General features: G+C 71.2%; 47 protein-coding genes and 1 pseudogene (2 of these 48 running past the window's edge). 11 read left to right on the forward strand and 37 right to left on the reverse strand.

Annotation, left to right across the window (positions count from 1 at the left end):
- Positions 1-520, forward strand: the 3' portion of a protein-coding gene (locus OG698_RS15895; protein WP_406103621.1) for an ABC transporter ATP-binding protein. Its footprint begins 479 nt before the window's first position; the window shows 520 of its 999 coding nt (coding positions 480-999); its start codon lies beyond the left edge, outside the window; its stop codon occupies positions 518-520.
- A 62-nt stretch (positions 521-582) separates the two neighbouring features.
- Here the strand turns inward: OG698_RS15895 and OG698_RS15900 are convergent, their stop codons facing one another.
- The 9 genes from OG698_RS15900 to rimP form a co-directional block, all read right to left on the reverse strand.
- Complete coding sequence (locus OG698_RS15900; RefSeq protein WP_406103622.1) at positions 583-1,536, reverse strand: bifunctional riboflavin kinase/FAD synthetase; 954 nt, start codon at positions 1,534-1,536, stop codon at positions 583-585.
- Between the two features lie 123 nt (positions 1,537-1,659).
- Positions 1,660-5,103: a serine protease gene (locus tag OG698_RS15905; RefSeq protein WP_406103623.1), complete on the reverse strand. Its 3,444-nt coding sequence runs from the start codon at positions 5,101-5,103 to the stop codon at positions 1,660-1,662.
- Positions 5,104-5,331: 228 nt separating this feature from the next.
- Positions 5,332-6,240: a tRNA pseudouridine(55) synthase TruB gene (gene truB / locus OG698_RS15910; protein ID WP_406103624.1), complete on the reverse strand. Its 909-nt coding sequence runs from the start codon at positions 6,238-6,240 to the stop codon at positions 5,332-5,334.
- Entirely contained in the window at positions 6,237-6,698 is a 462-nt protein-coding gene (gene rbfA, locus OG698_RS15915) for a 30S ribosome-binding factor RbfA (RefSeq protein WP_100595134.1), read from the reverse strand. Before rbfA ends, truB begins: the two co-directional genes overlap by 4 nt.
- A 33-nt stretch (positions 6,699-6,731) precedes the next feature.
- Positions 6,732-7,025 (reverse strand): DUF503 domain-containing protein, encoded by a 294-nt coding sequence (locus OG698_RS15920; RefSeq protein WP_116509238.1) that lies wholly within the window; start codon positions 7,023-7,025, stop codon positions 6,732-6,734.
- A gap of 141 nt (positions 7,026-7,166) precedes the next feature.
- Complete coding sequence (gene infB, locus OG698_RS15925; protein ID WP_406103625.1) at positions 7,167-10,292, reverse strand: translation initiation factor IF-2; 3,126 nt, start codon at positions 10,290-10,292, stop codon at positions 7,167-7,169.
- A gap of 146 nt (positions 10,293-10,438) precedes the next feature.
- Entirely contained in the window at positions 10,439-10,717 is a 279-nt protein-coding gene (locus tag OG698_RS15930) for a YlxR family protein (RefSeq protein ID WP_116509242.1), read from the reverse strand.
- A gap of 79 nt (positions 10,718-10,796) precedes the next feature.
- Positions 10,797-11,786, reverse strand: coding sequence for a transcription termination factor NusA (gene nusA / locus OG698_RS15935; RefSeq protein WP_406103626.1), 990 nt, complete (start codon positions 11,784-11,786; stop codon positions 10,797-10,799).
- A gap of 2 nt (positions 11,787-11,788) precedes the next feature.
- Positions 11,789-12,301, reverse strand: coding sequence for a ribosome maturation factor RimP (rimP, locus tag OG698_RS15940; protein ID WP_406103627.1), 513 nt, complete (start codon positions 12,299-12,301; stop codon positions 11,789-11,791).
- 183 nt (positions 12,302-12,484) lie between these two features.
- Here rimP and OG698_RS15945 point away from each other — a divergent pair, with 183 nt between their 5' ends.
- From OG698_RS15945 to OG698_RS15955, 3 genes are all read left to right on the forward strand, one after another.
- Positions 12,485-12,997 carry a hypothetical protein gene (locus tag OG698_RS15945; protein ID WP_406103628.1) on the forward strand — a complete coding sequence of 171 codons (513 nt, stop codon included), beginning with the start codon at positions 12,485-12,487 and terminating at the stop codon, positions 12,995-12,997.
- A gap of 1 nt (position 12,998) precedes the next feature.
- Positions 12,999-13,484 (forward strand): ferritin-like domain-containing protein, encoded by a 486-nt coding sequence (locus OG698_RS15950; protein WP_406103629.1) that lies wholly within the window; start codon positions 12,999-13,001, stop codon positions 13,482-13,484.
- A gap of 64 nt (positions 13,485-13,548) precedes the next feature.
- Entirely contained in the window at positions 13,549-14,442 is an 894-nt protein-coding gene (locus tag OG698_RS15955; protein ID WP_406103630.1) for an aminoglycoside phosphotransferase family protein, read from the forward strand.
- A gap of 86 nt (positions 14,443-14,528) precedes the next feature.
- On the opposite strand, the gene OG698_RS15960 is transcribed toward OG698_RS15955, so the two are convergent.
- The 18 genes and pseudogenes from OG698_RS15960 to OG698_RS16045 form a co-directional block, all read right to left on the reverse strand.
- The gene (locus OG698_RS15960; RefSeq protein ID WP_406103631.1) at positions 14,529-16,223 is read right to left on the reverse strand and encodes a proline--tRNA ligase; all 1,695 of its coding nucleotides are present in this window, start codon (positions 16,221-16,223) and stop codon (positions 14,529-14,531) included.
- A 79-nt stretch (positions 16,224-16,302) separates the two neighbouring features.
- The gene (locus OG698_RS15965) at positions 16,303-16,845 is read right to left on the reverse strand and encodes a GNAT family N-acetyltransferase (protein ID WP_406103632.1); all 543 of its coding nucleotides are present in this window, start codon (positions 16,843-16,845) and stop codon (positions 16,303-16,305) included.
- Between the two features lie 40 nt (positions 16,846-16,885).
- Positions 16,886-17,650: an ABC transporter ATP-binding protein gene (locus OG698_RS15970; RefSeq protein ID WP_406103633.1), complete on the reverse strand. Its 765-nt coding sequence runs from the start codon at positions 17,648-17,650 to the stop codon at positions 16,886-16,888.
- Positions 17,647-18,444, reverse strand: a complete 798-nt coding sequence (locus tag OG698_RS15975) for an ATP-binding cassette domain-containing protein (RefSeq protein ID WP_406103634.1) — start codon at positions 18,442-18,444, stop codon at positions 17,647-17,649. The genes OG698_RS15970 and OG698_RS15975 overlap by 4 nt, the downstream gene beginning before the upstream one ends.
- Entirely contained in the window at positions 18,441-19,259 is an 819-nt protein-coding gene (locus OG698_RS15980) for an ABC transporter permease (protein ID WP_406103635.1), read from the reverse strand. The genes OG698_RS15975 and OG698_RS15980 overlap by 4 nt, the downstream gene beginning before the upstream one ends.
- Entirely contained in the window at positions 19,256-20,221 is a 966-nt protein-coding gene (locus tag OG698_RS15985) for an ABC transporter permease (RefSeq protein ID WP_406103636.1), read from the reverse strand. The genes OG698_RS15980 and OG698_RS15985 overlap by 4 nt, the downstream gene beginning before the upstream one ends.
- Positions 20,221-21,741 (reverse strand): ABC transporter substrate-binding protein, encoded by a 1,521-nt coding sequence (locus tag OG698_RS15990; protein ID WP_406103637.1) that lies wholly within the window; start codon positions 21,739-21,741, stop codon positions 20,221-20,223. The genes OG698_RS15985 and OG698_RS15990 overlap by 1 nt, the downstream gene beginning before the upstream one ends.
- Positions 21,742-21,783: 42 nt before the next feature.
- A complete protein-coding gene (locus tag OG698_RS15995; protein WP_406103638.1) occupies positions 21,784-22,506 on the reverse strand; it encodes a DUF1684 domain-containing protein in 723 nt (240 codons plus the stop codon).
- A gap of 159 nt (positions 22,507-22,665) precedes the next feature.
- The gene (locus OG698_RS16000; protein WP_406103639.1) at positions 22,666-23,514 is read right to left on the reverse strand and encodes a GNAT family N-acetyltransferase; all 849 of its coding nucleotides are present in this window, start codon (positions 23,512-23,514) and stop codon (positions 22,666-22,668) included.
- Positions 23,515-23,765: 251 nt separating this feature from the next.
- Positions 23,766-24,923 carry a flavodoxin-dependent (E)-4-hydroxy-3-methylbut-2-enyl-diphosphate synthase gene (gene ispG / locus OG698_RS16005; RefSeq protein WP_329569802.1) on the reverse strand — a complete coding sequence of 386 codons (1,158 nt, stop codon included), beginning with the start codon at positions 24,921-24,923 and terminating at the stop codon, positions 23,766-23,768.
- 189 nt (positions 24,924-25,112) lie between these two features.
- Complete coding sequence (locus tag OG698_RS16010) at positions 25,113-26,405, reverse strand: M50 family metallopeptidase (protein WP_399972409.1); 1,293 nt, start codon at positions 26,403-26,405, stop codon at positions 25,113-25,115.
- A gap of 8 nt (positions 26,406-26,413) precedes the next feature.
- A complete protein-coding gene (gene dxr, locus OG698_RS16015; protein ID WP_406103640.1) occupies positions 26,414-27,688 on the reverse strand; it encodes a 1-deoxy-D-xylulose-5-phosphate reductoisomerase in 1,275 nt (424 codons plus the stop codon).
- A gap of 277 nt (positions 27,689-27,965) precedes the next feature.
- Positions 27,966-30,476 (reverse strand): annotated as a pseudogene (secA, locus tag OG698_RS16020) (preprotein translocase subunit SecA); the annotation flags it as partial.
- Between the two features lie 103 nt (positions 30,477-30,579).
- Positions 30,580-30,903, reverse strand: a complete 324-nt coding sequence (locus tag OG698_RS16025; protein WP_406103641.1) for a hypothetical protein — start codon at positions 30,901-30,903, stop codon at positions 30,580-30,582.
- Positions 30,904-31,033: 130 nt separating this feature from the next.
- Complete coding sequence (locus tag OG698_RS16030) at positions 31,034-32,974, reverse strand: acyl-CoA dehydrogenase family protein (protein WP_406103642.1); 1,941 nt, start codon at positions 32,972-32,974, stop codon at positions 31,034-31,036.
- 268 nt (positions 32,975-33,242) lie between these two features.
- Complete coding sequence (locus tag OG698_RS16035) at positions 33,243-34,688, reverse strand: aldehyde dehydrogenase family protein (RefSeq protein ID WP_100595112.1); 1,446 nt, start codon at positions 34,686-34,688, stop codon at positions 33,243-33,245.
- Positions 34,689-34,858: 170 nt separating this feature from the next.
- Entirely contained in the window at positions 34,859-36,556 is a 1,698-nt protein-coding gene (locus tag OG698_RS16040) for a PucR family transcriptional regulator (protein ID WP_406103643.1), read from the reverse strand.
- A gap of 139 nt (positions 36,557-36,695) precedes the next feature.
- Positions 36,696-38,900 carry an ATP-binding protein gene (locus tag OG698_RS16045; protein WP_406103644.1) on the reverse strand — a complete coding sequence of 735 codons (2,205 nt, stop codon included), beginning with the start codon at positions 38,898-38,900 and terminating at the stop codon, positions 36,696-36,698.
- Positions 38,901-39,129: 229 nt separating this feature from the next.
- Here OG698_RS16045 and gabT point away from each other — a divergent pair, with 229 nt between their 5' ends.
- Together gabT and OG698_RS16055 are read left to right on the forward strand one after the other, a co-directional pair.
- Positions 39,130-40,464: a 4-aminobutyrate--2-oxoglutarate transaminase gene (gene gabT / locus OG698_RS16050; protein WP_406103645.1), complete on the forward strand. Its 1,335-nt coding sequence runs from the start codon at positions 39,130-39,132 to the stop codon at positions 40,462-40,464.
- A gap of 270 nt (positions 40,465-40,734) precedes the next feature.
- The gene (locus OG698_RS16055) at positions 40,735-41,415 is read left to right on the forward strand and encodes a phosphatase PAP2 family protein (RefSeq protein ID WP_406103646.1); all 681 of its coding nucleotides are present in this window, start codon (positions 40,735-40,737) and stop codon (positions 41,413-41,415) included.
- Positions 41,416-41,433: 18 nt separating this feature from the next.
- Here OG698_RS16055 and OG698_RS16060 read toward each other — a convergent pair whose 3' ends face one another.
- From OG698_RS16060 to OG698_RS16090, 7 genes are all read right to left on the reverse strand, one after another.
- Entirely contained in the window at positions 41,434-41,901 is a 468-nt protein-coding gene (locus tag OG698_RS16060) for a hypothetical protein (RefSeq protein WP_406103647.1), read from the reverse strand.
- 142 nt (positions 41,902-42,043) lie between these two features.
- Positions 42,044-43,471, reverse strand: a complete 1,428-nt coding sequence (locus tag OG698_RS16065) for an NAD(P)/FAD-dependent oxidoreductase (protein ID WP_406103648.1) — start codon at positions 43,469-43,471, stop codon at positions 42,044-42,046.
- Positions 43,472-43,484: 13 nt separating this feature from the next.
- A complete protein-coding gene (locus OG698_RS16070) occupies positions 43,485-44,282 on the reverse strand; it encodes an ABC transporter permease (RefSeq protein WP_406103649.1) in 798 nt (265 codons plus the stop codon).
- The gene (locus OG698_RS16075) at positions 44,282-45,226 is read right to left on the reverse strand and encodes an ABC transporter permease (protein ID WP_406103650.1); all 945 of its coding nucleotides are present in this window, start codon (positions 45,224-45,226) and stop codon (positions 44,282-44,284) included. The genes OG698_RS16070 and OG698_RS16075 overlap by 1 nt, the downstream gene beginning before the upstream one ends.
- Positions 45,223-46,377 carry an ABC transporter ATP-binding protein gene (locus tag OG698_RS16080; RefSeq protein WP_406103651.1) on the reverse strand — a complete coding sequence of 385 codons (1,155 nt, stop codon included), beginning with the start codon at positions 46,375-46,377 and terminating at the stop codon, positions 45,223-45,225. Before OG698_RS16080 ends, OG698_RS16075 begins: the two co-directional genes overlap by 4 nt.
- A 48-nt stretch (positions 46,378-46,425) precedes the next feature.
- Positions 46,426-47,673 (reverse strand): PotD/PotF family extracellular solute-binding protein, encoded by a 1,248-nt coding sequence (locus OG698_RS16085; protein ID WP_406103652.1) that lies wholly within the window; start codon positions 47,671-47,673, stop codon positions 46,426-46,428.
- 80 nt (positions 47,674-47,753) lie between these two features.
- On the reverse strand, positions 47,754-49,286 hold the full coding sequence (locus OG698_RS16090; protein WP_406103653.1) for a gamma-aminobutyraldehyde dehydrogenase: 1,533 nt from the start codon (positions 49,284-49,286) through the stop codon (positions 47,754-47,756).
- A gap of 206 nt (positions 49,287-49,492) precedes the next feature.
- Here OG698_RS16090 and OG698_RS16095 point away from each other — a divergent pair, with 206 nt between their 5' ends.
- On the forward strand, positions 49,493-50,119 hold the full coding sequence (locus OG698_RS16095; RefSeq protein ID WP_406103654.1) for an NADAR family protein: 627 nt from the start codon (positions 49,493-49,495) through the stop codon (positions 50,117-50,119).
- A gap of 25 nt (positions 50,120-50,144) precedes the next feature.
- Here the strand turns inward: OG698_RS16095 and OG698_RS16100 are convergent, their stop codons facing one another.
- The gene (locus OG698_RS16100; RefSeq protein ID WP_406103655.1) at positions 50,145-51,098 is read right to left on the reverse strand and encodes a DUF4190 domain-containing protein; all 954 of its coding nucleotides are present in this window, start codon (positions 51,096-51,098) and stop codon (positions 50,145-50,147) included.
- 137 nt (positions 51,099-51,235) lie between these two features.
- Here OG698_RS16100 and OG698_RS16105 point away from each other — a divergent pair, with 137 nt between their 5' ends.
- The 4 genes from OG698_RS16105 to OG698_RS16120 all read left to right on the forward strand — a co-directional run bounded on the left by OG698_RS16105 (position 51,236) and on the right by OG698_RS16120 (position 54,866).
- On the forward strand, positions 51,236-52,270 hold the full coding sequence (locus OG698_RS16105; RefSeq protein WP_406103656.1) for an adenosine deaminase: 1,035 nt from the start codon (positions 51,236-51,238) through the stop codon (positions 52,268-52,270).
- 21 nt (positions 52,271-52,291) lie between these two features.
- Complete coding sequence (locus tag OG698_RS16110) at positions 52,292-52,972, forward strand: glycerophosphodiester phosphodiesterase (protein WP_406103657.1); 681 nt, start codon at positions 52,292-52,294, stop codon at positions 52,970-52,972.
- 174 nt (positions 52,973-53,146) lie between these two features.
- Positions 53,147-54,289 (forward strand): serine hydrolase domain-containing protein, encoded by a 1,143-nt coding sequence (locus OG698_RS16115; protein ID WP_406103658.1) that lies wholly within the window; start codon positions 53,147-53,149, stop codon positions 54,287-54,289.
- Positions 54,290-54,476: 187 nt separating this feature from the next.
- Positions 54,477-54,866, forward strand: coding sequence for a hypothetical protein (locus OG698_RS16120; RefSeq protein WP_406103659.1), 390 nt, complete (start codon positions 54,477-54,479; stop codon positions 54,864-54,866).
- Between the two features lie 24 nt (positions 54,867-54,890).
- On the opposite strand, the gene OG698_RS16125 is transcribed toward OG698_RS16120, so the two are convergent.
- Together OG698_RS16125 and OG698_RS16130 are read right to left on the reverse strand one after the other, a co-directional pair.
- On the reverse strand, positions 54,891-56,048 hold the full coding sequence (locus tag OG698_RS16125; RefSeq protein WP_406111090.1) for a spermidine/putrescine ABC transporter substrate-binding protein: 1,158 nt from the start codon (positions 56,046-56,048) through the stop codon (positions 54,891-54,893).
- A 230-nt stretch (positions 56,049-56,278) separates the two neighbouring features.
- Positions 56,279-57,671, reverse strand: partial view of a gamma-aminobutyraldehyde dehydrogenase gene (locus OG698_RS16130; RefSeq protein WP_116509310.1) — the 3' portion only. 47 nt of this gene lie beyond the right edge of the window; the window shows 1,393 of its 1,440 coding nt (coding positions 48-1,440); the start codon falls outside the window, past its right edge; it ends in the stop codon at positions 56,279-56,281.

Below are 57,671 nucleotides of genomic sequence, written 5' to 3' on the forward strand. Positions count from 1 at the left end.
CGTGATCGCGGGCGCGCTCGTCCTCGACCCCGAACTGATCGTCGCGGACGAGCCCGTGGCGTCCCTCGACGCGTCGGTGCGCGGCGAGATCCTCGCGCTGCTGCTCAGGCTGCGCGACGAACTGGGCCTGTCCGCCCTCGTGGTGACGCACGACCTGGGTCTCGCCTGGAACATCGCGGACCGGGTGGCGGTGATGTATCTGGGCCGGATCGTGGAGACGGGAACGGTGGAGGAGGTCTTGACGGCGCCTCAACACCCGTACACACAGGCCCTGTTGTCGGTTCTGCCCGAAGCGCCGGGTGATCCGGTCGTCCTGACGGGCGAGCCGCCGGACCCGTCGCGCATCCCGTCCGGCTGCCGCTTCCACGCCCGCTGCCAGATCCTGGCGTCGGGCGAGGCGGAACGGTCGGGCGTGGCGAACCGCTGCCGCGGGGAGGACCTGCCGGTGCTGTCGGGCGCGAGCACGACCCAGGTGGCCTGCCACTGGGCGTCGGCCCAGGCCGGCCGGTCCGGCGTATGAGGTTCGGCGTGTGAGGTTCGGGGGTCCGGGGGCAGCGCCCCCGCGACCTCGGCCGATCCCGCCTACTCCCCCTCGTACGCCTCGACCAGTTCCCGCGACCGCTTCACGTCGTCCGCGATGGCGACAAGGAGCGACTCGATCGAGTCGAACTTCGCCATGCCGCGTACATAGGCGAGGAAGTCGACGGCGACGTGCAGCCCGTACAGATCGAGGTCCACGCGGTCGATGGCGTAGGCCTCGACCGTGCGATCGGTGCCGTCGAACTGCGGGTTGGTGCCCACGGAGATCGCGGCGGGCATCGCCTCGTCCCCCACGTGCAGCCAGCCCGCGTAGACGCCGTCCGCCGGGATCGCGGTGTGCGGGAGCGTCTCGACGTTGGCGGTCGGGAAGCCCAGCTCGCGGCCGCGCTGGGCACCGCGCACGACCACGCCCTCGACGCGGTGCGGGCGGCCGAGGATCTCGCGCGCGCCCTCCATGTCACCCTCGGCGACGAGCCGCCGGGTCAGCGTGGACGAGAAGGGCTCACCGCCGCCCGCCGAACCGCTCACGTACAGATCGACGACCTCGACCTCGAAGTCGTACGTCGTCCCCTGCTCGGCGAGGAACGCGACATTGCCCGCGGCGCGGTGGCCGAAGCGGAAGTTCGGCCCCTCGACGACGAGGCGCGCGTGCAGCTTGTCGACCAGGACCTTCGCGACGAACTCGGCCGGCGACAGCTTCGAGAACTCGGTGGTGAACGGAAGGATCAGCAGGGCGTCTACGCCGAGCTCGGCCATCAGCTCCGCCCGCCGGTGGTGCGGGGCGAGCAGCGGAGGGTGACTGCCGGGGCGCACGACCTCGCTGGGGTGCGGGTCGAAGGTGACCACGACGGCGGGCACACCGAGCTCACGGGCCCGTTCGACGGCCCGGCCGATGATCAACTGATGGCCGCGGTGCACTCCGTCGTAGGAGCCGATGGTGACGACGCTGCGCCCCCAGTCCTGGGGGATGTCCTCCAAGCCACGCCAGCGCTGCACGGTGATTGCTCCTCGCGAACCTGTGTACGACTGTTACGTCTCTTTGCCGAATACGCAGGTCTAAGAGTGCCATGCCGAGCGCCCACGCCCCGCATCGGGAGGCGGCGTACCGGCATGGGCAGGTCAGGCGGGCACGCGTACCCCGGCCAGGGCCTCGATCACGCGGCGGGCGCTCGGCCCGACGAGGGCGGCCCACTCGCGCGGCGCCCCCTCCAGCCACTGGACGAGAAGGGCGGCGAACCCGGGCACCGAGTCGGCGACCTCGACGAGCCCGCGGTCGAAGCGTGCGGCTCCCTCCGGGGTGCGGACGAGCCGCTGTCCGGTGCGGCGCACCAGGTCGCGGGTGCGGGTCGCCCCGGCTCCCCCGGTGCTGCGGGCGGCGGTCCGCAGGACGGCGTCGAGCACGTCCGGGTCGTCCTCGTGCGCGAGCAGTACGTCGAGGAGCTCGCCGCGCAGGGCCCGTGAGGCGCCGGTGCCGGGTGCGGCGAGGACGGGCGCGAGCGCGGCCCGCCCGGGGCCCGGACAGGTGCGGAGCAGCCCCGTGACGAGGGGGAAGAGGACAGCTCGCCCGGCCGGCCCGTGCTCCAGGCACCGGTCGACGTACGCGGCGATGTCCTGGGCGGCGTCGGGCCGGTCCGCCGAGAGGTCCTCGACGAGGGCGGCCGCCCGCCGCGCGAGTGCGGGCGCGGTCACGGCGGCGAGGGCCTCCAGCACGTCGGCCGCGCCGCCCGGCTCCCGCGCGCGGTCCCGGAAGGCGCGGAGGACGGGCTCGGGGTGCGTGGCGAGGGCGGCGGCGAGCGCGCTCACGGGCAGCTGCGGTTCGCCGCCCGCGAACCGCTCCAGGGCAGGCGCCAGATAGGTGCCGCGGGTCTGCGGGTCGCGTACGAGGAGGGCGAGGGCGGTGCCGTGCGGGGCGCCGTCGGTGGTGCGGGCGAGCAGGGCGAGCGCGGCATGGCGCAGCAGGCTGCGGTCGGCGTCGGTGGCGACGTGCGGGGCGACCCGCAGGGCGTGGGCGGCCGCGGACGCGCGGCGGGCGGGGCGCTCGTCGTGGGCCCAGCGGTCGACGGCGCGGCACAGTGCGGACGGCTCCTCGTCGGCGAGTACGGCGAGGAGTTCGTCGCCGTACGGGTGCGCACAGTCGGCGAGGGCCTCGGTGAGGTCGTCGACGGCGCGGTGCCGGTGCGTGTGCAGGAGAGCCTGGGCCGCGGTGGCGACGGTCGCGTCGGGCAGGGCGGGCAGCGGCCGCGCGTCGTCGAACCAGCGGGTGAGGTGGACCTGGGCACCGGCCGGGTCGGCGGCGAGCAGGTCGGCGACGGTGTCCAGGTGGCGGTCGTGGCTCCCGGGCGACGGATCGTGCACGACGAGGCGGCGGAGGAGGCCGAGACGGTCGGCGTCCGTGACGGGGATCCGGCGCCAGAACGAGGGGTCGAGGCGTCCGCGGTCGGCGAGCGGTTCGAGTACCCCGAGATAGGGGGTGGCGTCGGGCACGCGCAGGAGCGCCTCCTCGACGAGATGGGCCGCCCACCAGGAGGCGTCGGCGTCGCCGGGCATGAGGGATCTGAGCACCAACTCGGCCAGATACCCGCCGAGTTGGGCCGGACCCTGCTGGCGTTCGACGAGAAGGAGGGCCTGGACGACGGGGCCCGCGCGGTGCCGGGGCACGGGCACCGTGGGCGCGGCCCGGCCGGCGTCCCGGTCGCGGTACACGAGCGCCCGCAGCGCCTCGTCCAGGTCCAGGTGCATGCCCTGGATCCAGTCGGCGACCTCCTCGTGGGCGAACCGGTAGCCGCGCCCCGCAGGGACGAGTACGCCCTCGGTGAGGACGGCCGGGGCCCACGCCGTGACGCCCCCGCCGCGCCGCCCCGGCAGCGCGCCCCAGGGGAACACTTCCTCGAAGGCCTCGCGATCCAACTCCCCCTGCCCCGGCCCCAGGCAGCGCCGCGCCGCCTCGTGGACCTGCCCGGACACCCGGGCCGCGAGCCTGCGCACGGCCGTGCCGCGCAGCCCGTTCACAGCGGCGAGGCGCACCGCCACGCGCAGGCACATGAGGTCGAGATACGCGGCGAAGACGGCGTCCCGGTCGGCGCTGCCCGGCACGGGCCCGGGCAGCGCAGCCCGTACTTCGGCGAGGAGCCGCAGCACGAGCGGATGCCGTGCGTCGCGGCCCGCGAGCGCGTCCTCGGGCAGCCCGTACCGCTCCCACGCCACGCGGGCCTGGTCCCCGGTCAGCTCCCCCAGCGGGACACAGGCGGGCAGCCGCCCCGTCCGCCCGTACAGCACACGGGCCGGGAACAGCTCGCCCGCGCGCTCCCAGTACTCCCCCCGGCACGCCACGACGAGCCGCACGCCGGTCTCCCGCAGCCAGCGCGCCGTGCCCTCGGTCCACTCCGCCAGCCGGTGCGCCAGTACGGGCGGCATCTCCTCGGGCCCGTCGAGCAGCAGCACGAGGGGCCGGCCGGCGGCGCGTGCGGGCGCCGCGATCCGCTCCGGCGACACATCACCGACGCCGGCACCCCCGGGCTCCCCGGTCTGTCCGGGGGCGGCCCCGGGCAGTGACGCCGCGACGATGCGCCCGGCCCTGACCAGCGCCCGCCGCGCGGCGTCCGCCACGCTCCGGTCATCGCCGTGCAGATCCGCGCCGCGCAGCCAGAGGGTGGGGGCTGGGTGGGCGCCACGTCCGCGCCGCGCGGCATACGCGGCGAGCTCCGTCGTACGGCCGCTGCCCGGCGCTCCCACGAGGGCGAGGACCGTCGCGTCGGACACCTCGAACTCGGCGAACTCCCTTGCCACTTCGGGCCGTTCGACCGGCTCCGGGTCGAGGACCGCGCCCGGCCCGTCGGACCCGACCGACGTGGCCGTCAGCTGGAGTGAGCCCGCCAGGTTGAGTTCGTCCCCGTACACCGGCACGGTGGCCGCGTTCCGCGCGAGGAGGGCGGCGAGCGGCCCGTCCGGGTCGGCGGCAGCGGCCTCCCGCAGCGGCACGGCGAACCCGGCGGCGCGGTGTCCGGCCTCGAGCGCCGTGCCGAGAACGGCGAGGACGGAGCCTGAAGCGGCGTCGACGACGGGTCCCCCGGCGGCCCCTCCCCCGAGCCGCAGCGCGTCGCGGCCGTCCGTGCCGATGGTCAGCTCCATGGCCCCCGGGACGATATGGAAGCCGTCGGTCGCGGTGTACGTGACGTCGACATGGCCGAGGACGCGCGCCTCGCGCCAGCCTCCGGCGGCGATCCGCACATACGCCCCGGCCCCGGCCGGGCCCCGGACGGCCACCGGCAGCGGGCGCATACCGAGGCCCTCCGTCGCGTCGGTGCGGATGAGCGCGAGGGCCGACTCGGGCAGCGGGACGACATCGGCGGCGCCCACGACACAGGTGATCCCACCGGGCGCGCGCAGCACGACGCGGCCGAGTCCGTCCACGACTTCATGGCTCGTGACGACGGTCCCGTGGTCGTCGGCGACGAAGCCGACGCCGCGTGGGCGCCCGGCCAGATCGAAGACATGGACGAGGGGCGGACCGGTCCCGGGACCCGTCGCGTCCCCGTCTCCGGCCCGGGGGCCCAGTCCCGCCATCGTCGAACCTCCCGCCACGCCCCGTAGGACCGACGGTAGGCGCGCGGTGATCAGCGGAACAGGCGCCGGAGCGAACGCGCCCCCTTCCACTCCCTTGGTTCACTCCGAGCGCCCGCCCGAAGGGGTGAACAGATCGGGGGTGATGGATAGACCCTTGGGGAGGGGGATCGTGGAGCGGCACGCGGCTGACTGCGCGCGCCGCTCCACGGCGGGGGGCCGGCGAAGAGATCAGCCGAAGACGGCGAGGCTCTTCGCCTTGCCCTTCGACTCCTCCACGAGCGCGAGGAACACGCCCTCGGGGTCGAACACGGCGACGGGCCCGGCGCCCGCGTACTCGCCGGGCACCTCCAGACGGACCCCGTTGAGCAACAGCTTGGCGCGGTGCGCGTCCACGTCCCAGCGGGGGAACGCGGCGGTCGCGGCGTCCGCGACCGGCATCACGGTCAGCTCCTCCTGGAGCTGGTCGAGGGTGCGCGCGGAGTCCAGCTTGTAGGGGCCGACCCGCGTGCGCCGCAGCGCCGTGAGGTGACCACCGACGCCGAGGTCGGCGCCCAGGTCCCTGGCGAGGGCCCGGATGTACGTCCCTGACGAGCAGACCACCGAGACGACCAGGTCGAGGACCGGGGTGCCGTCCTCGGCGACCGCGTCCCTGATGTCGTAGACGGTGTAGGACGAGACGGTGACCGGCCGCGCCGGGATCTCGAACTCCTCGCCCTCGCGGGCCCGCTTGTAGGAACGCACGCCGTTGATCTTGATGGCGCTGACCTTGGACGGGACCTGCATGATGGCGCCGGTCAGCTTGGCGACCCCGGCGTCGATCGCGTCGCGGGCCACGCCGGACGCGTCGGTGGACGACGTGAGGTCGCCCTCGGCGTCGTCGGTCAGCGTGTTCTGGCCGAGCCGGATCGTGCCCAGGTACTCCTTCTCGGTCAGCGCGAGATGGCCGAGCAGCTTGGTCGCCCGCTCCACGCCGAGGACCAGGACACCGGTCGCCATGGGGTCGAGCGTGCCCGCGTGGCCGACGCGGCGGGTCTTCGCGATCCCGCGCATCTTGGCCACCACGTCGTGCGAAGTGAAGCCCGACGGCTTGTCGACAATGACAAGACCGTCGGGCGTCGGGGTGTTCTTCTGCGTCATTCCGAGGCTTCGCCGTCCTCGTCCGCGCCGTCCTCGTCCTCGGGCTTGCGGTACGGGTCCGCGCCCCCGGCGAACTCGGCACCGGCGGACGCCTCCCGGACCTTCGCGTCCGAGATCCTGGCCTTGTCGAGGAGGTCATCGATGGCCTTGGCGTTGTCCGGTAGGGCGTCCGCCACGAAGGCCAGGGTCGGCGTGAACTTCACACCGGCCGCCTGGCCCACCGCCGAACGGAGTACGCCCTTGGCGCTCTCGAGGCCGGCCGCGGCAGCGGCACGCTCCTCGTCGTCGCCGTAGACCGTGTAGAAGACGGTCGCCTCTCGCAGGTCACCCGTCACCCGGGTGTCCGTGATGGTCACGTGCGTACCGAGCCGCGGGTCCTTGATCCCGCGCTGGAGCTTCTTGGCCACCACCTCTCGGATGAGGTCCGCCAGCCTTTTCGCCCGCGCGTTGTCGGCCACTGCTCCGTCTCCTTCTTCGCCTTGCTCTTAAAGTCAGTCTTCGTCGCCGTGGAGCCTGCGTCGAACGGAGAGCAGCTCCACCTCGGGACGGGCGGCGATCAGACGCTCGCACCGGTCCAGTACGTCGGTGAGGTGCCCCGTGTCCCCGGAGACCATCGCCAGGCCGATCTCGGCCCTGCGGTGAAGTTCCTGGTTCCCGGTCTCCGCCGCACTCACCGCGTACTTGCGCTGGAGTTCGGCAACTATCGGGCGGATCACGGAGCGTTTCTCCTTCAGCGAGTGAACGTCGCCGAGGAGCAGATCAAAGGACAGAGTCCCCACATACATGTGTGTCCGGATGTCCCGCCGGTTCGGGTTCGTGGCCCCGCCAACCACTTGGCAGGGACACCAGAACCGTACACGCAACGGCCGGGGCCGATCGACGGGATTTCGTCCCGCCGACCGGCCCCGACCTTCACCGTGCGCGGATCAGGCGCGCGGCTTCTCGCGCATCTCGTACGTCGCGATGACGTCGTCGATCTTGATGTCGTTGAAGTTTCCGAGGTTGATACCGCCCTCGAAGCCTTCGCGGATCTCAGTGACGTCGTCCTTGAAGCGACGCAGACCGGAGATGTTGAGGTTCTCCGCGATGACCTTGCCATCGCGCAGCAGGCGCGCCTTGGTGTTGCGCTTGACCTCGCCGGACCGGACGAGCACACCGGCGATGTTGCCCAGCTTGGACGAGCGGAAGATCTCGCGGATCTCCGCCGTGCCGAGCTCGACCTCTTCGTACTCCGGCTTGAGCATGCCCTTGAGGGCCGCCTCGATCTCCTCGATGGCCTGGTAGATCACCGAGTAGTAGCGGACGTCTACGCCCTCGCGGTCCGCCATCTGGGCCGCGCGGCCCGCAGCGCGGACGTTGAAGCCGATGACGATCGCGTCGGAGCCGGTCGCCAGGTCGATGTCCGACTCGGTGACGGCACCCACGCCGCGGTGCAGGACGCGGATGTCGACCTCTTCGCCGACGTCGAGCTGGAGCAGCGAGGACTCGAGAGCCTCCACCGAACCGGACGCGTCGCCCTTGATGATGAGGTTGAGTTCCTGCACCAGACCGGCCTTGAGGGCCTCGTCCAGGTTCTCCAGGGAGAACCTGACGCCACGCCGCGCGAAGTTGGCGTTGCGCTCGCGAGCGGCACGCTTCTCGGCGATCTGACGGGCCGTACGGTCCTCGTCGACCACCAGGAAGTTGTCGCCGGCACCCGGGACGTTGGTGAGACCGAGGACGAGGACGGGGGTCGAGGGACCCGCTTCCTCGACGTTGTTGCCGTTGTCGTCGAGCATCGCGCGGACACGGCCGTACGCGTCGCCGACGACCATCGTGTCACCGATGCGCAGCGTGCCGCGCTGGACGAGGACGGTCGACACGGCACCGCGGCCACGGTCGAGGTGGGACTCGATCGCAATACCCTGCGCGTCCTGCTCCGGGTTGGCCCGCAGGTCGAGCGAGGCGTCCGCGGTCAGGACCACGGCCTCGAGCAGGGAGTCGATGTTCAGACCCTGCTTGGCGGAGATGTCGACGAACATCGTGTCGCCGCCGTACTCCTCGGCCACCAGACCGAACTCGGTGAGCTGACCGCGCACCTTGGTCGGGTCGGCACCCTCGACGTCGATCTTGTTGACCGCGACGACGATCGGCACGCCGGCCGCCTTCGCGTGGTTGAGCGCCTCGATCGTCTGCGGCATGACGCCGTCGTTGGCCGCGACCACGAGGATCGCGATGTCGGTCGACTTCGCACCACGGGCACGCATGGCGGTGAACGCCTCGTGACCCGGGGTGTCGATGAAGGTGATCCGACGCTCTTCCTCGTTGACCTCGGTGGAGACCTGGTACGCACCGATGTGCTGCGTGATACCGCCGGCCTCACCCGCGACGACGTTCGTCTTGCGGATGGTGTCGAGCAGTCGGGTCTTACCGTGGTCGACGTGACCCATGACGGTCACGACCGGCGGACGCGCGACGAGGAACTCCTCGCCACCCTCGTCCTCGCCGAACTCGATGTCGAAGGACTCGAGCAGCTCGCGGTCCTCCTCCTCGGGGCTGACGATCTCGAGGATGTAGTTCATCTCATCCGCGAGGAGCTTCAGCGTCTCGTCGGAGACGGACTGCGTGGCAGTGACCATCTCGCCGAGGTTCATCATCACGGCGACGAGCGACGCCGGGTTGGCGTTGATCTTCTCCGCGAAGTCGGTGAGGGAGGCACCGCGCGACAGACGGACGGACTGTCCGTTGCCGCGAGGCAGCATGACGCCGCCGACCGACGGGGCCTGCATGGCCTCGTACTCCTGGCGCCTCTGCCGCTTCGACTTACGGCCACGACGGGCGGGCCCGCCGGGACGGCCGAACGCACCCTGCGTGCCACCACGGGCACCGGGACCACCGGGACGACCGCCACCGGGACGACCGGCGAAACCGCCACCGCCACCGGGACGACCTGCGAAACCGCCACCGCCGCCACCGGGACGACCGGCGAAACCGCCACCGCCGCCACCGGGACCGGCCGGACGACCGGCGAAGCCGCCGCCGCCACCGGGACGACCGCCGCCGCCACCCGGGCGACCGCCGCCGCCGGGACCACGGCCACCGCCGGGGCCACCACCGGGACGCGGGCTGCCGGCAGCGGGACGCTGCGGCATCATGCCCGGGTTCGGACGGTTACCACCGGGGGCACCACCCGGACGCGGAGCGCCGGCCTGCGGACGGGGCATGCCGCCCGGAGTCGGACGGGCGCCGCCCTGACCACCCTGCGGACGCGGGGCGCCACCGGGGCCACCCTGCGGACGCGGGCCGCCGGGGCCACCCTGGCCGCCGCCGGGACGCGGGGCACCGCCGGGACGGGGCGCCTGGGGGCGCGCCATGCCGGTGGAGCCACCAGAGGTGAACGGGTTGTTACCGGGACGCGGGCCGGCGGGACGACCGCCGGGACGCTGGCCCTGACCCTGGCCGCCGGGGCGCGGAGCACCCTGACGGTCGCCACGGTCGCCGCGCTCGCCACGGCCCTGACCCTGAGCACCCTGGCCGGGACCGGCCGGACGGGCGCCACCGGGCTTGGGGGCACCGGGACGGGCACCCGGACGCGGGCCGGCTGCCGGGGAGGCCGCGGGGGCCTGGGCAGCGGGAGCGGCCGGAGCCGCGGGCGGCGCCGTGAACTCGGGCGCGGCCGGGGCCGGAGCCGCGGGACGCGGAGCCGGCTTCGGGCCGGGCGTCGGACGCTGACCGGCGGCCGGGGTCACCGGGGCGGCGGCAGCGGGCTTCTCCGCGGCGGACGGCCGAGGAGAAGGCGCAGCCGGCGGGCGCGGAGCAGCAGGCTTTGCGGCCTGCGCCGGAGACGGCGCCGGACGGGCCGGCGAGGGCTTCGCGGGCGCGGCCTTGCGGGCGGCGGGCTTGCCGCCGCCACTGCCCTGCTGGAGGGCGTCAGTCAGCTTGCGTACTACAGGCGCCTCGATCGTCGAGGACGCCGAACGGACAAATTCACCGAGTTCTTGGAGCTTGGCCATGACGACCTTGCTCTCCACCCCGAACTCCTTGGCGAGTTCGTATACCCGGACCTTAGCCACTTCGCTCCTTTTAGGTCCGGGTTACGCCGGACCGTCGCTACTTCATGGGCGTACTCATCGCGTGCTCATCGAGTGCTCATCGCAATCTCGACCTACTTCCAACTCGCGGGGGTACCAGGACCGCACGGGGTCCCGTACGGCACGTTCTACGGTGTTACCTGCTCGACGCGGTGGCGCAAGGCCTCCGTATCGAACGGTCCAGGGGCTTTGAACGCCCTCTGGAACGCCCGGCGGCGGACCGCCAGGTCGAGACAGACCAGGGCGGGATGCACATACGCACCCCGGCCGGGCAGCGTACCGCGATGATCGGGGACACATTCACCCTCGATCACCACGATGCGCAGCAGATCGCTCTTGGCCGTTCGCTCCCGGCACCCCACACACGTGCGCTCTGGGCATGCACGGGCATGCGTCCGGCCAGACACGCTTAAGTCTACCTCCCCGTATCGACCTCACCCCTTTGGGGCAAAAATCGAACGGTTGTTGTCGTGATCTTTGCGGTGGCTACTCCGCCGGCTGCTGCTCGGTGTCCGGACGGATGTCGATCCGCCAGCCGGTGAGCCGCGCGGCGAGGCGGGCGTTCTGGCCCTCCTTGCCGATGGCGAGCGACAGCTGGTAGTCCGGCACGATCACCCGCGCGGAGCGGGCGGCCATGTCCACGACCTCGACCTTGGACACGCGCGCCGGGGACAGGGCGTTGGCCACCATGTCCGCCGGGTCGTCGGACCAGTCGACGATGTCGATCTTCTCGCCGTTGAGCTCGGCCATGACATTGCGCACACGGCCGCCCATCGGGCCGATGCAGGCGCCCTTGGCGTTCAGGCCGGAGCGGGTCGAGCGGACCGCGATCTTCGTGCGGTGCCCGGCCTCGCGCGCGATGGCGCAGATCTCGACGGAGCCGTCGGCGATCTCGGGGACCTCGAGCGCGAACAGCTTCTTCACCAGGTTCGGGTGCGTGCGCGACAGGGTCACGGAAGGACCGCGCACACCCTTCGCGACGCGCACCACGTACGAGCGAAGGCGCGTGCCGTGCTGGTACTCCTCGCCCGGGACCTGCTCCTGCACCGGCAGGATGGCCTCGAGCTTGCCGATGTCGACGAGCACGTTCTTCGGGTCGCGGCCCTGCTGGACCACGCCCGTCACGATGTCGCCCTCGCGGCCGGCGTACTCGCCGAGCGTCGCGTCGTCCTCGGCGTCGCGCAGCCGCTGCAGGATGACCTGCTTCGCGGTCGTCGCGGCGATGCGGCCGAAGTCGGACGGGGTGTCGTCGAACTCCCGGGCCTCCTGGCCCTCTTCGAGGTCCGCCGGGTCCTCCTTCGCCCACACCGTCACATGTCCGCTCTCACGGTCGAGGCGCACGCGCGCGTGGCGACGGCTTCCCTCGGTGCGGTGGTAGGCGATGAGGAGGGCCGACTCGATCGCTTCGACCAGCAGGGAGAAGGAGATCTCCTTCTCTCGCACCAGACCCCGCAGGGCACTCATGTCGATGTCCACGGCTACGCCTCCTCTGCATTCTCTTCGTTCTTGTTCTTACGGTTGAACTCGACCTGGACGCGCGCCTTGGCGACGTCGTCGAAGGTGAGCCTGCGGGCGGTGGGCTTGCGCCCCTTCACGCCGGGCACCTCGAGGTCCAGGCCCTCGTCGTCGACCTTCAGGATCCGCGCGACGAGCTCGGTGTCGGCGCCGTCGGCCAGTTGGAACTTGACCAGGCGGTCGACCGCGCGCACGTAGTGCCGGTGCTCGGTCAGCGGCCGCTCGGCGCCGGGGGTGCCCACCTCGAGGTCGTACTCGCCCTCGCCCATGGCGTCCGTCTCGTCGAGCTTCGCCGAGAGCGCGCGGCTCACATCGGCGACCTGGTCCAGATCGGCTCCGGAATCGGAGTCGACGACGACTCGCAGCACTCGCTTACGTCCGACCGATGCCACTTCGATCTCTTCGAGATCGAGGCCCTGAGAGCTCACGAGCGGTTCCAGTAGTGACCGCAGCCTCTCGCTCTGGGTGGTGCTCATCCGGGTGACTCCTCGGCCGCGTGTGCTGTTGTGGTCTCGTCGTGTGTCAGGTCAAAGGGTATCCGGTCCAGGGGGGTGTTGCCGTCCACCGGACGTGGGCCGAAGGTACGGTGATCACCGGGCCTGCCGCCCGCCGCTCCTGCTGAATCCTTCCTGCCATCCTTCCTGCCGAGGACGTCTGCCGTGCCGTTGACCACTGGGGCCCCCGCGGGGCCGCGTAGAAGGAGCCTGCTGGCCTCGGCGGCCGGGGCCGCGCTCCTGACGGGCTGTTCCGACGGCGAGGACCCCGCTTCGGACGGTGCCAGGGGCGCGCGCAGCGTGTCCGCCGCGCAGCGGATCAAGGCGCGCGCGGCCCGCGACAGCGGCGACCTGCTCGACCGTTACGAGGCCGCGCTCGCGGCCCATCCGGCCCTGGCCGCACGGCTCGGCCCGTTGCGCGACGAGGTGGCCCGGCACGCGAAGAGCTTCGGTGCGGCGGCGCGCCCGGCGGCACCGGCCTCGGCCTCCCCGTCCCCGTCACCGTCCGCCTCTCCGGCCTCCGAGAAGGACACCGTGCGGGCGCTGGCGACGGCCGAGCGGGAACTCGCCGACCGCCGTGCGGCCGCCCTGCTCGACGCCCCCGCCGAACTGGCGCGCCTGCTCGCCTCGGTGGCCGCCGCGGGCGCCGGACACGCGTATCTGCTGACGAAGGACTGACATGGCCGACAAGGGCGACAAGCAGCTTCTCTCCGCGCTCCAGGCGGCATTGGCCGCCGAGCACGCGGCTGTTTACGGGTACGGCGTCGTCGGCGGCCGGATCAGCGAGAGCCGCAGGCCCGAGGCGCGCACCGCGTACGACTCCCACCGGGCGCGCCGTGACGACCTGCGGCGCACGGTCCGCGACCTCGACGGCGAGCCCGAGCCGTCGGCAGGTGCCTACGCGCTGCCCTTCCCCGTGCCGGACTCGGCGGCGGCGGCGCGGCTCGCGGCGGACATCGAGGACCGCGTCGCCGGCGTCTACTCGGACCTGGTGCGGGCCTCCGAGGGCGCGCGGCGCAGGGGCGCGGCGGACGCGCTGCGGGAGGCGGCGGTGCGCGCGGTGCGGTGGCGGGGCGGCAGCGTAGCCTTCCCTGGTCTCGCCGAGCGGTCCGCGGCGCCCCAGGCGTCCGCGACACCGCAGGCGTCCGCGACACCGCAGGCGTAGCCGCCACGGTCACACGTACCGCCGCCGTCACGGGGACGGTCACGGGGAAGGGAGTTGCTCGCACATGTCTTTCGAACCGCCGAAGCGGCTGGTCAACGCGCTCGGCGAGGTGCGGGACGACGGGGCGTCCGCGTGGCTGGCGAGGGTGCCGGAGATCCTTCAGGAGGCCGTGGAACGGCTCGAGTTGACGGTCGAGCGGGTGCATGAGCCCGGTGGGCGCAGCAGTCTCGTCGTCCTAGTGCGGCGGGCCGACGGAACGCCCGCCGTCCTCAAACTGGCGCCGGAGCGCTTCCGCCCGGAGGCCGAGCACGCGGCTCTCACGCACTGGAACGGGTTCGGGGCGGTGCAACTCCTCGGCGACGGCGGTGACCTGCTCCTGGAACGGCTACACCCCGAGGTGTCGGTGCGCTCGCTGCCCGAGGCCAAGGCGCTCCTCGAGGCGGCCGGCACGCTGCGCAGGCTGTGGGTGGAACCGCCGTCGTGGCGTTCCTGCGAGACGGTCGCCGACCGGACGGGCCGTCAGGCCGAGGCGATGCGCGCCACCGCAGCCACGGAGCCGGATGTCGCGCCCCTCGTGGACGCGGCGCTCACGGCGCGGGACGAACTGCTCGTGGCGCCGCCTGAACTACGGCTGCTGCACGGGACGTTCCGGCAGAGCAAGGTGCTGGCCGGGGAGCGGACGCCGTGGCTCGCGGTCGGTCCCGACCCGGTGGTCGGCGAGTGCGCCTTCGACCTCGCTCGGCTCGTCAGGGACCGGGTGGAGGACCTGATCGCGTCGCCGTCCGGTGCGGCGACGACGCGGCGGCGCGTGAAGCGGCTCGCGGAGTCCCTCGATGTGGACCAGGAGCGGCTGCGCGGGTGGACGCTGTTCCGGGCGGTGGAGTCCGGTGTACGGGCGCTGCGTGTGGGACGTGGGCGGGATGCGGAGTTGTTGCTGGAGTTTGCGAGCTGGCTCTGACGGTGGTCCCGTGCGGGCCGGACGGGCTCGTCACGGAGCATGACTGAGGGCCGGGACAGAACGTCCCGGCCCTCAGTGCTTGCGGATCAGGCCGTGAGGCGGGCGATGGCCTCCTCGACCGTCACTTCCTCGCGCTCGCCCGTCTTGCGGTCCTTCAGTTCCACGATGCCCTCGGCCGAGCGGCGGCCGGCGACGAGGATCTGCGGGACGCCGATGAGCTCGGCGTCGGTGAACTTCACGCCCGGCGAGACACCGGCACGGTCGTCGACCAGGACGCGGACGCCGGCGGCGCCCAGCTTCTGGGAGACGTCGAGCGCCAGCTCCGTCTGGAGGGCCTTGCCCGCGGCGACCACGTGGACGTCGGCCGGGGCGATCTCCTTGGGCCAGCACAGGCCCTTGTCGTCCGCGGTCTGCTCGGCGAGGGCGGCCACGGCGCGGGAGACGCCGATGCCGTACGAGCCCATGGTCACGCGGACCGGCTTGCCCTGGTTGCCGAGGACGTCGAGCTGGAAGGCGTCGGCGTACTTGCGGCCGAGCTGGAAGATGTGGCCGATCTCGATGGCGCGGTCGAGGCGCAGGCCGGTGCCGCACTTGGGGCAGGGGTCGCCCGCCTCCACCACGACGACGTCGAGGTAGTCGTCGATCTCGAAGTCGCGGCCCGCGACGACGTTCTTCGCGTGCTTGCCCGGCTTGTTGGCGCCGGTGATCCAGGCCGTGCCGGCGGCGATGCGCGGGTCGGCGATGTAGCGGACCTTCTCCAGGCCCTGCGGGCCGACGTAACCGCGTACGAGGTCGTCGCGGCCCTCGAAGTCCTCGGCCGTGACGAGCTCGACGACGGCCGGGGAGAGGTGCTCGCCGAGCTTGCCGAGGTCCACCTCGCGGTCGCCGGGCACGCCCACGGCGACGATCTCGCCGTCGACCTTGACCAGGAGGTTCTTCAGGGTGGCCGAGGCCTGGACGCCGAGGTGGGCAGCGAGGGTCTCGATGGTCGGGGTGTCGGGGGTGTCGAGCTCCTCGACGGCCGGGTGCTCGGCGCTCGCGGGGGCCGGGGCGGCGAAGGTGACGGCCTCGGTGTTGGCGGCGTAGTCGCAGGCCGGGCAGTCCACGAAGGTGTCCTCGCCGGCCGGGGCCGGGGCGAGGAACTCCTCGGAGGCCGAGCCGCCCATCGCGCCGGACACGGCGGAGACGATGCGGTGGTCGAGGCCGAGGCGCTCGAAGATCTTGATGTACGCCTCGCGGTGCAGGGCGTACGACTCGGCCAGGCCCTCGTCGGTGGTGTCGAAGGAGTACGAGTCCTTCATGAGGAACTCGCGGCCGCGCAGGATGCCGGCGCGCGGGCGGGCCTCGTCGCGGTACTTCGCCTGGATCTGGTAGAGGATCACGGGCAGGTCCTTGTAGGACGAGCACTGGTCCTTGACCAGCTGCGTGAAGATCTCCTCGTGGGTCGGGCCGAGGAGGTACTCCGCGCCCTTGCGGTCCTTGAGGCGGAACAGCTCGGGGCCGTACTCCTCCCAGCGTCCCGTCGCCTCGTAGGGCTCCTTGGGCAGCAGGGCCGGGAGCAGGACCTCCTGGCCGCCCATGTCGTCCATCTCCTCACGGACCACGCGGGCGACGTTCTCGAGGACCTTCTTGCCCAGCGGCAGCCAGGACCAGATGCCGGCGGCCGTGCGGCGCACGTACCCGGCCCGGACGAGCAGCTTGTGGTTGAGCGTCTCCGCGTCGGCCGGGTCGTCACGCAGTGTCTTGACCATCAACCGGGACATGCGCTGGACCTGGGCCATGATTTTGACTCCTGCTGCGAAAGATAGGGATGTGCAGGAGGTTAGCCGGGTCCGTCCCGCGCCCGGAAATCGGCTGCCCTCAGCGACGCAGCGGGAGCCGTGCACCCATGACCGCGTAAGGCCGGGGAGCGCTGGGGAAGAGCACCTGCCGGGCGAGGTCCTCGTAGCCGAGGGAGTGGTACAGGCCGCGGGCCGGGCTGTCGAAGTCGATGGCCGAGAGGATCGACCTGGGCTCGTCTGCGCTGTCCGTGATGGTCGTGATGAGGGACCGGCCGATCCCGCGGTTCTGGTAGCGGGGATGGACGTGCAGCTCGGTGATCACGAAGGAGTCGTCGAGCCACTGGTCCAGCGCGCGCGTGCGCAGATAGGGCTCCACCACGGTGGACCACCAGTGGGCGCGGTCGTTCGGCATGCCGTAGACGAAGCCGACGAGTCGGCCGCCCTCGGTGTGGGCGCCGAGGGCGCGCGCTCCGGGGTAGGTGAGGTGCCGCAGCACGATCTGGCGGCGCACGGCGATCTCGTCGTCGCTCAGGCCGAAGGCGTACGCCTGCACGGCCAGTGCCTCGTCCACGTGTTCCGCGAGGTCGAGAGGCCCGATGGTGACGACGTCGTCCTGGGTCATGACGGGGAGACTACAGGGCCGTCCGGCGGCGCTCAGCTGATCAAACAGGCAGCCGGGGAACGCTGTCGAGCAGCCGCCGCGTGTAGGGGTGTTCGGGCGATCCGAGCACGTCACGGGTCTGACCCTGCTCGACGACGCGTCCGCGTTCGAGTACGGCGGTCCGCTCGCACAGGGCGGCCACCACGGACAGGTCGTGGGAGACCATGACGATGGTCAGGCCCCGCTCCTGCTTGAGCTCGCCGAGCAGGTCGACGACCTTGACGCGGGTGGTGACGTCGAGCGCGCTGACGGGTTCGTCGGCGAGCAGGACGCGCGGGTCGCACACGGTGGCCCTGGCGATGGCGATGCGCTGGCGCTGCCCGCCGGAGAACTCGTGCGGGTAGCGCGACGCCGCGTCCGCCGGGAGTCCGACCTGTTCGAGGGCCTCGGCGACCTTCGCGTGCGCGGCGGCGCCGGTGGCCACGCCGAGCGAGCGCAGCGGCTCCGCGACGATGCGGCTGACGCGCTGGCGCGGGTCGAGGGAGGCGTACGGGTCCTGGAAGACGCACTGCACGGAGCGGCGGAAACGCCGCATCTGCGCGCGGTCGCCGAGCCGCAGCGGGTCCCCGTCGAAGCGGACGGTTCCGGTGGTGGGGCGGGCGAGGCCGAGGAGCAGCCGGAGCAGGGTCGTCTTGCCGGCCCCGGACTCGCCGACGAGGGCGAGGCTGTGGCCCGCGTCGACGGTGAGGGAGACGTCCTCGACGACGGGCGCCGCGGCCCCCCGGTAGGTGTGTCCGACCGAGTCGAGTTCGAGTACGGCGGTCATCGGGGCTCTCCCAGGTCCAGGGCGGATTCGAGCTTCCGCGCGCTGTCGACGAGCGCCTTCGTGTACGCCTGCCGGGGCGCGCGCACCAGGTCGCGTACCGTCCCGTCCTCGACGGCGCGCCCGTCCTTCATCACGAGGACGCGGTCGGTCACGCGTGAGACGACGGCCAGGTCGTGGCTGACGAAGAGGACGGCCATCCCGCGCTCGCCGACGAGGGTGTCGAGGAGTACGAGCATCTCGGACTGCACGGTGACGTCGAGCGCGGTGGTCGGCTCGTCGGCGATGAGCAGGTCGGGCTCGCAGGCGAGCGCCATGGCGAGGGCCACGCGCTGGCGCTGGCCGCCGGAGATCTCGTGCGGGAACGCGCGGGCGATGCGCCCGGGTTCGGGCAGCCTGACCTGTTCGAGGGCTTCGGCGACGGCCTTGCGGAGCGCGTCGCCCTTGAGGCCTCGGCGGCGCAGCGGTTCGGCGAGCTGTCTGCCCACGCGCATCAGCGGGTCGAGCGCGGTCAGCGGCTCTTGGAAGACGATCGCGGCGGCGCTGCCGCGGACGCCCACGAGCCGCTTCTCGCTCGCCCCGACGATCTGGGTGCCGTCGAGTTCGACGCTGCCCGTGGCGGTCATCCCGTCGGGGAGCAGGCCGAGCACGGCGAGGGTGGTGAGTGACTTGCCGGACCCGGACTCGCCGATGAGGCCGAGCCGTTCGCCCCGGTCGACGGAGAAGCTGAGGTCGGAGACGAGGGCGCGGCCGTCGCTCGTGCGGATGGTGAGGTCGCGTACGTCGAGCAGGCTCATGCCGCCGTCCTCCTGCGCCGGGCCGGGTCGAAGGTGTCGCGCAGGCCGTCGGCGACGAGGTTGACGCCGATGACGAGCAGGACGAGGAGGATGCCGGGCGCGAGCGCTCCCGCCGGCGCGGTCGTGAACGTCGCCTGGGCCTCCTGGAGCATGCGTCCCCACGAGGCGTTGGGCGGCGGGGCGCCGAGGCCGAGGTAGGACAGGCTCGCCTCGGCGAGGACGGCGAGGCCGAACTGGAGCGCCAGGTTGACCACGAGCGTCGGCCAGATGTTGGGCAGCACGTGCGCGCCGACGATCCGCGGCCACGAGGTGCCGGAGGTGCGGGACGCGGTGATGTAGTCCTGCGCAAGGACGCGTTTGACCAGGATCCGGGTCAGCCGCGCCACGATCGCGCTCTGCGCGATTCCGATCGCGAGGACGGCCGAGGTGAGGGTCGCCGAGCGTGCGGAGACGATCAGCATGGCGAGCAGCAGCGTGGGGAACGCGATGAGGATGTCGAGCAGGGCCGAGACGGTGTCGTCGAACCAGCCCTGCGCGAACGCGGCTATGAGGCCGAGCGTGATGCCGACGACGGCGGCGATCACTACGGAGCCGAGCCCGGCCGCGATCGCGATCCTGGATCCGGCCATGAGCTGCGTCAGCAGGTCGCGGCCGAGTTTGTCGGTGCCTATCAGGTGTCCGTCGCCGGGTCCGGCGAGCCGTCCGCCGGAGGTGTCCGAGGGGTCGTAGGGCAGCCAGAACAGGGAGACGAGCGCGACGAGGGCGATGAGGCCGGCGAGGACGCACCCCGTCCACAGGGTCGCGGAACGCTTCATCGGACGCCTCCCGAGAGCCGGTGGCGCAGCCGTGGGTCGACGATCCGCTGCACGAGGTCGGCGGCGAAGCCGATGAGCAGCACCGCGAGGGTGGAGACGAACAGGACGCCCTGGATGACGGGGTAGTCGTGCTGGGCGATGCCGGTGGCGAGCAGGGAGCCGAGCCCCGGCAGCGCGTACACCGACTCGACGACGACGGCGCCGAGCAGGGTCGACGCGAGTTCGATGCCGAGGATCGAGATGACCGGCACGGAGGCGTTGCGCAGTCCGTGGCGCCACATGGCCTGTCCGAAGGAGGAGCCGAGGGCGCGCGAGGTGCGCAGGTAGTCGCTGTCGAGGACGTCGAGCGTCGCCGATCTGACGTAGCGGATCAGGGACGCCGACATGACCAGGGCGATGGTGACGACGGGCAGTACGAGGGAGCGGATCGCCTGTGCGGGGTCGGACCAGCCGTCCTGCGGGAAGCCGCCGGACGGCAGCCAGCCCGCGTTCAGCGCGAACACGGCGATGAGGATCATGCCGAGCCAGAACACCGGGACGGCGATGCCCAGTTGGGACACTCCGCTGAGCAGGGCGCCGTACCAGGTCCGGCGCTTGTACGCGGCGACGAACCCTGCCGGGACCGCGATCAGTACGGCGAGCACGAACGCGGACAGGGTCAGCGGCACGGTGACGCTCAGGCGCTGGGTGACCTCGGGGCCGACGGGCAGCGAGCTGACGAAGGACGTGCCGAGGTCGCCGGTCGCGAGCTGGCCTGTCCAGTGGGTGAACTGCTCGGGCAGTGGTTTGTCGGAGCCTATGGAGTGCCGCGCCGCCGCGATCTGCTCCGGCGAGGCGCCCACGGAGGTGAGCGCGTTCGCCGGGTCGCCGGGCAGCATCCTCAGAAGGACGAACAGCACGACGCTCGCGAGGACCAGGGAGACGACCAGGAAGGCGAGGCGGCGCAGGAGATAGCCGGTCATCAGCCCTTCTTGATGTCGTACGCGAAGAACTGCGAGTTCAGGCCGTTGACCGGGTAGCCGGACAGCTTGCTGCTCGCCACGACGATCTGCGGGTACAGGTACAGCCAGTCGCTGGCTGCGTCCTCGGCGGTCTTGCGGTTGACCTTCTTGAGGAGGTCGGTCTGCGCCCCCGTCGACGATGCCTTCTCGGCGTCCTCGACCCACTTGGTGACCTGCTTGTTGTCGTAGCCCCAGTAGAAGTCGGGGTTGCCGTACCAGACGACGTCGCGGTCGTTCACGTGCTCCTGGAGCGTGGCCGAGAAGTCGTGGTTCTTGTAGACCTTCGTGTACCACTCGTCGGGCGTGATCGTGTTGATCTTGACCGTGATACCGACCTTGGCGAGCTGCGACTTGATGAAGGTGGCGGCCGTCGGGTGCGGGTCGTAGTTCGGGGTGTCCAGCGTGAAGCTGAAGCCCTTCGCGTAACCGGCTTCCTTCAGCAGCTTCTTGGCCTCGGTCGGGTCGTACGCATTGACCTTGGTCAGGTCCTCGTACCAGGGGTCGGTGGGCGGCACCATCGACCCGATCTCCTTGCCGTAGCCGCCCCAGACGGACTCGAGGAGCTTCTTGTCGTCGATCGCGGACGAGACGGCCTTGCGGACCCTGACGTCCGTGAAGGGCTTGGCCCTGTCGTTGAAGGCGAGGAGGAGCTTGGTCGTCGAGTTGCCGTCGTTGACCTTGTAGTTCTGGTTGGACTTGAACTGGTCGAGGGCGTCGGGCGACTGCTCGCTGGTGACGACGTCGACGGCGTTCGTCATGAGCGCGTTGTTCAGCGCGGTCGCGTCCTTGTAGTAGTGGAGGACGACCTGCTTGTTCGTGGCGGCGGTGCCCCAGTAGCCGGGGAACCGGTCGAGGCTGAGCGCCGAGCCGCGCGTCCACTTGCCCAGCTCGTACGGGCCCGTGCCGTCCTCGGTCGTCTTCAGGTTCTTCGCCTGGTCGTTGATGATCCAGACGTAGGACAGGTTGTAGACGAAGGAGATCGACTTCTGCTTCAGCGTGACCTTCACGGTCTTCGCGTCGGGGGTGTCGACCGACTTGATGACCTCAAGATTGCTCTTGCGCGCGGACTGCGAGTCCGGCGCGATCACCTTCTCCAGGCTGTACTTGACGTCCTTGCTGGTCAGCGCCTTGCCACTGTGGAACTTCACGCCGTCGCGCAGGGTGAAGGTGTAGGTGAGCCCGTCGCCGGAGACCTTGTGGTCCTTGGCGAGGAGGTTCTCGACCTTGCCGTCGTCGGTGAGCTTGAACAGGCCCTCGTACACATTGCCGTTGAGCGCCTCGGTGACGCCCTGGCCGCCGCCCCCGGTGTTGTCCAGGTTCTGCGGCTCGTACAGGGAGCCGATGTTGACCGTGGCGTTCTTGTCGTACGCGCCACTGCCGCCGCTGCTGTTGTTTTCGCCGGAGCCACCGCACGCGGCGAGCGTCACGGCGAGGGCGACGGTGAGCACACCGGCGGACAGGGGCTTCTTGGGGAGGTTCATGGGGCTGCCTTCGTGCGGGCGCGGGAGGGGGCGCGCGAGAGATCAGTGCTGGTCGGCGAAGCCGGCGCGGAAGACGGGGAGCTTCTCGCCGGCTTCCACCGGCAGATGGAAGCGGTTCTGCCGCGGCGGCATCGGACAGTTGTACTGATCGGAGAACCCGCAGGGCGGGACGAACGCCCGGTTGAAGTCGAGCCGCACCCGCCCCTCGCCGGTGTGGTCGACGAAGAGGAACCGGCCCGCGCCGTAGGTGGCCGTCCCGTTGGTCGGGTCGCCGAAGACGAGCAGCAGCGTGCCGTCGTCGTCGAAGGCGCTGAGCGTGTGGTCGGTGCCGTCGACGGTGAGCGCGATGTCGCCGGGGACGGCGAGATCGCGGGTGCCGCCGTTGTCCCGGATGTGCTCGAAGGCGACGCGGCGGGCGTCCTCGACGGGGGTGTACGTGGCGTCCAGGACCCAGGCCGGGTCGAACGGGAAGGCGTCGGTGCGCTCGAAGTTCCGGATCGCGGGGGACTCGGCGTCCCAGAAACGCAGCGCGTACTCGGGCTCGCCGGTCGCCAGGTCGGTGCGCTCGACGGTCGTGACGGTCACACCGTCGCGCTGTCCGGCGCGGGCCGCCGTGAGGTCGGGGCGCTCGCCCGCGGGCAGCCAGCGGGTCTCGACGAGGGCGAGGTTCCCGGTGGGGCCGGTGACGGAGCGGTGCCGCTCGGCGCGCCACTCCTCCCAGGCCTGGGAGGGGTCACTGGCACGGTCGGACATGGCGGCACTCATTCGCGTAGAAACTCATCAGCATCCACACCGGTGCGCACGGAAGGTGTTCACACTGGGTGAAGCTTGAACCAAAGGAGCTTCTTTATCTTCCATAAGGGGCGCTAATGTCAAACGACGCCAAATATGTGAGACACGTGCCACGGGGAGCGCGCGAGCGCCTCAGAACAGGACACTCATGAAGGCGCCGACTTCCTCGAATCCGACCCGGCGGTACGCGGCCCGCGCCGGGGTGTTGAAGTCGTTCACGTACAGGCTGACCAGCGGCGCGAAATCCGTGAGCGCGTAGCGCAGGACCGCAGCCATGCTGGGGGCGGCGATGCCGCGGCCGCGGTGTTCGGGGGCGATCCACACGCCCTGGATCTGGCAGGCCCGCGTCGTCGCGGCGCCGATCTCGGCCTTGAAGATCACCTTGCCGTGCTCGTCGAGCCGGGCGAACGAACGCCCGCTTCCGACCAGCTCGGCCACCCGCGCCTGATACAGCAGGCCCCCGTCACCGGCCAGCGGCGAGACGCCGACCTCCTCCGTGAACATCGCCACACACGCCGGCATGATCGTCTCCATCTCGTCCTTGCGGACGCGGCGGACGTACGGATCCGGGGCGATGTGGTCGGGGAGCCGGTCCGCGACCATGAGGGGCTGCTGGGCGCGTACGTCCCTGGCCGGGCCCCAGTTCGGTTCGAGCAGCCGCCACAGCTGGGCGGTGGGCTCGGCGGGGCCGACGATGGAGGAGCAGCGGCGCCCGGCCCGGCGGGCCCGGTCGGCGAACCCGCGCACGGCCCTCGGGGTGGCGCAGATCGGGACCAGGTTCGCGCCCGCGTAGCAGAGGGATTCGAGCATCCCGTCCTCGTACCAGCCCCACATCTCGCCGCCCAGACGCCACGGGTCGAGGCCCGCGACCTGGACGCGGGACGCGACGAAGGCATTGGCAACCGGCTCGCGGTCGAGCACGGCGAGCGCGGCATCGAGGTCACTCGGTTCGAGGACCCGGGTGGTGGTCTGAGTCAACAACGGGGCGGCTCCATCACTCCTTGCGGGGAACGACAACCCGTCGAACACCCTGCTAGCGTCGCCGTGTGCTCGCTCGCGAGCATCGGTCAGGGCTTGACCGTCGCGTCACGGCGAGAAGCCCCTCGGGGCGGAGTCACACGGTCTGCTGATCTCCGTACTTTAGCCGGAGATGCTGAGCAGCACACCGCACGCAAAGGGACCCGGGCGCCACCTCCGGAGGGGCACCCGGGTCTCTTGCGTCACAAGGCGGATCAGCCCGCGACGGCAACCGTCGGCTCGCCGCTCATGACGCCGTCCTTCTCCATCTGCTCGGCGATCTTCAGCGCCTCTTCGATGAGGGTCTCGACGATCTTCGACTCGGGGACGGTCTTGATGACCTCGCCCTTGACGAAGATCTGGCCCTTGCCGTTGCCGGAGGCGACGCCGAGGTCGGCCTCGCGGGCCTCGCCCGGTCCGTTCACCACGCAGCCCATGACGGCGACGCGCAGCGGGACCTCCATGCCGTCGAGGCCCGCGGTGACCTCTTCGGCGAGCTTGTAGACGTCGACCTGGGCGCGGCCGCAGGACGGGCAGGAGACGATCTCCAGGCGGCGCGGCTTGAGGTTGAGCGACTCCAGGATCTGGTTGCCCACCTTGATCTCCTCGACCGGCGGGGCCGAGAGGGAGACGCGGATGGTGTCGCCGATGCCCTCGGAGAGCAGCGCGCCGAACGCGACGGCGGACTTGATGGTGCCCTGGAAGGCCGGGCCCGCCTCGGTGACGCCGAGGTGCAGCGGGTAGTCGCACTGGGCGGCGAGCTGGCGGTAGGCGTTCACCATCACGACCGGGTCGTTGTGCTTGACCGAGATCTTGATGTCGCGGAAGCCGTGCTCCTCGAAGAGGGACGCCTCCCACAGGGCGGACTCGACGAGCGCCTCGGGGGTGGCCTTGCCGTACTTCTTCAGGAGCCGGGCGTCGAGCGAGCCCGCGTTCACGCCGATGCGGATCGGGGTGCCGTGGTCCTTGGCCGCCTGCGCGATCTCCTTGACCTTGTCGTCGAACTGCTTGATGTTGCCCGGGTTCACCCGGACCGCCGCGCAGCCCGCCTCGATGGCGGCGAAGACGTACTTCGGCTGGAAGTGGATGTCCGCGATGACGGGGATCTGCGACTTCCTCGCGATGGTCGCGAGCGCGTCGGCGTCGTCCTGCGTGGGACACGCCACACGCACGATCTGGCAGCCGGACGCGGTGAGCTCGGCGATCTGCTGCAGCGTGGCGCCGATGTCGGACGTACGGGTCGTCGTCATGGACTGCACCGACACCGGTGCGTCTCCGCCGACCGCCACGGTGCCGACCTGGATCTGCCGGCTCCTGCGGCGCTCGGCGAGCTTGGTCGGAACGGACGGCATGCCGAGAGAAATCGCAGTCATCTGCTGTGCAACCCCAAGGTGTGGAATCGAGACCCGAGAAGAAGACACGGATCGGGGTCCCGTGGTGAGCGGGCTCCAGGCTTCGAGATTACGGCACCGGCCCGGCGCCGAGCACATCACGTCCGGAAGTCCACCCAAAGGTAGGCGGCCGGGCACAGAGCATGCCTGGCCGCCATGAACTATGGGTAACTACGAGATTTTGACCGGGTTGACGACGTCCGCGATCAGTACGAGGACGGTGAAGCAGACGAAGATTCCGGCCACGACGTAGGCGACCGGCATCAGCTTCGCCACATCGAACGGGCCGGGGTCGGGCCGCTTGAAGACCTTCGCCACATTCCGTCGCAGCGACTCCCACAGGGCACCGGCGATGTGCCCGCCGTCCAGGGGCAGCAGCGGCAGCATGTTGAAGAGGAACAGCGACAGGTTGAACCCCGCGACGAGCATCAGGGCCATACCGAGCTGCTGGGTCGCCGGGATGTCCAGGTTGAAGATCTCCCCGCCGACGCGGGCCGCGCCGACCACACCCATCGGCGAGTCCGGCTCACGCGGGCCGTCCCCGAAGGCGGCGTCCCACAGGGCCGGGATCTTGCCGGGCAGGGCGGCGAGCGAGTTCACGGCGTCGCCGACCCGGTCTCCCATCCAGGTCACGGAGTCGCCGAAGTCCTGGCGCACGACACCGGTCGAGGCGCTGAAGCCGAGGAATCCGGCGTTGATGTACTCGCCCTGGACGATCTGACCGCTGCCGTCCTTCTTCGCCACCTGGTTGGTGGCGATCTTGGCATGCAGGACCTTCTCCTGGCCGTCGCGCTGGACGACGATGTCGACCGTCCTGCCGGGGTTGGCGCGGATCTCGTCGGAGAGGGTGTTCCACTTGTCGGTCTTCACGCCGTTGAACGAGACGATCTTGTCCTTGGCCCGCAGTCCGGCCGCGGCCGCCGGGGAGGCGGGGTCGGACTTCTTGCACGTGTCGCGGTTCTCACTCTGCTTGACCACGCACTGCTGGACCGAGCTGACCGTGGTGGTCTGCTGCGTGATGCCGAAGCCCATCAGGACGGTGAAGAACAGGCCGACCGCGAGGATCAGGTTCATGAAGGGGCCCGCGAACATCACGATGACCCTCTTCCACGGCTTGCGCGTGTAGAAGAGGCGCGTCTCGTCGCCGGGCTGGAGCTCCTCGAAGGCCGCAGCCCGGGCGTCCTCGACCATGCTGCGGAACGGGGAGGTGGAGCGGGCCTCGATCTTCCCGTCCGGGCCGGGCGGGAACATGCCGATCATGCGGATGTAGCCGCCCAGCGGGATCGCCTTGACGCCGTACTCCGTATCGCCCTTCTTGCGGGACCAGACGGTCGGGCCGAAGCCGACCATGTACTGCGGCACGCGGATCTTGAAGAGCTTCGCGGTCGAGAGATGCCCCAGCTCGTGCCAGGCGATCGAGACGAGCAGCCCGATCGCGAAGACGACTATGCCGAGGATCATCATCAGGGTCGTCATGCACGAGCCTCCGCGGTCGATGTCGCCTGTGCCGTCAGTTCACGGGCCCGGGCGCGTGCCCAGGTCTCCGCTTCGAGGACGTCCGCGACGGTCAGGGAAGTTCCCGCCGCCGCTGCCGAAGGCGCGCCGTGTTCCTCGACGACCTTCGTGACGGTGTCCATGATGCCGTTGAACGGCAGCGCGCCGTTCAGGAACGCGTCCACGCACTCCTCGTTTGCGGCATTGAACACTGCCGGAGCCGTCCCCGCGAGCTTGCCCACGTGCCGGGCGAGCCCGACCGAGGGGAAGGCCTCGGTGTCGAGGGGGAAGAACTCCCAGCTCGACGACTTCGTCCAGTCGAACGCGGGCGCCGCGTCGGGGATCCGCTCGGGCCAGCCGAGGCCGATGGCGATGGGTCCGCGCATGTCGGGCGGCGTGGCCTGGGCGAGGGTGGAGCCGTCCGTGAACTCGACCATGGAGTGCACGTAGGACTGCGGGTGCACGACGACCTCGATCCGCTCGAACGGGATGTCGTAGAGGAGGTGCGCCTCGATCACCTCCAGGCCCTTGTTGACGAGGGTCGCGGAGTTGACGGTGATGACCGGGCCCATCGCCCAGGTCGGGTGCGCTAGCGCGTCCTCGGGTGTGACGTGTGCGAGGTCCGCCTTCGTCCGTCCCCGGAAGGGGCCGCCGGACGCGGTGACGACGAGCTTGCGGACGTCCGCGCGCTTGCCGGCCGCGAGGGCCTGGAAGAGCGCCGCGTGCTCGGAGTCGACAGGGATGATCTGGCCCGGCTTCGCGAGCGCCTTGACGAGGGGGCCGCCGACGATGAGCGACTCCTTGTTGGCGAGGGCGAGGGTGCGCCCGGCCTCCAGAGCAGCGAGCGTCGGGGCGAGGCCGATGGATCCGGTGATGCCGTTGAGCACCGTGTGGCAGGGGGAGGCGGCGAGCTGGGTGGCCGCGTCGGGTCCGGCAAGGATCTCGGGGAGCGGCTCGCCGTCGGCGTACTGCGCGCTCAGTGCCTCGCGCAGGGCGGGCACGACGTCCTCGCGGGCGACCGCGACGGTCCGTACGCGCAGCTGCCTGGCCTGTTCGGCGAGCAGGCCGACCCGGCCGCCCGCGGCGGACAGCGCCGTGACCGTGAAGCGGTCGGGGTTGCGCAGCACCAGATCGATGGCCTGGGTGCCGATCGAGCCCGTGGAGCCGAGGATGACGACGTCCCGCGGGCCGTCCGTGCCGGCGGGGTCGTAGACGAGGTGCGGGTCCGCGAGGGGGGATGCGCTGTCGCTCATACCCCCCATTGTGGCGTGGCCTCCGGGTGCCTCGGACAGCGCGTCCCCCGGCGGTTCGTCATCACCTGCGCAGGCGGCGGCCCTTCGCTCAGGCGGACGGCCGCGGGGAGGGGCCGGGCGGCTCCGCGTCGCGCGGTGCGTCCTCGTCGGGGGCGGTGTTGAAGTCGCCTTCCTGTCTGCCCCCGGCGGTGTCCAGGGTGGGGGCGCTGAAGTGGAGACGGTCGGGGCGCCGGGCCGCGTCGAGGGCGTCGGAGGGCGGCGCGTCGGCAGTGGTGTCGAGGTTGAAGACGTAGCCGACCGACTCCTCCTTGATGGCGTCCATCATGGCCGTGAACAGGTCGAACCCCTCGCGTTCATACTCGAAGATCGGCTCGCGGCCCAGGGTGTAGCGCAGGCCGATGCCGTCGCGGAGGTAGTCCATCTCGTAGAGGTGTTCGCGCCATTTGCGGTCGAGGACGGCGAGGACGACGAAGCGTTCCAGGTCGCGCAGGGCGTCGGCGCCGAGGTCGCTCTCGCGCTCCTCGTAGCGGGCGTGGATGTCCTCGGTGACGGCGTCGACGAGGAGGCCGGCGGTCAGCTCGGCGCGCCCGCCGGCCGCCTCGTCGAGCTCGTCGGCGGTGACGCCGCACGGGTAGAGCTCGTGGAAGGCGGCCCAGAGCACGTCGAGGTCCCACTCCTCCGCGTAGCCCTCGGCGGTTTCATGGGTGATGTACGCCTCGACGGTGTCGTCCATGAAGCGGAGGATCTGGGCGCGCAGGTCCTCGCCCTCCAGGACGCGGCGGCGTTCGCGGTAGATGAGGGTGCGCTGCCGGTTGAGTACCTCGTCGAACTTGAGGATGTCCTTGCGGGTCTCGAAGTGCTGCTGCTCGACCTGGGACTGGGCGGAGGCGATGGCGCGGGTGACCATCTTGTTCTCGATGGGCACGGAATCGGGGACGTTCGCCATGGCCATGACCCGGTCGACGGCCTGGGCGCGGAACAGGCGCATCAGGTCGTCCTCCAGGGACAGGTAGAAGCGGGATGCCCCGGGGTCGCCCTGGCGTCCCGAGCGGCCACGCAGCTGGTTGTCGATGCGCCGGGACTCGTGCCGTTCGGTGCCGAGGACGTAGAGCCCGCCGAGTTCCTTCACCTCGTCGTGCTCGGCGGCGGCGGACGCGCTGACGCGCTCCTCGACGGCGCGGCGCCGCTCGGGGTCGTCGTCCTCGGCGGGGCCGTGTGCTTCCAGTGCGGCGGCGGTCATCGCCTCAGGGTTGCCGCCGAGCATGATGTCGGTGCCGCGGCCGGCCATGTTCGTGGCGACGGTGACGGCGCCCTTGCGGCCCGCCTGGGCGACGATCTGGGCCTCGCGGCGGTGGTTCTTGGCGTTGAGGACCTCGTGCCGGATGCCGTGCCTGCGGAGCTGTTCGGACAGGAGCTCGGACTTCTCCACGGAGGTGGTGCCCACGAGGACGGGCTGGCCGGTGGCGTGCCTCTCGGCGATGTCCTCGACGATCGCGTCGAACTTGGCGCTCTCGGTGCGGTAGATCAGGTCGGGGTCGTCGCGGCGGACCATCGGCCGGTTGGTGGGGATGGGCACGACGTGCAGCTTGTAGATCTGGTGGAACTCGGCGGCCTCGGTCATGGCGGTGCCGGTCATGCCGCCGAGCTTGGCGTAGAGGCGGAAGAAGTTCTGCAGGGTGATCGTGGCGAGCGTCTGGTTCTCGTCCTTGATGTCCACCCCTTCCTTGGCCTCGATGGCCTGGTGCAGGCCCTCGTTGTAGCGGCGGCCCATGAGGATGCGGCCGGTGTGCTCGTCGACGATGAGGACCTCGCCGTCGATGACGACGTAGTCCTTGTCGTTCCTGAAGTGCTCCTTGGCCTTGAGCGCGTTGTTCAGGTGCCCGACGAGCGGGGTGTGGGCCGCCTCGTAGAAGTTCTCGATGCCGAGCTGGTCCTCCAGGTAGGAGACCCCACGGTCCAGGATCCCCACGGTCTTCTTCTTCAGGTCGTACTCGTAGTCGTACGTGGCCCGCAGCTCGGCGAGCCGGTCCTTGTCGGCCTGGGTGGTGAAATGCTCTTCCTGGACCGGGACGCCCTTCATGTTCCGGACCAGTCCCGCGAAGACGCCGTACCAGTGGGTGGGCTGGTCGGCCGGGCCGGAGATGATCAGCGGTGTGCGGGCCTCGTCGATGAGGATCGAGTCCGCCTCGTCGACGATCGCGAAGTGGTGTCCGCGCTGCACCAGTTCGTCCTTCGACCACGCCATGTTGTCGCGCAGGTAGTCGAAGCCGAACTCGGTGTTGGTGCCGTACGTGATGTCGCAGGCGTAAGCGGCGCGCCGGTCGGCCGGGTCCATGTCGTTCGTGACGACGCCGACGGTGAGGCCCATGAACCGGTAGGCCCGGCCCATCCAGGCGGCGTCGCGCTCGGCGAGGTAGTCGTTGACGGTGACGAGATGGACGCCGTTCCCGGCCAGCGCGTTGAGGTAGACGGGCAGGGTCGCGGCCAGGGTCTTGCCCTCGCCGGTCTGCATCTCGGCGATGTTGCCGAGGTGGAGCGCGGCGCCGCCCATCAGCTGTACGTCGAAGTGGCGCATGCCGAGCGTGCGGCGCGCGGCCTCGCGGATCGCGGCGAAGGCCTCGGGCATGAGGTCGTCCAGGCTCTCACCGTCGGTGAGGCGCTGCCGGAACTCGGCGGTGAGGGCCTGGAGCTCGGCGTCGGTGAGCGCGCGGAAGTCTTCCTCGACCGAGTTGACCTGGTCGGCGACGCGCTGGAGCTTGTGCAGGATCCTGCCTTCGCCTGCGCGCATGATCCTGGAAGTGATGCGGTCGAATCCGGTACCCGACACAGGAGCCTCCCCCCTGTACCCAATGTCCGCCTCGTCGCCCTTTGAGGCAAGGAGGCAGGCCCGTTCACTGCCCGGTCATGGACCGAACGTAGTGACTGAGGTTGGCGCTGAGGACGCCGCGCACGTAGAGGATCGCGCCGGCCATCCCGATGGGGAGCGAGAGCGCGAGGACGGCGAAGATCACCGGCCAGGGCTCCAGGACGCAGGTGTTGGAGATGCCGTCGTCGTAGCTCCTGCGGATCTCCTCGAAGAGGAGCGGGTCGTCGCAGCCGGCGCCGTGTTCGTCGCCGGACGCGAGGAGGAAGCCCGGCGGCAGCAGGAGCCGGGCCAGGACGTACAGCCACAGCAGCGCGGCGAGGACGAGCAGCCAGAAGCCGCGGGTGCGCATCTTCAGCGCGTTTCGCGAAACCGTCGTTCCAGGTCGTTGCGGTACTTGCGCTCGTCACGCATGGCTGCCATCTCCCCGGGGCCTGTGGGACTTGCGGTGAGCAAGATACCCACGGGCCCCGGGGCGCGGTTCAGCGGATGGGGCGGCGGACGTTCTTCCTCTTCGAGGGGCCGGGGGTCGCGTCCGCGATCCACGCGCCGTCGCCGCTGGGGTCGATGACGCCCTCCTCCAGCCAGGTGTAGGAACCGCTGAGGACGCCCTTGGTGACCTTGCGGTCCAGTTCGTCGGTGTTGTGCCACAGGCGCCCGAAGAGTTCGTCGACGCGGACGCGGGACTGGCTGCAGAACACGTCGGCGAGCTGGTAGGCCTCGCGGCCGTGTTCGCCGGTGCCGCGCAGGTGCTCGGCCCGTACGCAGGCCGCGCTCATCGCGAAGAGTTCGGCGCCGATGTCGACGATCCGGCCGAGGAAGCCCTGCTTGGTCTCCATCTTTCCCTGCCAGCGGGACATGGCATAGAAGGTGGAGCGGGCCAGCTTGCGCGCCGAGCGCTCCGCGTAGCGCAGATGACCGGAGAGGTCGGCGTGGCCCGCGGGGTGGAACTCGCTGTAGGAGTTGGGGAGTTGGCCGGGTCCGGCGACGAGCTTCGGCAGCCAGCGCGCGTAGAAGCCGCCGGCCTTCGCGCCCGCCTTCGCCTTGTCGGACAGGGACTTGTCGGGGTCGATCAGGTCACCGGCGACGGACAGGTGCGCGTCCACGGCCTCGCGGGCGATGAGGAGGTGCATGATTTCCGTCGAGCCCTCGAAGATGCGGTTGATGCGCAGATCGCGCAGGAGCTGTTCGGCGGGGACGGCGCGTTCGCCGCGCGCGGCGAGGGACTCGGCGGTCTCGAAGCCGCGGCCGCCGCGGATCTGGACCAGCTCGTCCGCCATCAGACAGCCCATCTCGGAGCCGAAGAGCTTGGCGAGGGCGGCCTCGATGCGGATGTCGTTGCGGTCCTCGTCGGCCATCTGCGAGGACAGGTCGACGACGGCTTCGAGCGCGAAGGTCGTCGCCGCGATGAACGAGATCTTCTGGCCGACCGCCTCGTGGAACGCGACCGGCTTGCCCCACTGCTCGCGGGCGCCCGACCACTCGCGGGCGATCTTCAGGCACCACTTGCCCGCGCCGACGCACATCGCGGGCAGCGAGAGCCGGCCCGTGTTGAGGGTGGTGAGGGCGATCTTGAGGCCGGCGCCCTCGGGGCCGATGCGGTTCGCGGCCGGGACCCTGACCTGGTGGAAACGGGTCACGCCGTTCTCCAGGCCGCGCAGGCCCATGAAGGCGTTGCGGTTCTCGACCGTGATCCCTTCGGAGTCGGCCTCCACGACGAAGGCCGTGATGCCGCCCTTGCGCCCCTCCGCCTTCGGCACCCGCGCCATGACGACGAGCAGATCGGCGACGACGCCGTTCGTCGTCCACAGCTTCACGCCGTCGAGGATGTACGAGTCCCCGTCGGGCACCGCGGTCGTGGCGAGGCGCGCCGGGTCCGAGCCGACGTCGGGTTCGGTCAGCAGGAACGCGGTGATGTCGGTGCTGGCGCAGCGCGGCAGGAAGGCGTCCTTCTGCTCCTGCGTCCCGAAGATCTTCAGCGGCTGCGGCACACCGATGGACTGGTGGGCCGACAGGAGGGCGCCGATCGCGGGGTTCACGGTGCCGACCAGGGCGAGGGCCTTGTTGTAGTAGACCTGCGTGAGACCCAGGCCGCCGTACTTGGTGTCGATCTTCATGCCGAGGGCGCCGAGCTCCTTGAGCCCGTTGATCACCTCGTCGGGGATCTGCGCCTCGCGCTCGATGCGGGCCGGGTCGATGCGTGTCTCGCAGAAGTCGCGCAACTTGGCGAGGAACTCCTCGCCGCGCCGGACGTCCTCGCCCGCCGGCTGGGGATGCGGGTGGATCAGGTCCAGCCTGAAGCGCCCGAGGAAGAGCTCCTTGGCGAAGCTCGGCTTGCGCCAGCCCTGTTCGCGCGCGGCCTCGGCGACCTGCCGGGCCTCACGTTCCGATACGGATGGCTGCTGGGAAGTTGGGGCCGCCATGGGGGCTCACCTCGACGCGAGATAGGGGCCGTTCGGCATCGGCTACCGACGGGTGCTACTCGGTCGTATGTACCCGAAAACCGGCAACCCGACCACCCCTCGCGCACCGATCGGGTCAACCCGTACCGGCATTCGGGGGACAAGGGTCCGTTGGGCCTGCCGTCAAATGGCGGGCCCGGGAACGCGGACGGCCGGAGCCCCCGCACAGTGGGCTCCGGCCGTCCATGGCCGGCGTACGGGTCAGGCGTACGCCGGGGTCTTGCCGGCCCTAGAGGGCGAGGCCCGTCAGGACGAGGACGCGCTCGTACGTGTAGTCGTCCATCGCGTAGCGCACGCCCTCGCGGCCCACGCCGGACTGCTTGGCGCCGCCGTACGGCATCTGGTCCGCGCGGTAGGACGGGACGTCGCCGATGACCACGCCGCCGACCTCGAGGGCGCGGTGGGCGCGGAAGGCGGTCTGCAGGTCGTGCGTGAACACGCCCGCCTGGAGGCCGTACTTGGAGTCGTTGACCGCGGCGAAGGCCTCGGCCTCGCCGTCGACCTTCTTGACCGTGAGGACCGGCCCGAAGACCTCCTCGCAGGAGATCGTCACGTCGGCCGGCACGTCGGCGAGGACGGTCGGGGCGTACGTGGCGCCCTCGCGCTTGCCGCCCGCGAGCAGCGAGGCGCCCGCGGCGACGGCCTCGTCGACCCAGGACTCCACGCGCTTGGCGGCGTCCTCGCTGACCAGCGGGCCGACGTCGGTGGCGTCGTCCGCGGGGTCACCGGTGACCTGTGCCTCGACGGCCGCGACGATCTTCGGCAGGAGCCGCTCGTACAGGGAGGCGTCGGCGATGACGCGCTGCACGGAGATGCAGGACTGGCCGCCCTGGTAGTTGGAGAAGGTGGCGATCCGGGTCGCCGCCCAGTCCAGGTCCTCGTCGGAGGCCCAGTCACCGAGGACGACGGCCGCGCCGTTGCCGCCGAGCTCCAGCGTGCAGTGCTTGCGCGGCACGCTGTCCATGATCGCGTAGCCGACGGGGCCCGAGCCGGTGAAGGAGATGACCGGCAGGCGCTCGTCCTGGACCAGGGCGGGCATGCGGTCGTTCGGGACCGTGAGGACGGACCAGGAGCCGGCCGGGAGGTCGGTCTCGGCGAGCAGCTCGCCGAGGATCAGCGAGGAGATCGGCGTGGCCGGGGCCGGCTTCAGGATGATCGGGGCGCCGACGGCGATGGCCGGTGCGACCTTGTGGGCGCTGAGGTTCAGCGGGAAGTTGAACGGCGCGATGCCGAGGACCACGCCGTGCGGAATGCGGCGGGTCAGGGCGAGCCGGCCGGTGCCGCCCGCGTCCGTGTCCAGGCGCTGGGCCTCGCCGCCGTTGAAGCGGCGGGCCTCCTCGGCGGAGAAGCGGAAGACGGAGACGGCACGGCCGACCTCGCCGCGCGCCCACTTGATGGGCTTGCCGTTCTCGGCGGAGATCAGCTGGGCGATCTCCTCGGTGCGCTCGGTCAGCCGGTCGGCCACGTGGTTGAGGGCCTTGGCCCGTACGTGGGCGGGGGTGGCGGCGAACTCGTCGCGGACGGCGTACGCGGCGGCGACGGCCTCCTCGACCTGCGCGTCCGTGGGCACGCTGACCTTGCCGACCAGCCGACCGTCGTAGGAGTTGGTGACGTCGAAGGTGGCGTCACCGGTGGCCTCGCGGCCCGCGAGCCAGAAGGCGTGAGTGGCGGTCATAGTCGGTCCCGGCCCTTCCGCAGTGGGTGTGTACTGGGGTCTTTCCGGACCAACGGTAGGCGGGCGGGGGCGGAGCCGTGTTTGTCCGACGTGTCGGAGTCCGCGAGTGCGGCGCGCCGCTTTGGCAGAGGCGGGCGCGGGTTCGCTCCTGAAGGGCGGGCCCGGCGGGCCTATTCGCCGCCCGCGCCCGTCGCCTTGAGGGCCAGCCACAGCTCCATGCGCACGTCCGGATCGTCCAGCGAGCGGCCGAGGATCTCCTCGACGCGCCGCATCCGGTAACGCAGGGTGTGGCGGTGCACACCGAGGTCGGCGGCGGCCGCGTCCCACTGGCCGTGCCGCGAGAGCCAGGCGCGCAGCGACGCCACGAGGTCGCCGCGGCCGGTCGCGTCGTGGTCCTTCAGGGCCCGCAGGAGGCCGTCCGCGAAGGCGCGTACGGCGTCGTCGGCGAGCAGCGGCACGACGGAGCCGGCCGCGACCTCCTCGTGTTCGACGAGGGCGCGACCTCGCCGCCGGGCGACGGAGAGGGCCTGTTCGGCCTGCTTGTAGGCGGTCGCGGCGGCGATCGGCCCGGCCGGTGCGGACAGGCCCACCACGAGTTCGTCGTCCTCGCCCGCGCCGCCCTGCTCGCGCTGCGTCAGGCGGGCTGTCTCCAGGGCCTCGGCGTACTGGGTGCAGGCGCCCGTCGCCGCGCCGCCGTCGGCGGCGAGCAGCACGAGCCGGTCTCCGTCGGGCACCACGAGGACGGCCTCCCCGGAGCGGGCCGCGGCGGCCTCCACGACGTCGGCGAGCCCCGTGAGCGGGTCCCCGGAGGCGGCGACGGCCGCCGCCCCGGTGCCCGGAGCGGGCCGCTCCGGCTTGTCGAGGGCCACGCGCGCGTGCCCGTCGGCGTGCGCGCGGCCCGCCGACGCGGACGCGACCTCGGCGACGATCATCCGGAAGGGCGCGTCGAGCAGCCCTCCGTACAGGTCACCGGCGACGGTCCTGGCGTGCTCGGGCTCCCCCGCGAGCAGCATCCGCAGGACCGCCGCGCCGATGCGCTGCTCGGCCGCGTGCAGCGAGCGGGAGCGCTCGGTGGTGAGGGTGAGCAGGGCGATGGCGGAGTGCAGCGCGTAACGCTCGGCGGTGCCGAGGGCCGCTGCGGTGCCCACGGCGAGGGCGGCGCGGGGCCTGCGTCCGGTGCCGAGGGAGTGCAGTTCTACGCGGTCCTCGTCGCCGCCGCCCGGCTGCTCGCTGCCGCCGACGACGGCGCTGGCCGGGGCGGGCCGCTCACGCAGCCGCTCGACGTCGCCGACCAGACGGGCCGCCCTGCGTCCGGCCCACTCCGGCGCGGCCGCGACCACGGCGCCCGAGGCGTCGTACAGCGCGGCCCAGCCGTCGACCTGGCCGGCGAGCGCGCCGAGCAGCCCCTCGGGCCCGCCGCTCAGCGCCTGCTTGGTCAGCTCGCGCTGGGCGGCGAAACCGGCGGTGACGGCGCGGTACTGGTCGGCGGCGATGGCGGCGGAGACGGCCTTGCTGATGGCGATGAAGGGGGTGCGGCGCGGCACTTCGAGGAGCGGGAACTCCTCCTCGCGCGCCGCGTCGACGAGGGCCTGCGGGACGGCGTCGTAGTTGACACCGACGGCGAAGCCGAGCCCGACGACTCCGGCACCCGCGAGCCGCTTCACATAGCGGCGCATCGCCTCCGGGTCCTCCGCGTCCAGCTTGAGCGCGGTGAACAGGAGCAGCTCGCCACCCTCCATGTACGGCACGGGGTCGGCGAGCTCACTGACGTGGGCCCAGCGCACGGCGGTGTCCAGCCGTTCCTCCCCGGCGCGCACGGTCAGCTTGAGCGCGGAGTGATGGACGAGGGAGGCGAGCGTGGGCGGCATGAGGCCTTCAGGTGTGCGACAGGTGGTGCTCGGGTGAGGGGTGGATCCTGTGGATCTTTTGGCCGGTACGTATGAACGACCAGTGTCGATTCTGCCTCACCGTACGTACGTCTGCGGCCTCCCCGCACACCGGGCCGCCTCAGTCGCGCAGGTCCACCAGGAGCGGGGGCGCGTGCTCGCCGCGGACCGTGGTCAGGGACAGGACGGCGTGGCCGGGCGGGACGGCGTGCGCCAGTTCGGAGGCGGACCAGCGCTCGCGCTCGACCTGGCGCACGGTGACGGCCCGTGCGGTGGGCGCGTTGCCGGTGATGACGCGGCGCAGCATGTGGACGGTCTTGCCGAGCGGGGTCTCCGCGATGATCTGCCGGTCGGTGACGTCCCGTGTCTCGGTCCACTCCTTGCCCCACACCTCGGCGAAGTCCTGGCCGTCCCACGGGGTGAGGCCGGACAGGGCCACGCGGCAGCCGACGGCCCCGAGGAGCGGTCCACGCAGGGGCCGCGGCACGTCGTCGAGGGTGCGCAGGGTCAGGACGGCGCCCGCGTTCGCGGAGCGCAGCCGCTGGATGCCGCGCACGGCCTGCGGGGTAACGGCGCCGGTCGCGTCGTCCAGGATCAGGCAGGCGAAGAGCGAGCGGTCGTCGCGGACGGACGCGCTGGCGACGAACTGGGCGAGCACGAGACGCGCGAGGATCCGCGACGCGTCGGCGTGCCCGCGTTCGGGCAGGTCGATGCGGACGCGTACGGGGTGGTCGAGGGCGCGCAGCGAGAACGGCCTGCCCCGGCCCGTCGTGTCGAAGAACGAGGCGAAGGCGGGCCGGTCGAGGAGGGCCACCCGGTCGGCGAGCACCGCGCCCACGTCCCCCGGATGCCCCAACTGCCGCTCGCGCGCATCGAGTTCGCGGAGCATCGCCTCGTGACCCGAGTCGGTGAGCGCCTGACGCAGCGCGGCGAGCGGCTCCGGGGCGCCGTCCAGGAGGCGGCGCAGCTCGGGCACGGAGGGGAAGCGGCCGTGGACGGCGTGGTACGGCCCGATGAGCTGGGCGATGACGGTGGTGGAGCGCCGGCTGTCGCCGCCGGGGTGCGGGTCGGCGAGGTCCCCGACGAGCGCCTCGGCGAGCACCGCCGCGGCCTCGTCGGGGTCGCTCGTGCCGCCGTACAGGTCCAGGTCGTGGACGGACTCCGGGTGACCGATGCGGATGACGACGTCATAGCCGTCGGCGGCGCCGAGGCCCGAGCCCGCCGCGCCGACGACCACGACGGCGGCGCGGCCGGCCAATGCGCCCAGGCACAGGGACTCGGCGATCGGCCAGACGACGCTGCCGGTCTTGCCGGCGCCCGCGGGGCCGACGGCGAGCAGCGAGGTGCCCAGCAGATCGGGCCCGAAGGCGAGGCCCGTGCCGCGGTAGGCGTAGGGATTGCGGACGTCGTCGGCGGTCGTGCCGATCCTGACCTGGGCGGTGGCGAGGTCGTGGCGGGCGGCGCGGGCAGGGAGGTCGCGCGCGCCGGAGGGGTGCAGACAGGCGCCGGCGCCGTCCTTCACGACGGCCGCGGTGAACGAGGCGAGGGGGTGGCTGCCACGGCGCACGCCCTGCCAGGCGCGGGCGATCCGGGCCTGGTCGACGTCGCACATCAGCCCGGCGCGGGCGTCGGCGGCGAGCCGGTCGGCGGCGTCGGCGGCGCCCGCGGCCCGCAGCTGGGGCCAGCGCGCGGGGTCCTCCTCGGGCGCGGGCGGGCGCTCCTGGGCGACGGGTAGGGCCTTGCGCCAGGCCGGCAGCCCGTAGCGGCGCCAGACCTCACCCCAACGGCCGAGCCGGCCGACGGCGATCATGATGCCGACGGCGAACACGGCGTAGTACAGGTAGACCACGACGACCGAGCCGACGGAGTGCGGCTGGGCCCAGGAGTCGGGGACCATCGCGTACAGCGGGAGCAGCCACCAGCCACCGAGGTAGCCGTTCCAGAGCAGGGACCAGACGAGCCACCCCACCAGGAACGCGATCACCGCTCCGCTGAGCAGCTGCCGGGCCGGGACGACCTCGGGCTCCTGCGCGGGCCTCGGCCGGTGCGCGAACCGCCAGATGCCCGGCTCGGCGGCGGGCCGTGGGGCGCGCAGCCACCCGAGGAAGGCGGCCCCGGCGGCTCCGTCGGACGCTCCGGCGGCGCCGGGGGCGTGCGTGGGGCGGGGCGGCGGGGTGCCGGGGCGCGCGGGCGAACCGCTGCCTGTTCCCCGGTCGGCCGACACCAGCGGAGGATTCGGCGGCCCCGCAGGGCGCGGCACCGGTGTGGCGTGTGTGCCGCGAGCGTCGTGCGTGCCGCCAGCGCCCTGCGTGCCGTCGGTGTCCATTGCCCCTGCCCCCTGACCTGCCGGTCTGTGTGTCCGCGGGTCAATCTAGTGCCCCCGCATGGGGAGTTCACCGGTTACGCGCCCGGACCTGCGGCGATCCCCGTGAGGCAGCCCTATGTCCACGACGGACAACGCCACCCGCGAACAACGCCCCGATGGAGCATGCCCCACCCCGCCCCTCGCCCCTAACCTGCGAAGAAAGCACCCGAAACACCCCCAGGAGCCCCGCATGAGCGCAGTCCCGCAGGAGCGCCGCGTCGTCACCGCCATCCCCGGTCCGAAGTCGCAGGAGCTGCAGGCCCGACGTACCGCCGTGGTCGCGGCCGGCGTGGGCTCCACGCTGCCGGTCTTCACCGCCCGCGCGGGCGGCGGCATCATCGAGGACGTCGACGGCAACCGCCTGATCGACTTCGGTTCCGGCATCGCCGTGACCTCGGTCGGCGCCTCCGCCGAGGCCGTCGTGCGCCGCGCCTCCGCCCAGCTGCAGGACTTCACCCACACCTGTTTCATGGTCACGCCGTACGAGGGCTACGTCGCCGTCGCCGAGGCGCTGGCCGAGCTGACGCCGGGTGACCACGCCAAGAAGTCCGCGCTGTTCAACTCGGGCGCCGAGGCCGTCGAGAACGCCGTCAAGATCGCCCGTGCGTACACCAAGCGCCAGGCCGTCGTCGTCTTCGACCACGGCTACCACGGCCGTACGAACCTGACGATGGCGCTGACCAGCAAGAACATGCCGTACAAGAACGGCTTCGGCCCGTTCGCGCCCGAGGTCTACCGCGTGCCGGTGGCCTACGGCTACCGCTGGCTGACCGGCGCGGAGAACGCGGGCGCCGAGGCCTCCGCCCAGGCGATCGACCAGATCACCAAGCAGATCGGCGCCGACAACGTCGCCGCGATCATCATCGAGCCGGTCCTCGGCGAGGGCGGCTTCATCGAGCCGGCGAAGGGCTTCCTGCCCGCGATCCGCCAGTTCGCCTCGGACAACGGCATCGTCTTCGTCGCGGACGAGATCCAGTCCGGCTTCTGCCGCACCGGCCAGTGGTTCGCGTGCGAGGACGAGGGCATCGTCCCCGACCTGATCACGACCGCCAAGGGCATCGCGGGCGGTCTGCCGCTCGCCGCCGTGACGGGCCGCGCCGAGATCATGGACGCCGCGCACGCGGGCGGCCTCGGCGGCACCTACGGCGGCAACCCGGTGGCCTGCGCCGGTGCGCTCGGCGCCATCGAGACCATGAAGGAGCTCGACCTCAACGCCAAGGCGAAGAACATCGAGGCCATCATGAAGGCCCGCCTCGCCACCATGGCCGAGAAGTTCGACATCATCGGCGACATCCGTGGCCGCGGCGCCATGATCGCCATCGAGCTCGTCAAGGACAAGGCCACCAAGGAACCGCACCCGGCCGCCGCCGCCGCGCTCGCCAAGGCCTGCCACGCCGAGGGTCTGCTGGTCCTCACCTGTGGCACCTACGGCAACGTGCTGCGCTTCCTTCCCCCGCTCGTCATCGGTGACGACCTGCTCAACGAGGGCCTGGACATCATCGAGACCGCGTTCGCGGGCGTCTGAGCCGCTCCGGCGCTTCAGGCAACGGTCAGGGCGTGTGAAGAACGTGTGCGGGGCCGATGACGGGTTGCTGTTCCCGCTGTCGGACACCCGCGCCCTGCCGTACGGTTTCTGCAGATGAGAGAAACACCCCGCCCACAGGGGACTGTGGGCGAAACCGGGACGGAGCCTCCCCAGCCCCGCCCTGGTCGTGCCCTCGCGCACACACCCGGAGCTTCCGGCTCCGGAACTCCTCACCGATCGGATGGCCGCCCGCCCCAAACCCCCCGGGGCGTGCGGCAAACCGATCAGATCGGCCGCCTCGGAACTACCCCCCCTGTTCCGGGGCGGCCGACCATTTTCCGCTGGGCCGCCGTTCTGAGCGCCCTGCTCTTCCTCTTCCTCACCTGGCAGATCGCCGTCGGCGGTGCGCTGCGCCGCGCGGACGAACGCCTCGGCGACGTGATCGGCGCCGGCCGCCTGCCGCAGCGGGCCGCCGAGCTCCTCGCCGACCTCGGCAACATCACTGTCGCGCTCCCGGTCCTCGCCGCCGTCCTCGGCTACGCCGCCTGGCGCGCCCGCCGCGACGGCGTGCCCCGCTGGTGGAAGCCCCCCGTCACCGCCGCGCTGACGATGGCCGCCGTCCCGCTCCTGGTCGTCCCGATCAAGGAGACCGTCGACCGGACGGGCCCGGCCGTGATGGGCCCCGGTACCGGCTTCTACCCGTCGGGCCACGCGACGACGGCGGCGGTCGCGTACGGCGCCTGCCTGCTCCTCCTGCTGCCGTACGTGCGTGGCGCCTACGCGCGCCGCGAACTCGTCATCGGCTACACGGTCCTGAACGCGGCCGTCGGCCTCGGTCTGGTGCGGCGCGGCTACCACTGGCCGCTGGACGTCGTCGGCGGCTGGTGCCTCTCGGTGGTCCTGCTGTACGTCATGTGCGCCGTGTGGGCGGGCCGGGCGCCCCGCGGCTGACCCGGCCGGCCCATCGGGCTACTCGTGGCTGTCGTCCCGGGCGAGCTGCGCGGCTGCCTCGTGCATCGCCAGTTCCAGGACGGTCGGGTCGGTGAGGGTGCCCGAGCCGTCGGGCGGGATCAGCCAGCGGACCCCGCCGGCGGCGCGGCGGGGAAGGGGATGCGGCACGACGATCCAGGTGCCGCGGCCCGCGCCGCGCACCCCCGTGCCGAGCCAGCGGGCGGCCGTGCCGGAGGGCACGAAGAAGCCCATGCGGGCGTCACCGAAGTCGGCGAGCACGGGGCCCGGCCGGTCGATGACGCGGGTGAGCACGTCGAGCGTCGGATACCCCAGCTCGCCCGGCAGTATCAGTACGTCCCAGAGCCTGCCCGCGGGAAGGAGCGCGACCCCGAGGGGGTTGCGCTCCCATTCCCAGCGGCAGGCGTCCGGATCAGGTGCCACGGACGCCAGCCACTCGACCGCCGACTTCGCCCCCGAGCCAGTCATGGCGGGACCTCCTCTTCCTGGTACGCAGTTGCCGAAAGCTGTGCGTGTCACCAGGGAGAGGAGGCCGGGCCGCGAGCATTACGCGGGTTCTGCCCACGAGTTGTTCCGGACTTGTTGATCCGGACCGGTGGTTCGGGACTTGTCAGCTGTCGAAGCCGAGGCCCGCCTTGTCCATCGCCTTCAGCCACAGGTTGCGCCGGCCGCCGTTGTCGTCGGCGCGCGCCAGGGACCACTTGGTGAGCGCGATCCCGGTGTAGGCGAACGGCTCGGGCGGGAAGGGCAGCGGCTTCGTGCGGACCATCTCCAGCTCCGTACGCTCCGTGCGCTCACCGGAGAGCAGGTCGAGCATCACGTCCGCGCCGAAGCGGGTCGCGCCCACTCCGAGGCCGGTGTACCCGGCGGCGTACGCGACGCGGCCCTTGTGGGCCGTGCCGAAGAACGCCGAGAAGCGGGAGCACGTGTCGATGGCCCCGCCCCACGCGTGACTGAAGCGCACCCCCTCCAGCTGCGGGAAGCAGGTGAAGAACTGGCCGGCGAGCTTCGCGTACGTCTCGGGCCTGTGGTCGTACTCCGCGCGCACCCGGCCGCCGTAGGGATAGATCGCGTCGTAGCCGCCCCACAGGATCCGGTTGTCCGCGGAGAGCCGGAAGTAGTGGAACTGGTTGGCCGAGTCGCCGAGGCCCTGGCGGTTCTTCCAGCCGATGGAGGCCAGCTGGTCGTCGGTCAGGGGCTCGGTCATCAGCGCGTAGTCGTAGACCGGGACGGTGTACGAGCGCACGCGCTTGACCAGGGACGGGAAGACGTTCGTGCCGAGCGCGACGTGCTGGGCGAAGACGCGCCCGTAGGGGGTGCGGACCGCGGTCCCGGCGCCGGACGAGGAGAGTTCGAGCGCCGGGGTGTGCTCGTAGAAGCGCACGCCGAGGTCGAGGCAGGCCTGCTTGAGGCCCCAGGCGAGCTTGGCGGGGTGCAGCATCGCGACACCGCGCCGGTCGTACAGGGCACCGAGGAAGGTCGGCGAGTCGACCTGTTCGCGGGTCGCGTCGGCGTCGAGCAGCTCGGTGCCGCCGGCGAGGCCCGCCTCGGTCAACTCCTCGTGGAATTCCTGGAGTTCGGCGACCTGATGCGGCTCGGTGGCCACGTCCAGTTCGCCGGTGCGCTCGAAGTCGCAGTCGATGGCGTAGCGGGCGACCGCCTCCTCGATCGCGTCGAGGTTGCGGTTGCCGAGCTCCTCCAGCCTCGCGATCTCGCCGGGCCAGCGGGCCAGCCCGTTCGCGACGCCGTGCGTCAGGGAGGCGGCGCAGAATCCGCCGTTGCGGCCGGACGCCGCCCAGCCCACCTCCTGCCCTTCGAGCAGGACCACGTCGCGCCCGGGGTCGCGCTCCTTGGCGAGGAGCGCGGTCCACAGGCCGCTGTAGCCGCCGCCGACGACGAGCAGGTCGCAGCGTTCGTCGCCGGTGAGCGCCGGCTGGGCCTGCGGCTTGCCGGGATCGTCCAGCCAGTAGGACAGCGGCTTGGCGTCCGCCAGTGACTTGATCCAGTCGGTACCACGGTTCATGGCACGTGCGGCCATGATTTCAACTCCCTCAAACTGCCTTGTTCTTACGCTTGCCGACCAGCATTGCGGCAAGGACCAGCAGCACGGCGACGATGAACATCGCCGTACCGATGACATTGATCTGAACGGGCGTACCGCGCTGCGCCGATCCCCAGACGAACATGGGGAAGGTCACGGTCGAGCCCGCGTTGAAGTTGGTGATGATGAAGTCGTCGAAGGAGAGGGCGAAGGCGAGCAGCGCGCCCGCGGCGATGCCCGGCGCGGCGATCGGCAGGGTGACCCGTACGAAGGTCTGGACGGGACCGGCGTAGAGATCCTGGGCGGCCTGTTCGAGGCGCGGGTCCATCGACATGACGCGCGCCTTGACGGCCGTCACGACGAAGCTGAGGCAGAACATGATGTGGGCAATGAGGATCGTCCAGAAGCCGAGCTGCGCGCCCATGTTGAGGAAGAGCGTGAGCAGCGAGGCGGCCATGACGACCTCGGGCATCGCCATCGGCAGGAAGATCAGCGAGTTCACGGCGCCGCGGGCCCGGAAGCGGTAGCGCACCAGAGCGAAGGCGATCATCGTGCCGAGGGTGGTGGCGCCGATCGTCGCCCACAGGGCGATCTGGAGGCTCAGGGACAGCGAGCCGCACATGTCGGCGACGCCGCACGGGTTCGTCCACGCGTCGAGGGAGAACTGCTGCCACTCGTAGTTGAAGCGCCCCTTCGGCTTGTTGAAGGAGAACACCGTCACGATGACGTTGGGCAGGAGCAGATAGCCGAGGGTGATCAGACCCGCGATGACGACGAGATTGCGGCGCAGCCAGCGTACGAAGGGCATCAGACCAAGTCCTCCGTTCCGGACCGGCGGATATAGACGGTGACCATGATCAGGATCGCAGCCATCAGGATGAAGGAGAGCGCCGCCGCCGTCGGGTAGTCCAGGATGCGCAGGAACTGCGTCTGGATGACGTTGCCGACCATGCGGGTGTCGGTGGAGCCGAGCAGGTCCGCGTTGACGTAGTCACCGGCGGCGGGGATGAAGGTGAGCAGCGTGCCGGAGACGACACCCGGCATGGAGAGCGGGAACGTCACCTTGCGGAAGGTGGTGGCGGGCGAGGCGTACAGGTCGCCCGCCGCCTCGTGCAGCCGGCCGTCGATGCGCTCCAGCGAGGTGTAGAGCGGCAGGATCATGAACGGCAGGAAGTTGTACGTGAGTCCGCAGATCACGGCGAGCGGGGTCGCGAGGACGCGGTCGCCGTCCGTCATGCCGATCCAGCTCGTGACGTCCAGGATGTGCAGGGCGTTCAGCGTGCTCACGACCGGGCCGCTGTCGGACAGGATCGTCTTCCAGGCCAGTGTGCGGATCAGGAAGCTGGTGAAGAACGGCGCGATGACGAGGATGAGGACGACGTTGCGCCAGCGTCCCGCGCGGAAGGCGATGAGGTAGGCCAGCGGGTAGCCGAGCGCCAGGCACAGGATCGTGGCTGCGCCCGCGTAGAGCACCGAGCGCAGGAACTGCGGCCAGTAGTCGGCGAGCGCGTCCCAGTAGGTCGCGAAGTGCCAGGTGACCTTGAAGCCGTCCTCCAGGGAACCCGTCTGGATCGACGTGGACGCCTGGTAGACCATCGGCAGGGCGAAGAAGACGACCAACCACAGCATGCCGGGCAGCAGCAGCCAGTACGGGACGAGACGGCCGCGCTTGCGCGGCCGGGGCGCGGCCTTGCCGGCCGGCGCCGCGGCCTTGCCGGCCGGCGCCGCGGGGGTGTCGGTGACGGTCGTCATGCGGCGGCGTCCTCCTCGACCTTCGCTGCGCCCGCCTCGATGTCCTGGGCGGCGTCGAGGCCGAACGTGTGCGCGGGGTTCCAGTGCAGGACGACCTCGGCCCCGGGGGTGAGCCGGGTGTCGCGTTCGATGTTCTGGGAGTAGACCTCGAAGGCGTCGCAGAGCGGGCTGTCGACGACGTACTGCGTGGAGACGCCGATGAAGCTGCTGTCAGCGACGCGGCCTGTGATGCGGTTGCGGCCGTCGGGTATGGAGCCCGCGTCGTCGGCGTGGGTGAGGGAGATCTTCTCGGGGCGCACCCCGACGAGGACCTTGCCGCCGGTGGTGGTGGCGGCCGTACAGCGGGCGGCGGGCAGCACGAGCTTGCCGTCGCCGGCCTTCAGAGTGAGGTCCTCGCCGCTGCGGCCGGCGACCTCGGCCTCGATGAAGTTGGACGTGCCGAGGAAGTTGGCGACGAACGTGGACCCCGGGTTCTCGTACAGGTCCGCCGGGGCGCCCAGCTGCTCGACGCGGCCCGCGTTCATCACGGCGACCGTGTCGGCCATGGTCATGGCCTCCTCCTGGTCGTGCGTGACGTGGATGAACGTGATGCCCACCTCGGTCTGGATGCGCTTGAGTTCGAGCTGCATCTGGCGGCGCAGCTTGAGGTCGAGGGCGCCGAGCGGTTCGTCGAGGAGCAGCACCTTGGGGTGGTTGATCAGGGCGCGCGCCACGGCGACGCGCTGCTGCTGGCCGCCGGAGAGCTGGTGCGGCTTCTTGCGCGCCTGCTCGCCGAGCTGGACCAGGTCGAGCATCTCCCCGACCTGCTTCTTCACGGACTTGATGCCGCGACGGCGGAGGCCGAAGGCGACGTTCTCGAAGATGTCGAGGTGCGGGAAGAGCGCGTACGACTGGAAGACGGTGTTCACCGGGCGCTTGTAGGGGGGCAGCGCGGTGACGTCCTGGTCGCCGAGCATGACCGTGCCGGAGCTGGGCTCCTCGAGCCCCGCGATCATCCGCAGGGTCGTGGTCTTGCCGCAGCCCGAGGCGCCGAGCAGGGCGAAGAAGGAGCCCTGCGGCACGGTCAGGTCCAGCGGCTGGACGGCGGTGAAGGAGCCGTAGGTCTTGCTGATCCCGGCAAGGCGGACGTCGCCGCCGTTTTCTGTCGTCATGGTGCAGTCCAAGGTGTCGAGGGGGCAGGGGGCTCGGTGCTGCGGGTCTCACGCGCCAGTGAGCTGGGCGAACTTCTCTTCGAACGCCTTCTCTTCCTTGGAGGTGAGAGAGCGGAAACCGTGCGCCTTGGCACCCATGGTCTTGTCGGGAACGATCAGCGGGTCGTTCGCGATGCTCTTGTCGATCTTGGCCAGTTCGGGCTTCACTCCGTCGACGGGCGTCACGTAGTTGATCCAGGCGGCGAGTTCGGCGGCGACCGGCAGCTCGTAGTAGTAGTCCATGAGCTTCTCGGCGTTCGTCTTGTGACGGGCCTTGTTGGGGATCAGCATGTTGTCCGTCGAGGAGATGTAACCGGCGTCGGGGATATGGAACTTGACGTCCGGGTTGTCCGCCTGGAGCTGGACGACGTCGCCCGCCCAGGCGAGGCAGGCGGCGAGGTCGCCCTTGCTCAGGTCGGCGATGTAGTCGTTGCCGGTGAAGCGGCGGACCTGCTTACTGTCGACGGCCTTCTGCATCCTGGCTATCGCCGCGTCGAAGTCGTCGGACGTGAAGGTGCGCGGGTCCTTGCCCATGTCGAGCAGGGTCATGCCGACGCTGTCGCGCATCTCGGAGAGCAGGCCGACCTTGCCCTTGAGCTTGGGGTCGTCGAGCAGCTGCGAGACGGAGGTGACCTCCCTGCCGTTCGTGGCCTTGGCGTTGTACGCGATGACCGTGGCGATGCCCTGCCACGGGTACGAGTAGGCACGGCCCGGGTCCCAGTCGGGGCTGCGGAACTGGGCGGACAGATTCGCGTACGCATGGGGCAGGTTGGCCGGGTCCAGCTTCTGCACCCAGCCGAAGCGGATCAGCCGCGAGGCCAGCCAGTCGGTGAGGACGATGAGGTCCCGGCCGGTGTCCTGGCCCGCCGCGAGCTGCGGCTTGATCTTGCCGAAGAACTCGACGTTGTCGTTGATGTCCTCGGTGTACTTGACCCTGATCCCGGTGCGCTTGGTGAACGCGTCCAGGGAGGGCCGGTGCTTCTCGTCGTCGCTGAGGTCGATGTACTCGGTCCAGTTGGAGAAGTTGACGACCTTCTCCTTGGCCGAGTGGTCCTCCGACGAGACGCCGCCCTGACCCTTGCTCGCCGCGGGAATGCCGCAGGCGCTCAGCGATCCGATCCCGCCGACGGCGAGCGCGCCGCCCGCGGAGGCGCGCAGCAGCGAGCGGCGGGTCATGGCCGCCCTGCCGTTGCGGAAACTGCGCCGCATGGCGGCGAGTTGTACCGGGGACAGGCTTTCGGGCTCGTACTGCTCCATGCGCGTGGGTGCCCTTTCGGGAGAGATGGCCGCCCTCGCGGGCGGGCCGGCCGGCTGCCCGCAGCGGCAGCCGCAGATGGCTAGGGTCGGTCCCCGAAGATCGTGCGGTGCCAGTCCTTCCGGGCGACCGCGGTGTTGTCGAACATGACGTGCTTGATCTGCGTGTACTCCTCGAAGGAGTAGGCAGACATGTCCTTGCCGAAGCCGGACGCCTTGTAACCGCCGTGCGGCATCTCGCTGAGGATCGGGATGTGGTCGTTGACCCAGACGCAGCCCGCCTTGATGTCGCGGGTGGCGCGGCCCGCCCGGAACACGTCCCTGGTCCAGGCGGAGGCGGCCAGGCCGTAGGGGGTGTCGTTGGCGAGGCGGATGCCCTCGTCGTCGCTGTCGAAGGGCAGCACGACGAGCACCGGGCCGAAGATCTCGGCCTGGACGATCTCGCTGTCCTGGGCGGCGTCCGCGACGAGGGTCGGCCGGTAGTACGCGCCCTGCTCGAGGTCACCCCGGGGGATGACGCCGCCGGCGACCACGCGCGCGTAGGAGCGGGCCCGGTCGACGAATCCGGCGACGCGGTCGCGCTGGGCGTGCGAGATCAGCGGGCCGAGGTCGGTGTCCGGCGCGAACGGGTCGCCGACCCGGATGCTCTCCATGAGGTCCGCCACGCCCTGCACGAAGGCGTCGTAGAGGGGGCGCTGCACGTACGCGCGCGTGGCGGCGGTGCAGTCCTGGCCCGTGTTGATCAGGGCGCCCGCGACCGCGCCGTGCACGGCGGCCTCCAGGTCGGCGTCGTCGAAGACGACGAACGGCGCCTTTCCGCCGAGCTCCAGATGCAGCCGCTTCACGGTGGAGGTGGCGATCTCGGCGACGCGCTTGCCGACGCCCGTCGACCCGGTGAAGGAGGTCATGGCGACGTCGGGGTGTCCGACGAGGTGCTCGCCGGCGTCCCTGCCCGCGCCCGTGACGATGTTGACGACACCGTCGGGGATGCCCGCCTCGGTCGCGGCCTGCGCGAACAGGAGGGAGGTGAGCGGGGTCAGCTCGGCGGGCTTGAGCACGATGGTGTTGCCCGCGGCGATCGCCGGAAGGACCTTCCAGGCGGCCATCTGGAGCGGGTAGTTCCAGGGGGCGATGGACCCGACGACACCGATGGGCTCGCGCCGCACGTACGAGGTGTGGTCGCCGCTGTACTCGCCGGCGGACTGGCCCTGGAGGTGCCGGGCGGCGCCCGCGAAGAACGCGGTGTTGTCGACGGTCCCGGGGACGTCGAACTCGCGGCTCAGCTTGAGGGGCTTGCCGCACTGCAGGGACTCGGCCTGTGCGAGGTCCTCGGCGCGCTCGGCCAGGACGCCCGCGAAGCGGTGCATCGCGTCGGAACGCTCGCCCGGCGTGGCGCCGGCCCAGGCGGGGAAGGCCTCGCGGGCCGCGGCCACGGCGGCGTCGACGTCTTCGGTGCCGGCCAGCTCGTACGTGTAGACGTCCTGGCCGGTGGCCGGGTCGACGACTGCGTGGGTGCGGCCCGATGTGCCCTTGGTGAGGCGGCCCGCGATGTACTGGGCGCCTTCGGCGAACCGGTCCTGGGCCTGGAAGCGGGTGCTGTTGCCAGGGTTGTGCATTATCGCTCTCCTCCGCCGGAGCCCCGTCCCGCGGGGCCGGCGTAGCTCCAGCTCGATTTGAGTGCCGATCCTGACAGAGGCGATGTACCGCAACAAGTGATTCCGTTGTTGCCTTTTGGTTACGCGACGGAATCTGTCGACCAGGTGTCGAGTCCCCCAGAAAAACCAAGGACGGAGTGTCCGTGGTGCGTGCCAGACTCGCGTGCATGGGGAAGATCGACAAGCTTGAGGGGGCCGCGTCCATCCACGATCAGGACTCGCTGGTCAGGGCGGTGGAAGCGGGTGTACGGGTCAAGTACCTGCACTTCTGGGGGCACGCACCGCGGGCCGACGGCACGGTCGGGGCGAGCTGCCTCAGTCAGTGGTGGGTCGCGCCGTTCACGGTGGACGGGGTCGAGTACGCGACGGCCGAGCACTGGATGATGGCCGCGAAGGCCCGGCTGTTCGGTGACGCCGAGGCCGAGCGCAGAGCCGTCGGGGCGGCGCATCCCTCGCAGGCCAAGAAGGCGGGGCGCCTCGTGCGCGGCTTCGACGAGGACGTCTGGGCGCGCGAGCGGTTCGGGATCGTCGTCGAGGGCAGCGTCCACAAGTTCGCAGCGCACGCGGATCTGCGGGAGTTCCTGCTCGGGACGGGCGGGCGAAGCGAGATGGGGGTCCCCCCGGCCGAAGGCTGGGGGAGGGTACTGGTCGAGGCCAGCCCGCTCGACCGTGTGTGGGGCATCGGCCTCGCGGCCGACGCGGAGGCGGCCGCCGATCCGAGACGGTGGCGTGGCCCCAATCTGCTGGGGTTCGCGCTGATGGCGGCGCGTGAGCGGCTGGCGGACCGGGCCTGACGGCCCGGCCCCCGTTGACGGTGTCCTACAGGGTGGCGGAGTAGCCGCTGTCGTCGCTGCTGTCGCTGCCGCTCGACGAGTCGCTGGATGCGATGACGAAGAACATCAAGACCAGCGCGAGCACCAGACCGCCGATGCCGCAGATCAGTCCGGCCAGGGCCTGGCCGCGGTTGGTGGCCTCGCCCCGACTCGCCCTCGCGCGGCCGATCGCGCCGAAGATGATGGCGAGGATGCCGACGATGATCGCGATCGGCCACAGGATGAAGGCGGCGGCCGAGATGATCCCGAGCGTCAGAGCGGCGACGCCCATGCCGTTGGCGGGTTGCGGCTGCATCCCGGGCCAGCCGTAGCCGGGAACGCCGTGGGCCATCGAGGACGGGCCGGTCGCCGCGTGCCGGCCATAGCCGTAGCCGTAGCCGTACGGGGCGGCCGGGTAGCCGTACTGCATCTGCCCCGGCCCGTCGGGCGAGACGGGCGGCGGGGGCACGGGCTCACCGGGCGGCGCGAAGGGGTTGGCCCCCGGCGCCCAGGGGGCCCCGGCCTGCGCCGCCGGATAGCCGGGGGGCATGCCGTAGGGAGCACCCGGCGGCTGGGCGTGCGGGTGCGGCTGTTGCGGCTGTTGTGACCAGCGGCCGGGGGCCGTCGCGGCGCCCGGGGAGGGCGGGGCGAACGGGTTGTACGGCTCGCTGGGCGCGAAGGGCGCGGCAAAGGGGTCCACCTGCGTTTCGGCGTGGGACGGCGGCGCGAACGGGTTCACCGGCGCCGGAGCAACCGGCCCGGCCTCCCCCTGTGCCACATCCGCCGGCACGGCGTCCCGCGGGCCCGTCTCCGCCGGAGCCGCCCACGGGTCCGGTTCCCGCTTCCCCAGCGACACCCTGTCCCCAGGCTGATCCCCCGCCCCCCGCCCCGGCGCAGCCGCCGAACCGTAGCCACCCTCGGCGCTCTCGGCGCCCTCTCTGCCCTCTGTGTCCTCGGACATCGCTCGCTCGTCCCCCTTCTTCTCCCACCCGGACGTCCCGTCATGCTACGGCCGCCGCCAGGTCGTGGCCGTGGCACGCCTACGATGACTGCGACCCACCCGATCAGTCGATCAGCCAAGTTCCTGGGGAGGAATCCGTGACCGATCTGCATGCCTTCATCGCCGGACTGCCGAAGGCAGAGCTGCATGTGCACCATGTCGGCTCGGCGTCCCCCCGGATCGTCTCCGCGCTCGCGGCCCGCCACGCGGACTCCAAGGTCCCGACGGACCCCGAGGCGCTGGCCGACTACTTCACGTTCACGGACTTCGCGCACTTCATCGACGTATACCTCTCGGTCGTCGACCTCGTGCGCACGCCGGAGGACGTCCGCCTCCTCACGTTCGAGGTCGCGCGGGACATGGCCCGGCAGAACGTGCGTTACGCCGAGCTGACCATCACCCCGTACTCCTCCGTCCGCCGCGGCATCGACGAGTACGGCTTCATGGAGGCGATCGAGGACGCCCGCAAGGCGGCCGAGGCCGAGTTCGGCACCATCCTGCGCTGGTGCTTCGACATCCCCGGCGAGGCGGGGCTCGAGTCCGCCGAGGAGACCGTGCGGCTCGCGACCACCGACACGATCCGGCCGGAGGGCCTCGTCTCGTTCGGGCTCGGCGGGCCCGAAATCGGCGTGCCGCGGCCCCAGTTCAAGCCGTACTTCGACCGGGCGATCGCCGCGGGCCTGCACTCCGTGCCGCACGCCGGCGAGACCACGGGCCCCGGCACGGTCTGGGACGCCCTGGTCCACCTCGGCGCAGAACGCATCGGCCACGGCACGACGTCCGCCCAGGACCCGGAGCTCCTCGCCCACCTCGCCGAGCACCGCATCCCGCTCGAGGTCTGCCCGACGTCGAACATCGCGACGCGCGCCGTGCAGACCCTGGAGGAGCACCCCGTCAAGCAGTTCGTCGACGCCGGGGTCGTCGTCACGGTCAACTCCGACGACCCGCCGATGTTCGGCACGGACCTCAACAACGAGTACGCCGTCGCTGCCCGCCTCCTCGACCTCGACGAGCGGGGCGTGGCCGCGCTCGCCAGGAACGCGGTGGACGCGTCGTTCCTCGACGAGCCGGGCAAGGCCCGTATCGCCGCGGAGATCGACACGTACACGGACACGTGGCTCGCCGGGGCCTGACCGGCTGACCACAATGGGGCCATGCGTACCGTGACTGCCGTGGCCCACCGGGGCGACCCCTACCGCGTCCGTGAGAACACCCTCGCCTCCCTGCGCTCCGCGCTGGAGCAGGGGGCGGACGCGGTCGAGATCGACGTCCGTCTGACCCGCGACGGCGTGCCCGTGCTGCTGCACGACTCCACTCTCAAGCGGCTGTGGGACCACGACCGCCCGCTCTCCGCGCTCTCGTACGACGAGGTGCGCGGCCTCACCGCGGGCGGCGTGCCCACGCTCGAACAGGCCATGGAGGTACTGGCCGAGCGGCGGGTGATGGTGGACCTGCCGGGGGCGGACGCGCGCGTGGTCCGTACGGTCATCGGGGTCATCCGGGACTGCGGCGCCGACGAGCGTGCCTACTACTGCGCGGGCGCGGAGACGATGCTGTCCGTGCGGCGCGCGGACCCGGCCGCCGAGATCGCGCTGACGTGGACGACGCTGGCCCCGCCGCGGCCCGGGGTGCTCGAAGCGGTCAGGCCGGCCTGGCTCAACTACCGTTTCCCGCTGGTCAGTCGGGAGCTGGCGGCCCATGTGCACCGCCAGGGCCTGCTGGTCGCCGCGTGGACCCCGGACACGAAGTCGGCGATACGCCGCCTCCTCGACGTAGGAGTCGACTCGATCACGACGAACCGCGTCGACGTGCTGTGCGGGCTGCGCGGCAACTGACCGCCCGATCCGCCGCCCCTTAGGGGTGAACCCGGACAACTTCCTCCACTGCGGGGCCGGTTGACCCTGGTCGGCTCCAGGGAAGGCACCCTCCTCACCGACGATCCGGGTCTCTCCGGGCCCCCGCAGGATGGTCGTGTCCGCAGGACCGCCTCACCTCACCCGGAGCGCCGCATGCCCGCACGCACCCGCCGTACCGTCCTTGCCTCCGCCCTCGTCCTCGGCCTCGCCGCGGGCCCGCTCGCCGTACCGGCCCTGGCGGACGCACCCGCCCGGGCGTCGGCCCCGGCGGACCGCCCGGACGGAGCCGCGCTGCGCGAGGCGATCTCCGGGCTGCCGAACGCTGACGCGACGGCCGCGCTCGTGCGCGTCGGCGGCACGGACGGCACGTGGCGCGGCAGTTCCGGCGTGCGTGACCTGGCCTCGGGCCGTGCCGCGCTGGACGGCGGCCGGTTCCGCGCGGGCTCGACGACGAAGGTCGTCACGGCGGCGGTCGTGCTCCAGCTCGCCGCCGAGCGCCGCGTGAACCTGGACACGCCGGTGCAGCACTATCTGCCGGACCTCTTCAAGGGGAAGGGCTTCCGACCCATATCCGTACGCCAGTTGCTGAACCACACCAGCGGCATCCAGGCCGGTGACGGCTTCGGCGACGACTTCGATGACGCGTACGCGCACCGCTTCGACACCCTCACCCCGCAGGCCGTCGTGGCGTCGGCACTCGCGAAGGGACCGTCGTTCGACCCGGGCGGGCGACAGCAGTACCTCAACATCAACTACACGGTTCTCGGCATGCTGATCGAGAAGGTCACGGGCCACACGTACGCGGACGAGGCCACCCGGCGCGTCCTGCGTCCCGCCGGGATGCGCGCCACGTCGTTCCCCGGCGCCGACCCCGTGATCCACGGCCCGCACAACCGCGGCTACCAGCTGGCCGGCGGCCGGTTCGTCGACGTGACCGAGTGGAACCAGTCCGACCGGTGGGCGGCCGGCGACATGATCTCCACGACGGCGGACCTGGAGCGGCTGCTGCGGGCGCTCTTCGGCGGCCGCCTCGTGCCCGGGCCCCAGCTCGAGGAGATGTTCACGGTGCCGTCGGACGTGCCGGGGGCAACCATGAGCGCGGGCCTCCAGCGCCTCGAGGCCGGCGGCTCGGTGTACTGGGGCAAGTCCGGATCCCGCTACGGGTACGTGACGGGGGTCGCCGCGACCCGCGATCTGTCACGGACCGTGGTCTACTCCGTCGGCGCGACGGACGCCAAGGGCGACGCGATGAATCCCGTCGCCGAGCGCATCATCATGGCGGCGGTCAAGGGCTGACCGGCCCGCCTGTACCCCGTCCGTGCGGTGCTAGCCCGTTCGAGTGGCGCATCTCACGGGACCCCTTTAGCGTCGGAACGAGCACCACGGGGCCCAGGGCCCCCCGATCGGCCGGGAGGGTACTTTGCGGAGCAAAACACTGAAGACGGCGCTCACACTCTGTGCAGCCGCGTCCCTCGCAGCAGCCATGGTTCCGGCCTCCGCCTCCACCGCGGCGCCGAAGCCGCAGCAGAAGCACGCTGACACCGTGCTCGTCGACTGCACCTGGCAGCCAAAGGTGCGGCCCACCGACTTCATGCTCGCGTGCGGGGACGGCAACAGCCTCCTCACCTCGCTCAAGTGGTCGCACTGGGGCCGGTCCACGGCGGTGGCCACGGGCACGAGCGTGGTCAACGACTGCAAGCCGTACTGCGCGGCGGGCAAGTTCCGCTCGTACCGCGTCATGGTCCGCCTCGACCGGCCGCAGTCCTGGACCAAGCACCAGGACCGCCGGCACTACTCGCGCATCACGCTCACCTATCCGGACGGCCGCCCGGACGCGTTCCAGCGGGTCGTGACCACGCCACTGTGGAACTGACCGCGCCGGAACCGGCCGGCCCCCTCACAGCCCCGCGATCGCGTTCCACCGCTTGGCGAGCTCCGGGCGTTCCTTCGACGTGATGTCGCGCGCGATGGCGAGTCGCGCGCGCATCGTGTCGTCGGGGAAGATCAGCGGGTCCTCGGCGAGGGCCGCGGTGTCCTTGTCCTTGGAGTCGGCGAGGATCTCGCGGGCGGCCGGCACGGGGCTCACGTAGTTGACCCAGGTGGCCAGCTCGGCGGCGACCTCCGGCCGGTAGTAGAAGTCGATGAGGCGCTCGGCGCTGCGCTTGTGGTCGGCGAGGTTGGGGATCATCAGCGACTCGGCCCACAGCTCGCCGCCCTCCTCCGGCACGACGAACTCGATGTCCGGGTCGTCGGCCTGGAGCTGGATGACGTCACCGCTGTAGGCCTGGCAGGCGAGGACGTCGCCGCTGGAGAGGTCCTTGATGTAGTCGTTGCCGGTGAAGCGGCGGATGTGGTGGCTCTTGACGAGCTTCTCGACCTGGTCGCACACGTGGTGGAAGTCGTCCGGGGTCCACCGGGTGATGTCGACGCCGTTGCCCTGCATGAGCAGCGCGAACGACTCGTCGAGCCCGGACAACAGCGTGACCTTGCCCTTGAGGTCGGCCGCCCACAGGTCGGACACGTGCTTGATCTCGCGCCCGACCCTGCGCTTGTTGTACGCGATGCCGGTGATGCCGGACTGCCACGGCACGGTGTATTTGCGGCCGGGGTCGAAGTGCGGTGAGCGCAGCAGCGGGTCGAGGTACTTGGTGACGTGCGGCTGACGGGCGCGGTCCATCTCCTGGACCCAGCCGAGCGTCACGAACTTGGCGCACATCCAGTCGCTGATGACGATGAGGTCCCGGCCGGTCTTCTGGTGGTTCATCAGGGACGGGCTGATCTTGCCGAAGAACTCGTCGTTGTCGTTGATCTCTTCGGTGTACTTGACGTCGATCCCGGTCTGCCTCTGGAAGGCGTCGAGCGTGGGCCGCTTCGACGGATCGTCGTCGTCCACGTCGATGTAGAGCGGCCAGTTGGCGAAGACGAGCCGCTTGTCGCTGCCGGACCGGTCGGTCGCGGCGCGGTCCCCCGGCGCGACGTAGGCGGCGGGCACACCGCACCCCGAGGCGAGCGCGCCGACCGCGGCGGCCGCGGCGCCACCGCCCAGGGCGCGCATCAGGGAACGGCGGGACAGGGACGGCTTGGGGTTCCTCGGGGTCGCTCGCACCTGTGCAGGATGCCCGCGCCCGGCGGGCCCGGACAATGGACGCTGCGTCAAGCCGACGGGGTGAGAGCCGACACACTGTCGATCACCGGCGCCCGCCGTGCAGCAGCGCTCCCCGGACACGCCACCGCCCCCGCGCGGCCGGAGCCCGGGGGGCGGACGGAGCGGATCGGTGCCGCTGATCAGCCCTCGATCGACGTCATGACGTGCTTGATGCGCGTGTAGTCGTCGAAGCCGTACGCCGACAGGTCCTTGCCGTAGCCCGACTTCTTGAAGCCGCCGTGGGGCATCTCGGCGACCAGCGGGATGTGGGTGTTGATCCACACACAGCCGAAGTCGAGGATCTTGGACATGCGCATCGCGCGCGCGTGGTCCTTCGTCCAGACCGAGGAGGCCAGCGCGTACTCCACGCCGTTCGCCCACTCGACGGCCTGCGCCTCGTCCGCGAAGGACTGGACGGTGATGACCGGGCCGAAGACCTCGTTCTGGATGATCTCGTCGTCCTGCTTGAGGCCCGAGACGACGGTCGGGGCGTAGAAGTAGCCCTTGTCGCCGACGCGGTGGCCGCCGGCCTCGACCTTGGCGTGCGCCGGGAGGCGCTCGATGAAGCCGGTGACCTGCGCGAGCTGGTTCGGGTTGTTGAGGGGCCCGTAGAGCACGTCCTCGTCGTCCGGCTGGCCGGTCTTCGTGTCGGCCGCCGCCTTGGCGAGGGCCTGGACGAACTCGTCGTGGATGGACTCGTGGACGAGGACGCGCGTGGCTGCGGTGCAGTCCTGGCCCGCGTTGAAGAAGCCCGCCACCGAGATGTCCTCGACGGCCTTGGCGATGTCGGTGTCCTCGAAGACGACGACCGGCGCCTTGCCGCCGAGCTCCAGGTGGACGCGCTTGACGTCCTTGGCGGCGGACTCGGCGACCGAGATGCCGGCGCGCACGGAGCCGGTGATGGAGGCCATCGCCGGGGTCTTGTGCTCGACCATCGCGCGGCCGGTCTCGCGGTCACCGCAGATGACGTTGAAGACGCCCTTGGGGACGATGGAGCCGATGATCTCGGCGATCAGGACCGTGGACGCCGGGGTGGTGTCCGACGGCTTCAGGACGACCGTGTTGCCCGCGGCGAGCGCCGGGGCGAACTTCCAAACGGCCATCATCATCGGGTAGTTCCACGGCGCGACCTGGGCGCAGACGCCGATGGGCTCGCGGCGGATGATCGAGGTCAGGCCCTCCATGTACTCGCCGGCCGAGCGGCCCTCGAGCATGCGCGCCGCACCCGCGAAGAAGCGGATCTGGTCGACCATGGGCGGGATTTCCTCGGACCGGGTCAGACCGGTCGGCTTGCCGGTGTTCTCGACCTCGGCGGCGATGAGCTCCTCGGCCCGCTCCTCGAACGCGTCCGCGATCTTGAGGAGAGCCTTCTGGCGCTCGCTGGGCGTGAGGTCGCGCCAGGCCGGGAACGCGGCCGCGGCGGCGGCCATGGCGGCGTCCACGTCGGCGTCGCCGGACAGCGGGGCGGTCGCGTACGCCTCACCGTTGGCCGGGTTGACCACCTCGGTGGTCCGTCCGTCGGCGGCGTCCCGG

The organism is Streptomyces sp. NBC_01003, from assembly GCF_045162695.1.
Classification (GTDB): Bacteria; Actinomycetota; Actinomycetes; order Streptomycetales; family Streptomycetaceae; genus Streptomyces.

Excerpts from the sequence above, each read along its gene's own strand:
- OG698_RS15995 (WP_406103638.1), bottom strand. The coding sequence starts at position 22,506 with ATGAGTGCCGCCATGTCCGACCGTGCCAGTGACCCCTCCCAGGCCTGG.
- OG698_RS15905 (WP_406103623.1), bottom strand. The coding sequence starts at position 5,103 with ATGGCGGGACTGGGCCCCCGGGCCGGAGACGGGGACGCGACGGGTCCC.
- OG698_RS16060 (WP_406103647.1), bottom strand. The coding sequence starts at position 41,901 with ATGACTGGCTCGGGGGCGAAGTCGGCGGTCGAGTGGCTGGCGTCCGTG.
- OG698_RS15985 (WP_406103636.1), bottom strand. The coding sequence starts at position 20,221 with ATGACCGGCTATCTCCTGCGCCGCCTCGCCTTCCTGGTCGTCTCCCTG.
- rimP (WP_406103627.1), bottom strand. The coding sequence starts at position 12,301 with ATGAGCACCACCCAGAGCGAGAGGCTGCGGTCACTACTGGAACCGCTC.
- OG698_RS16110 (WP_406103657.1), top strand. The coding sequence starts at position 52,292 with ATGCGTACCGTGACTGCCGTGGCCCACCGGGGCGACCCCTACCGCGTC.
- OG698_RS15980 (WP_406103635.1), bottom strand. The coding sequence starts at position 19,259 with ATGAAGCGTTCCGCGACCCTGTGGACGGGGTGCGTCCTCGCCGGCCTC.
- OG698_RS16075 (WP_406103650.1), bottom strand. The coding sequence starts at position 45,226 with ATGACGACCGTCACCGACACCCCCGCGGCGCCGGCCGGCAAGGCCGCG.
- dxr (WP_406103640.1), bottom strand. The coding sequence starts at position 27,688 with ATGAGCGACAGCGCATCCCCCCTCGCGGACCCGCACCTCGTCTACGAC.
- OG698_RS16065 (WP_406103648.1), bottom strand. The coding sequence starts at position 43,471 with ATGGCCGCACGTGCCATGAACCGTGGTACCGACTGGATCAAGTCACTG.
- OG698_RS16115 (WP_406103658.1), top strand. The coding sequence starts at position 53,147 with ATGCCCGCACGCACCCGCCGTACCGTCCTTGCCTCCGCCCTCGTCCTC.
- OG698_RS15950 (WP_406103629.1), top strand. The coding sequence starts at position 12,999 with ATGGCCGACAAGGGCGACAAGCAGCTTCTCTCCGCGCTCCAGGCGGCA.
- OG698_RS16010 (WP_399972409.1), bottom strand. The coding sequence starts at position 26,405 with ATGATGATCCTCGGCATAGTCGTCTTCGCGATCGGGCTGCTCGTCTCG.
- OG698_RS16125 (WP_406111090.1), bottom strand. The coding sequence starts at position 56,048 with ATGCGCGCCCTGGGCGGTGGCGCCGCGGCCGCCGCGGTCGGCGCGCTC.
- OG698_RS16120 (WP_406103659.1), top strand. The coding sequence starts at position 54,477 with ATGGTTCCGGCCTCCGCCTCCACCGCGGCGCCGAAGCCGCAGCAGAAG.
- OG698_RS16030 (WP_406103642.1), bottom strand. The coding sequence starts at position 32,974 with ATGGCGGCCCCAACTTCCCAGCAGCCATCCGTATCGGAACGTGAGGCC.
- OG698_RS16090 (WP_406103653.1), bottom strand. The coding sequence starts at position 49,286 with ATGCACAACCCTGGCAACAGCACCCGCTTCCAGGCCCAGGACCGGTTC.
- ispG (WP_329569802.1), bottom strand. The coding sequence starts at position 24,923 with ATGACTGCGATTTCTCTCGGCATGCCGTCCGTTCCGACCAAGCTCGCC.
- truB (WP_406103624.1), bottom strand. The coding sequence starts at position 6,240 with ATGACGCAGAAGAACACCCCGACGCCCGACGGTCTTGTCATTGTCGAC.
- OG698_RS15975 (WP_406103634.1), bottom strand. The coding sequence starts at position 18,444 with ATGAGCCTGCTCGACGTACGCGACCTCACCATCCGCACGAGCGACGGC.
- OG698_RS16070 (WP_406103649.1), bottom strand. The coding sequence starts at position 44,282 with ATGCCCTTCGTACGCTGGCTGCGCCGCAATCTCGTCGTCATCGCGGGT.
- OG698_RS15965 (WP_406103632.1), bottom strand. The coding sequence starts at position 16,845 with ATGACCCAGGACGACGTCGTCACCATCGGGCCTCTCGACCTCGCGGAA.
- OG698_RS15955 (WP_406103630.1), top strand. The coding sequence starts at position 13,549 with ATGTCTTTCGAACCGCCGAAGCGGCTGGTCAACGCGCTCGGCGAGGTG.
- OG698_RS15970 (WP_406103633.1), bottom strand. The coding sequence starts at position 17,650 with ATGACCGCCGTACTCGAACTCGACTCGGTCGGACACACCTACCGGGGG.
- OG698_RS16035 (WP_100595112.1), bottom strand. The coding sequence starts at position 34,688 with ATGACCGCCACTCACGCCTTCTGGCTCGCGGGCCGCGAGGCCACCGGT.
- gabT (WP_406103645.1), top strand. The coding sequence starts at position 39,130 with ATGAGCGCAGTCCCGCAGGAGCGCCGCGTCGTCACCGCCATCCCCGGT.
- OG698_RS16100 (WP_406103655.1), bottom strand. The coding sequence starts at position 51,098 with ATGTCCGAGGACACAGAGGGCAGAGAGGGCGCCGAGAGCGCCGAGGGT.
- OG698_RS15990 (WP_406103637.1), bottom strand. The coding sequence starts at position 21,741 with ATGAACCTCCCCAAGAAGCCCCTGTCCGCCGGTGTGCTCACCGTCGCC.
- OG698_RS16080 (WP_406103651.1), bottom strand. The coding sequence starts at position 46,377 with ATGACGACAGAAAACGGCGGCGACGTCCGCCTTGCCGGGATCAGCAAG.
- OG698_RS16040 (WP_406103643.1), bottom strand. The coding sequence starts at position 36,556 with ATGCCGCCCACGCTCGCCTCCCTCGTCCATCACTCCGCGCTCAAGCTG.
- OG698_RS16095 (WP_406103654.1), top strand. The coding sequence starts at position 49,493 with ATGGGGAAGATCGACAAGCTTGAGGGGGCCGCGTCCATCCACGATCAG.
- OG698_RS16085 (WP_406103652.1), bottom strand. The coding sequence starts at position 47,673 with ATGGAGCAGTACGAGCCCGAAAGCCTGTCCCCGGTACAACTCGCCGCC.
- OG698_RS16025 (WP_406103641.1), bottom strand. The coding sequence starts at position 30,903 with ATGCGCACCCGCGGCTTCTGGCTGCTCGTCCTCGCCGCGCTGCTGTGG.
- OG698_RS15920 (WP_116509238.1), bottom strand. The coding sequence starts at position 7,025 with ATGTATGTGGGGACTCTGTCCTTTGATCTGCTCCTCGGCGACGTTCAC.
- OG698_RS15960 (WP_406103631.1), bottom strand. The coding sequence starts at position 16,223 with ATGGCCCAGGTCCAGCGCATGTCCCGGTTGATGGTCAAGACACTGCGT.
- OG698_RS16045 (WP_406103644.1), bottom strand. The coding sequence starts at position 38,900 with ATGGACACCGACGGCACGCAGGGCGCTGGCGGCACGCACGACGCTCGC.